This window comes from Sphingorhabdus sp. EL138, from assembly GCF_900258045.1.
GTDB lineage: Bacteria > Pseudomonadota > Alphaproteobacteria > Sphingomonadales > Sphingomonadaceae > Parasphingorhabdus.
Window position 1 is genome coordinate 1 of sequence record NZ_OGVD01000004.1, and the last position, 57,671, is coordinate 57,671.

Below are 57,671 nucleotides of genomic sequence, written 5' to 3' on the forward strand. Positions count from 1 at the left end.
TTCCAGCGCCATCTCCAGTATCTGTTCGTGGATCTCATCTGGTATCCGGTTCCACGCACGTCTGGGACCAGGGCGCTTATCTTCCAACGCATCTTCACCAAAACGCTGATAGAGGTCATACCAGCGGTAGAAGGTAGGCCGGGCGATGCCCAGCCTATCCAGTGTTTGCTTAGCTGGCAGGTGTGATCGTTCCACCAGCCTGATGATCTCCAGCTTCTCGGATGCAGGATACCTCATTCGTCTTCGTCCCCATCCCCGATCATGCTTTTTTTGAGAAGTCGGTTCTCCAAAGTCAGTTCTGCAACAACTTCTTTCAGGTCGCGGCCTTCACGGCGAAGTTCACTCACTTCTTCATTGTTGGCAGCACGCGCTGTGTCACCTGCAAGACGCTTCTTGCCAGCCTCCATGAAGTCCTTCGACCATTTGTAATAGACGCCTTGGGCAATGCCTTCTCGGCGACATAGCTCGGCTATCGTATCGTCACCGCGCAAACCCTCCAGTACGATCCTTATCTTCTCTTCTGCGCTATATTGCTTGCGGGTAGCACGGCGAATATCCTTCACCACCTGGTCAGCGGGCGCCTTGGAATTTTTCTGTTTTGATCTCATCTTCGTTCCTTACGTCACTACGATGATACCAAAACACTCACATGTTAATGAACCGCAATCTGTCTATCGAATGCTGACGGGGAACACGCGATGGCAAATTGTAAGAACTTTTGAGAAATGGATCTGCCGCACCTGCAGCATCCGGCTGTGTTTCGCTGTTGCTTTCCTCTGCGCCAGAAGCGTCGTCAGGATTATCTTTGACTGCTTGCCTGGCTTGATCGGAGATTTCGCGCGCCATTTGCCTGGCGATATTTGTGTCTCTGCCTGTCAATGTCGCCGCCCAGTCAGGAGACCGTGCAACAACATGCACACTGCGGGCTTCATGCAGATTTCCCGACGCATCTACAAATCCGGGAAACACGATTTTGAGTACCCGCTCGCCGGTCCGGGCGGTTTGTGCGGACGATATCAGGTTTCGCCTGCCGCTCGGCTGAGATTGCCCCAGCATTGCCGCGCTTGCTGCCGCATCAATTTGCGATGTCGGCGCGCAGCTACCGCCTGGCGCCTTGCAATCAAAACTGCCGCTAATATTGCTGCCCAGGCTGGCGCAAGCCGATAGGGAAAGGCTTGAAAGCGCAATCAAGCTTACCGGGTAACGCGCGCGGCTCATTTCGCACCTTTTGAAGTTGCGCTAAGGAATGCACGGATTTCCGCTGCACCGCGATAACCCTCGAGGACCGCGCCGTCACTTGCGCGCACCATGACCGGCGTTCCGGAAAAGCCGTGCCTACGTGCAAAAGCCTCATTGGCATCAAGACCAGATATGTCGCAGGATTTTTGTGGCTTCAGGCTTTCTCCGGAATAGGCTTGATGCAGTGCCTTTACAGGATCACTCGAACAGATCACCGCTTCCGCGAGTTTCCGGCTCTTTTCACCAAAGATCGAAATAGGACGCTCTTCAACGCGCACGCGCACTTTTTTAAGTTCAGCCGTCAACTGCTTGCAATAGCTGCAAAGAAAATCGGAAAACACGATGAGCTTGGGCCCGGTTTTCGCTCCCCAATGGATTGCTCCTGACGGCGTCAGGTCGGCGACGGGAACTTTGGATGCGGGTTCTTTGGCCGCATGTTTAGCATTAGACGGTGCGCGGCCATTTGCGCCCGCTGTGCCTGCGACCAATAGTTCCGGATTGAGTTCGAGCAGCTTGGCAGCGGTCAGATCAGCGCGGCTTTCCATGTCGTAGAGCCGCCCGACAAAAAGGTAACGCGCGCGTTCATCAATATAGAATAACGTCTTTTTGGAAACCACTTCGCACAGACCGCCAAATCCTTTGCAATTTAGGCTGGTGATTGGTGTTTTGGGGAGGCGCAGCTGGATTGCGGTTCGCACATCCTGGAGCATCCCTGCCGCATTGGCAGGAGCCGAGATGAAACTGGCAGCAACAAGGCCTGAAACAATCCCGCCGCTCGCAACCGCGAGCGCGATCGCTGCTGCCTTTGATTTTAGGTTCCTATGCATTTTTTGATATTTGAGATTCACTTGTTTTCACTCCTTACATGGACGCCGTCGAGAAAGACGATCTCGACATCGATGCCGGTCGGCATCTCGACGACAGGTTGATATTGTTCGGCTCGTTCGATGAGATATTTGGAGACGGTGTCGGCTGCATCGCCTGCGCCCTGACCAAGGCCGCCGGTCAAAATGTCGGCGCCCGAAAGATTTTTACGGTTTCCATCCTCGCCAATGCCGCCGGTAAAAATACTGTTGGCATTGGCCGAAAAGCCGCGACCAAACCCGCCGACAATCCCCGCGAGCAGCGCCTGGCTGACAAGACTGCCCTCGCGGCTCACCACGCGGCCGCGCACGCCGGATTTCCCCGCAAAGCTGATAAAACCTTTGACTTCGCTGACGGCAACGCGCCCACCGGGCTGATTGCAAGTCATGCGGGCAAGTTTCACATATACTTTTTCCGCTGAGAGATCCCCGCGCGCCGCGCCGTTGACAATGCAGCCGGTAATATTGGTGGTTAAGAGCTTGCCGTTTTTGACAACCGAGCGGGCAGGGCCGGTAATACGTAGCACCACAGGCAGCGGATCGCTCTGGCTTGCAACGCCGACAGATGCATCCACGCCGACAATGACTTTGGCCGGTGCATAGCTGTTTGGTGGCAGATATTCCGGGCTGTCTTCGAGTAGCAGCGGTGAAATATCTGCGCTGCGGGATTTAGCTTTCTTGTTCGAAGATTTTGCGCTTTCAAAACTAAGGGTTTTAACCGCGCTTGATGGTGATCCGCCCGCACTGACCGCCGTGCCGTCCGGATTTCCAAGCGAGCTGGATTGTCGGCCAAAATCTCCGGCCTCCGGACCGTAAGCCGGTGGTTGCGCTGGCGGCGTTGCCGCCTCTGCTTCTGCTATCTGCGATTTGAGCGCGGAATTTTCCGCCGAGATCGCATCAATGGCGGCCTGACCGTTGGCGCGCATTTCGTCATTTTGCTGCCGTAGCGCTTCGATTTGTTCTTCGATTTCGCGGGTTGGCAGCTGGGTTTCCTTGAGCGCCTTTTGATCCTGCGTGAGTTTATTAAGCCTGTTTTCATAAGCCGCGACAAACTCGCGCTGGGAGAGATTACGGTTGACCAGACTGCCGGCGTCAATTGTAACGATGCCGTTTTCGTCCCCAGCTGCATCTTCGCCGTCACCGCCAAATAGAAACCAGATACCGGCGATCAATGCGAGACTGCCGATACCGGCAAGGAGCATGTTTTGCCGCCGCGCGATCTGCTTGTTGAGACCCGCGCGCGCCTTTCCCTGATTTTCATCGGCATTTTGGGCAGGGGCCGTTTTGCTCTCGCTCATCGGGCGGTCCCCCGCGCCGCGGTGACCACATAGGCTGATGTGCTGGTTCCTGCCTCAAGGATGTCCTGCGCAATGGAAATCGCGCGCGCTGATTTGGGTGCGAGCTCGGCTTCACCCAGCTTGATTGCCGTATTTCCGCGATTGGTTAGAACAAACTGCTGCGCATTGAAGCCCGCGCCGCGATATTCCGCGACAAGCTGCACTTCGATATCGCCCGTTCGAACAGGGCGCATCATGCGTTGATGCACGCTGTAACCGGGAGGAGTCACGCCCTCCGCCATGGCTTTTACCAAAGCGATGATGGTCTGGTCTTCGCTTCTTTCGTTTTCCCATGTTTCCGCTGCGGGTTTGGCAAGGGCAGGATTGGTTATAAAAAGTTGATGCGCTTCGATCGGTTCCGTGCGGCAGGCAAATTTATAAACAAAACCCTGTTTGCTGGTGGCGAAGAAACTGAGTGAATTTGCAGCAAAACTGGGCGGTACGGAAATATAGATATCGCCGCGGACCGGTTCGTGCGTTACGCCAAAATCATTATAGGGATAGCCCGATGCGATTTTTGAAACGCTTGAAAATTCATCGCCGACCAACGCGATACGGGTGAGTTCATCGCGCGATAATGTGCAGTCAATCCGGGCATTGTCCGCCGTCTCGACGAACTGGTCAGCCAGGGCAGGGCTGGCGGTGAGAGAAGCAGCGGCTACCAAAAGCGCCGCCCCGAGCGTTTTGAAACCTGTGTCCGGGCGTCTGGTAACTCCCCAGCTAAAGCTCGCCATACCGCTGCCAAACAGACAGGCGGATGATAGTGAAAACATGCTGCTCATCATGAGGCATCCTTTTGGTTGGTCTTTTGATTGTTTTTTTGGTCGGCATCGGTTGGGACTTGCGCAAAACCGGTGAGCGCAAGCCGAAGACCGGAATATGACCAGCGAAAAACAAATTTGCGTTCCTCGCTGGCAATCACCTGCGCGCCCACAAATGTCTTGAGCGTGCCGCTGACTTCGGACCGGAGTTCTTTGGGGTCGATGCTAAGCGAACGGATGACAAATGCTTGCGCGATATCCGAGCCGCGTTGTTCGGAGACGATTTTGACCAATTCTGATTTGAGACGGCCATGCGCTCCGGGGTCGGCCAATTTAAGTATCTGCTCCATCCAGTAGTCCAGGCCTTCAGGGCTGCGGTTGAGCAGCATGAGCGCGGTGTCGCGGGTGACAAGCTCCAGATATTCATCAGCAACGCCCGCGCTTGACAGGGTGAGCGATTGTCCGGTCACCGGCACCAGCACGATTTCCCGCGATTGGGTCGTGGCGGCCGTAATGGCGACCAGACTGGTGACAGCAAGCCCGGCAGCCAGGAGTGCGAGCCAGTTGCGTTGACGCAGCAGGCGCTGCGCTGACCGATGTGCGATATGTGCTTCCATCCTGTCCTCCTTCAACCGGCCAAAAGTCGGCAGTGGGAGGGCGGCGTGGCTTTTAATCCCAGAAATGATCCGGGCAGATACCAGTAGACAGCATGCAGGAGCTGCGCGCTCGCACCGCCGGATTTTGCTTTTCGAAGCGCGAACCAGGCGAAAAATGCTAAGGCGATTCCTACAAAAATATGCTGCGCTAATATGCCCCAGGCGAACGGAATGATGAGGCCAAGAAACTCGTCGATTGTCCAAAATCCAATGAGTTCAGGGTCATCCAGCCGCCGGGGTAATAGATATCTGTCAGCCATTCGTGCCGCCCTCCTTGCCAACCGCAGTCGTTAAATGACTGCGGTGACAACAGAGGTGACGATGGGAACGCCTGTCCCGACACCGATACCGACGCCAACAGGGACTGCAATCTGCCCCAACGAAAAGCGTCCCGAGGCAAGGCCGATCAGACCGGCAGCGAGGCTGAGTACGGTGATTATCTTGCCGCCAGAGCCTTCGAGAAAATCGGTAAATTTGGTCAGCGCGGGATCAAAAGTGTTATCCGCACCGGCATATGCAGCGCCAGCACAGGCGAGCGCAATCGCGGCAGGGAGGATATAGTCGGTAACGCGAGTGCGTTTGGTTTGTGTCGTTGTGGTCATTGAAAATCACTTTCGCTTGAGAAACATGAAACAGCATGTGTTCGCTGTATGTTCTTAGTGCGCCAGTGATCCTCTGTAGGAAAACAGGAAATGGGTTTTGGTGGATTTCATCAAGCGAAAAGTGACAATTTCGGGAGTGCTGATCAGAATCTGCGCGGTTGGTGCTGCCATTTGCGTCGATTGTGCCGGAATATGCGCGGTACCTGCCGGATTTTGCGCAACACTGACCGGATTCTGCGCGAATCACATAGAAATAGTGATTCGAAATTTCCTATTTGTTCTATTTATGTTCTTTTCGTTTTCCTACAGCCCTTTGATCAGACTAATAGATGAGTCGCTCCAATATGAAGACGGATGGATGACATGACAGACCAATTTGAGATTTCTGAACAACATATACGCACCGGGCTATCTGCCTTGCTGAAAGCGGCTGCGAACTCTTCAGGGCGGCCGCGCTGCTCGATTGCGCGTGAGGCTAATCTGCATCGTGATGCACTCAGACGCGTTCTTCAAGGTGAGCGCAACCCGACAGTGGGTGAAGTATTACGGATATTAAACGCATCTGGCGCAGCTCCGCACGCGCATATGACATTATATATAGCCGGCGACGGGAACCGTGCGGCAGAATGGTTGCAAACCGACCTTGCCCTATTTTTTGACGCATTTGTTCGCGCTCTACCCGCTGCCCTTGAGCAGCAACTGGGAAATCAGCTCCACGATATCAAACCGCGATGGGCCAGGGGTACTGCACAGCGGGTAGCGCGATTGCTTGCCGAGAATATTGATGAACTTGCCCGGAAGGATGCTCTTCTGGGTGATGGCACCGACCGAATCAATGGAAGCGATCATGAGCGATGAGATTTTAGAACAACCTCCCTCAAGATTAATCCGGCTAAGCGAAGTACAACACCGGGTGGGGCTAGGACGATCAACTATTTATGATTGGATGAATAAAGGCAAATTCCCCAAAGCGCATTCGCTGAGCAGGTATAATGTTCGATGGTTGGAGAGCGATATCGATGAGTGGATTGCCGCGAAGTCATCGCTCAATACTAGCCAATGATAGTTTTCAGAGTTCGTTTGCGAAACCAGCATACTCAAAGCCAGTGGTCGGCCACATTGGTCAGAGACATAAGGCCGTATGGCAATAGGTGGCACCGACGGTGCTCCAGTTTTGTTCAATATCTATGCGGCAGATAGCATTCTTTTCGCGGCTTTCCTTGAAGCCGGATCCTGCGTCAGCTTTGCGCCCCAGTATCAGACTTAGGTATCCTAAATCTTAGGCCCTGAAAGCGGACATCCCAAAAGCCATGTCAAAGTTATAGGAATCGACGTTGAAACCCGCTCATGTTAGAGTTTGCTTTGAACAAGAGGAACAAATGTCGGCTTCACCTAAACAGCAATATTTGGTCAGAATTGGCGCTCTCCAAAATTTTGATCAATTGTGCATCGAACTGGGAATCGATCCAAATCCGGTGCTTCGTAGATTGGGCCTAAACAGAAAATATTTGGAAACCGGTGATTTGCTGGTGGAAGTTGGCCGAATTGCCAGCGCACTTGAGTTTGTAACCCGGCTAAGCAACCGCGATGACATTCCACCGTTACTTGCGTTAGATCAAAATAGAGACTTTCTGGGCGACTATGGTCACCTGCTGACAAGCTCGGCCAATATGGAGGAGTTTCTCCTCGAACAACGTGCATTCCTCTATACTCATGCCCAACCAGTTAGATCAGAATTTGAGGTTGAAGGAGATTTAGTCAGAGTATCTTTTGAAGTAATTGCCCCACATCTTTCCGCGTTACAGCTGGACCTGGGCGTGAAGCTGACATTGTCACAGTTTCGTATGGTTACAAACCGGGCGGCGGGAAAGGTGTTGCCGCTGCGACGTGTTTGTTTTCGAAGCAAGGTTCCAGACTATCTATCTACGTATCAATCGATGTTTGGCGATGAACTGGAGTTCGATGCTGACTTTGACGGTCTCTATTTCAACGCTGAAATTTTCAAATGGGAGATACAAACTGCAAACACGACGCTGCATCATTATGCTAAAGAACGAATTTCGAAGATTGCGCCCGAAAGCGACTTCATTGATCAGTTGGAGGGACTGGTTCGATTTCATCTTCCAACACAAAAAGCGTCCCTGACAACACTAGCCAATCAATTGGGCTGCAGTGAACGGACTATCCAGAGGCGTCTGGATGCGCACGGACAGGAATCTTTTCAATCCCTTTTGGATCGCGTCAGATTTGAAATTGCGGAACAATATCTCGTTGTTAGCAACCTGCCGATGACTGAAATCGCCTATGCAGTGGGTTACTCCGATCAGGCCAATTTCACTCGCGCCTTTTCGAAATATACAGGCAGTTCTCCGAGTCAGTTTCGCAAACAACGTTCTTCCGGGTGAACCGTAGCAGCTCTGATACTGTCGCGAATTAACAAATCTATGTCGCGATATGACAAGCGAATCTGCCCAAGACCCTTCACAACTCGAACATCCTGGGGAATTCTAGCTGATTGCCCTCGATGCAAACGCTGAGCATTGGTTCAGCGATTATTGGGAGAGGGAATATGAAACGGGCAAATAACCTACGCGCTCTGGCCATGACGGCCAATGAAATGTCGGGGCAACGTCAGCTTGGTACGATATTACTGTGTCTCGGCTGTTCAACAGTGATTGTTGGTACATTAGCCCTGTCGGCAATTGGCCAGGTTCCAGTCTGGATAGCTGGCGTCGCAAACTATTTCGCGATATATTCGATGTACACCGCATTGCATGAAGCAGTACACGGCAATATCGGCGGTACCGCCAATGGAGACTCATTTGTTGATCGTCTGATTGGCCGGGTCGCCGGGTTTTTTACACTGGTCCCTTTCAGCGCCCATAAAACCATCCATCTGGATCATCACAAATATACCAATGATCCGGCCCGCGACCCGGATCACTATATCAAGGGTAAGAATTTTCTCGATATTCTGCTGCGCTGCATGACCATCACGGTCAGCTATGTGTTTCATGCTCGGCGTAACTGGGATCAACCACGGATGCGTTCCGCCTTCTGGTGGTCGGTATGGGCCTTTGTTCAGACCGCGATCATATTGACCGCACTGGGCTTGATTTTCGGATGGCAACTACCGGTAATCGGTTATCTGATCCCGGCAATGATTGCGACGCCGACTCTGGGCTTCCTGTTCGACTGGATCGTGCATAAACCGCATGAGGATCCAGCCCGTTTCCGCAATACCACGGTGTTCGAAGGTAACGTCAACTGGCTCGATCGGCTCTACACCTGGGCGACGTTGCAGCAGAGCTATCATGGCATCCATCACGCCTTTCCACGGATTCCGTTCAACAAGTACCGCACATTTTTCAAATCACATCGCATGGAACTAATGGATTCAGGCTTACCCGTGAAGCGGTTCTAGATCCTGCTCGCGAAGATGAACGCCGGCCCGATTTGTTTTCGTAAAACATTCTCCATGAGAGGGATAAGTTATAGTGCAAACGGAATTTGACTATGTGATAGTAGGTGCGGGATCGGCCGGATGTGCAATTGCCGCGCGTCTGACCGAAAACCCCAATATCTCGGTTTGTTTGCTGGAGGCCGGTTCGAAGGACAGCAATCCCCTAATCCATATTCCGGCCGGTGTTGTTGGGCTGATGCCGGGAGGCAAAAATAACTGGGCTTTTGAAACGGTTCCGCAAAAGGGATTGAATGGTCGTACCGGCTATCAACCGCGCGGCAAGACGCTGGGTGGTTCCAGTTCGATCAACGCGATGGTCTATATTCGCGGTCATCGGAATGACTACGACCGCTGGGAGAAAGAAGGAGCGACCGGCTGGAGCTATGACGATGTGCTGCCCTATTTCAAGAAGCTGGAGAATTTTGAACCCGGCGCGGATCAATATCACGGTACAGGCGGCCCGCTAAACGCCACAACGCATCGCACACGCAATCCGTTGAATGAACATTTTCTGGAAGCGGGGCGTCAGCTTCAACTTCCCGCGACCGATGATTTTAACGGGGCGCAGCAGGAAGGACTAGGCTGGTATCATGTTACGCAAAAAGATGGCCAGCGGCACAGCGCCGCTCGCGCCTATCTCTATCCCAATATGGATCGCTCCAATCTGACCATCATCACTGATGCGAAGGCGCAAAAAATAGACTTTGAGGGCAAAAGAGCGACCGGCGTCAGTGTCACCGTCAAAGGACGTACAGGAACGATCAAATCCAAGTGCGAGGTGATTGTGTCCGCCGGTGCGTTCCAATCACCACAATTGTTGATGCTATCCGGCGTTGGCCCTGCTGCGCATCTGCAAAGTCATGGAATTGATGTCGTCCATGACAGTGCTGAGGTAGGACAGAATCTGCAGGATCATATTGACTATGTGCTAAGCTATTCCAGCCCATCGACCGGCACATTCGGATTTTCAGTCAGGGGCTTTCCCAAGATGCTTGGCGAAATGTGGAAATATTGGCGTAAGCGTGAGGGGATGTTTGCGTCTAACATTACCGAGACGGGCGCTTTTTTGAAAAGCAATCCGGATCTGGAGCATCCAGACCTTCAATTGCATTTTGTCACCGCGCTCGTAGACGATCATGGTCGCAAATTGCACTGGGGCCATGGGATTAGCTGCCACGTCTGTGTCTTGCGCCCCAAAAGCAAGGGTTCGGTTACATTGGGCAGCAATGACGTTAGTGCAGCGCCGGTTATTGATCCCAATTTCCTGACCGAGGATGAGGATATGAAAACCCTGCTCAATGGTACAAAACTGACCCGGCGAATCATGGAGGCACCTGCCTTTGATGCCATCCGCGGGAAGGAGCTTTATTTGCAGGGCATCGAAAGTGATGATGATCTGGAGGCGGAAATCCGCGGGCGAGCAGATACGGTGTACCACCCTGTCGGAACCTGCCGCATGGGATCGGATGCGGGTGCCGTTGTCGATACCGAGCTGCGCGTAAACGGCCTAGAAGGATTGCGCGTCGCCGATGCCTCAATCATGCCCAGTTTAATATCCGGTAACACCAATGCACCCAGTATCATGATCGGCGAGCGAGCCGCAGATTTTATGAAACAGGCGGCGGCTGGACAGGCTTAACCGCGAGAGCGAATGAGAGGATATAGATAATGGACTTACTGACAAAAGATGAACACGACTGGGATCACTATACCGGCGAGTCGCTGGAGCGAACAGTTGACTATTGGGGTGCGATATTGGGCATTCACGATGATCAACATGTGGACGTACTGTATCGGTGGGCACCCAAAGCATATTGCCATTTTCACCGACATCTCGCGCCGATCTCATCGATCGTGCTGCAGGGTGAGTTTCATGTCTATGACTATGAGGATGGCAAGGAAGTGGGGCACCGCATTCGTCAGGTTGGTGACTATTCCTTCACCAACAATATAGAAGATCATATCGAACAGGGCGGACCGGACGGCGCGTTGGTAATGTTCAGTCTCTTTGCTCCCGACGGACTATTAACACAGCGGCTGGATGACAGCGGATCTGTCATGCAATCCATAACCGTTGACATGCTGAAAAAGCGTCAAACGGGAATATTGTGAGGCCGAAGCTTGGTTCTGCTCAATAAAACGGAGCACCCGTTGTGTCGTGATATGACAAGTAGATGACGTGATTTGACAAGAATTTCAAATGTTGTTCGGCGATCATCTCTGCGGGTGGGAGATTTGCTGTCCAAATAATTCAAGGCAATTGTTGCCGCGCAACTGGGCTTTTCAATTTCGCTTTACCGAGATTGGAAATGCTGCTGCGCTATGGGAGGAAGAACTATGAAAAATATACTTTACACAACTGTATCCAGTATCGGATTGCTGCTTGCGACACCGGCACTGGCACAGGACAATCAGGATGATGGTGCAAATGACGACAATGTCATCATTGTGACTGCTCAGCGTCAATCACAAAGTCTGCAGGAAGTTCCAGTTGCAGTTTCGGCTTTTGATAGCAAGGCTCTGGAATCACAACAGATTGAAAACGCATCGGATTTGCAGCTCACGCTTCCTAATGTAACGTTTACAAAAAGCCAGTTTACCGCATCAAGCTTCACCATTCGCGGCATTGGCGACCTTTGTGTTGGCGTCAGCTGCGATAGCGCAACCGCTATTCACCTGAACTCGGCACCGCTGTTCAGTACACGCCTTTTTGAAACTGAATATTTTGATCTTGAACGTGTTGAGGTTCTGCGCGGTCCACAAGGAACTTTGTTTGGTCGGAATGCAACGTCCGGCGTGGTCAATGTTGTGACCGCCAAGCCCAATCTTGGCGAATTCGGTGCTTCGATTGACGCCGAATATGGCAATTTCAACAGCACCAAAGTGAAGGGCATGGTGAACGTTCCGCTCGGCGATTCAGTGGGCGTCCGTCTGGCCGGTTTCTACCTCAACCGCGATGGTTTCACGCAGAATATTTTCAACAACACGGATATTGATGGCCGCGATATGTACGCGGTCCGTGGTTCCATCCGGTTTGAACCAGGTCCGGACACCACAATTGATCTGATGGGCTACTATTTCCGCGAAGATGATGATCGTCTACGCAGTCAAAAACAAACCTGTCAATTTGATCCAACCGGTGTTCTGGGTTGTTTGAATGGTCGGCGGGATTTTTCCAATATTAATACCAATTCCGGTTTTACCGGAACATTGAGCTCGGCAGAATTTCTGGCTTTCCAGCTGAGAGGAACGCCGCTTGCAGCACTCGCTCCCTCGTTAGCGCTGGGCAGCCTATACGACGGTCAAGGTTCGCTATTCAACTCGGTCGAGCCACAAAATGTCCGGCAGGTCAACACCGCCTACACGCCGGAATATTTCACTGACGAGTTACAGATACAAGCCCATATCGACCATAATTTTGGAGCGGTTCAGGCCAGCCTGACAGGCACCTACCAAGAAACCGAAGTTAATTCGACACAGGACTACAACCTCGGAATTCAGGATCGTAGCCGTTTTGTCACCGCCTTGAATACAATTTCGGCTGTTCCACTATTTCAACCCGTAGCAAATGCCGTCATTCCCAACGGTCCCAACGGTCCCATCTGTACGTCAACAACCGACCCAACCGGTTTCGGTTCGTATGGCGGCAACCGTGTCTGTAACGATGTTCCATTATCCTTTGACCGTTCAAGTTCCAAAACAAAATCGTGGTCAGTTGAAGGGATACTGTCCAGTGATCTGGATGGTCCATTCAATTTCCTGCTGGGGGGAATCTATGCCGAGCACGAGGTAACCGACAACAACTACTACGTGAACACATTTGCGATCGACTATATCTCAGGACTGTTGGGCGCTGGAAATGGGGGGTTTCTCGCGACACCATTTTTCCGAAGCAACACGCCGAACTTCAAACTCAAGTCATATGGTATCTTTGGAGAGGTCTATTTCGATCTTACCGATACTCTAAAAATCACCGGTGGCCTGCGATACAATAACGACAAGAAGAATCTCACCGCTCGTTCAACGCTGGCCAATTTTCCAGTTCCTTTCGGATTTAACGGTGCGAGTGTTTTTGATGCGCCGGCCGCTGCCACCTACGACGCTGATGCGGCTTTGGCTGGTGTCCAACCGTTCCAGGTTCGCACTGTCGGCTTCGATGAAATTACAGGGCGTGTTGTTGTGGACTGGCAGTTTTCGCCGGACAACCTGCTCTACGCATCCTATTCCCGGGGTTACAAATCGGGTGGTATCAATCCGCCGGTTCAGCCGATTTTTGCCGTACCAGATACATTCGCTTCGGAATCTATCGATGCCTTTGAAATTGGATCGAAAAATACGTTTGCCGACGGTAAGTTGCAGCTCAACGCAACAGCATTTTACTACAAGTATAAAGACCTTCAACTCAGCCGCATTGTGGCCCGTACATCGATTAACGACAATATCGACGCTGATGTTTACGGTATCGAGCTGGAAGCGGTTGTCCGTCCTGACCCGGATTGGTTGATCAACATGGGTTTCAGTTGGTTGAAGACCAAAGTGACCGGAGACAATCTGCTCGCCAATCCACGTGATCCGGGCGCTGGTGATCCAAACGCCGTTATCATCAAGGATATTGGTAACGCGTCCAACTGCGCGGTAACCGGCAATAATGGAGCCGATGCCAATGCATTTGTTGGTGCCATTAACGGTGCTCTCGGATTTAGGGGCCCTACACCGTTCCCGTCAGATGGCGGGATTGCATCAACGGGTGCTTTCTCCTTCTGCGGTATATTGCAGGCTGCTGCTGCCGGTAACATCGGTGCAGCCTCCGCGGCGCTTGCGCCGTTGCAGCCATTACTCGATGCATTAGGGACCTTTACCCTGCATGGCGCAGGTGTGGAAACCAATGTTCGTGGAAACGCATTACCACAGGCTCCCACCACCAAATTCTCTATTGGTGTCCAGCACACGGTGAACTTCGATAATGCGATGACCTTGGTCCCGCGTGTTGATGTTGCCTACACGGGCGAGAGCTTTGGTAATATTTTCAATGGACAACTCAACCGGATCAAAGGCTTCACGCAAGTGAACGCTTCAATCCAGCTGAACAGCGCTGATGAGAACTGGTATGTGAAAGGCTTCATTCAAAACGTGTTCGACAGCAATTCTGTTACTGGCATCTATACAGTTGGAGCGGCTTCCGGGCTGTTCAACAATATCTTCACGCTTGATCCCCGTCGTTACGGGATCAGTGCTGGAATCAAGTTTTAGTTCGGCTTTGCCGGACTATCTCCCTGAGGGGCAGGTGAAAATCTGCCCCTCACCCAGGGTCGACAGAAAATCGAAATTACGGTCGCGCGCCGGTACTTGATCGATCAGTTTAACAATGCGGTTGTTAGTTTATGGAAGGATGAGCTTTCCGATTATCTGAAAGAGACACTTGTCGAACAGGAGGAAGCTTCCGGAAATTGAAGACAATATTGTCTTGTTGCACCGACAGAATTGGGGCGAACAGGGACAGGATTTAGGAGACGATATCATGCGTAAGCATCTTTACACCACCATATGTGCTACTGCGCTGGCTTTGTCCGGTTGTAGTCAGTTGGAAAGCGGATCATCGGGCTCTCGCGATGTTGTGGACAGTGATTATCCTGAACAGGTTTTCTGGGGCGATACTCATCTTCATACCGACAACAGTATGGACGCTTTTGGCTTTGGCAATCGACTGAATGCCGAACAGGCCTTGCGTTTTGCTCGAGGGGAAGAAGTAACCGCGACCAAGGGATCCAAGGCCAAGCTGTCACGGCCACTCGACTTTCTGGTCATTGCCGACCATAGCGACGCGCTGGCCGCGACAAAAACTCTTTACAATACACCGCGCGCCGAACTGCTGGCTGATGGATTCATGTTGCGTTGGTATGACATGATGCACGAAAGTGACGAAGGCTCGCTGCAGGTCACGACGGAACTGATTGTCGGTGCGGCTGACGGTACTCTGCCTGAGGCTTTTTTGGATCCGAAAGCCAATGAGAAACGTAACCGTGATGTTTGGATCGAACATGGAAAAGTTGTCGATCAATACAACGAGCCAGGCAAGTTCACCGCGTTCATGGGCTATGAGTACACACCCTGGCCGGAAGGCAATAACCTACACCGGGTAGTGATGTTCAGAGATGGTGCGGACAAAGCTACACAGGTCCTGCCGCTGGGTTCGACCGGTCCGAATGGAAATCCTGAAAACCTTTGGAATCATATGGCTGCCTATGAAGAGAAAACCGGTGGAAAAGTGTTGGCCATGCCGCACAACAGCAATGTGTCCAACGGCCGCATGTTCGAAATGCAGCGCTATGACGGCAGCCCGATTGACAAAGCCTATGCCGAAACTCGGGCCAAATATGAGCCAGTAGTGGAAGTTACCCAGATCAAGGGTGATAGCGAGAGCCATCCGTTCCTCTCCCCCAACGACGAGTTTGCCAGCTATGGCGATGCCGCATGGGAGGAATGTAATCTGAGTTGCGCTATCAAAACAAAGCCCGAAGATTACGGTGGCAGCTACACCCGTGAGGCTCTGAAACGCGGCTTGCAGCTGATGAAGGAAATCGGCGTCAATCCGTTCAAGTTCGGCATGATCGGTTCGACCGACAGCCATACCTCATTGGCGACTGCGGACGAAAATAACTTCTATGGCAAGCATAGCGGCAATGAACTGAACAACAAGGACCGGGTTATGGCCTCACAGAGTCTGGCCACCGATAATGGCCGATTTGGCTGGCATTACCTGTCCAGTGGTTACGCCGCGGCATGGGCGACCAGCAATACAAGAGAAGCTATTTTCGATGCGTTCCAGAGACGGGAGGTTTACGCCACCACTGGTCCACGCATGGCCGTGCGCTTCTTTGGCGGATTTGAGTTTACAGCCGACGATACCGATGAGCTGGTCAAAACCGGCTATACCAAGGGCGTGCCGATGGGCGGTGATTTGGTCGGAAGAAATGCCAACAAAGCGCCAACCTTCCTCATCAGCGCGACCATGGATCCTGAAAGTGCAAGCCTCGACCGGATTCAGGTGGTCAAAGGCTGGCTTGACGCCAGTGGCGAAACGCAGGAGAAAATCTATAACGTGTCCTGGAGCGATGCCGGAAGCCGGAAGATCGGCGCAGATGGCAGTTTGACGCCGACTCCCAATTCGGTTGACCTGACCAAGGGTACCTGGGACAACGCAACCGGTGCTCCGGAACTTGTGACATTCTGGCAGGATCCTGATTTTAATGCCGCGCAGCACGCGTTCTACTATGTTCGCGTGCTGGAAATCCCAACGCCAACATGGCCCGTCTACGATGCCTTGAAGTTTGGTCTGACGCTGCCGGATGATGTCATCAAAGTCCAGCAGGAGCGCGCCTATACATCTCCGATCTGGTATTCTCCAAGGGGGTAGGACGTTTCAGCCAAATCGAATTCCGCAACTTGTTTCTTTTGAGCAAACCACAGGGATTACAGAAAGTGGGACCGAAAGCAGATGGCGATTCCCACAGTGCCGCTATTTGGGAAACGGTAGGCGCATGCATTGTTCTCAATGCGTGCATTTCACGTCTGTCATCCGCCGCAAAGGCGGATCGGCAGATTTGTGCACAGCAGGGATAACCATGATATTTAGGAAACCGGCATGTACCATGGAGGAATTGGGATATGATAAGCAAAGAATTCAAGGAATGTCTGACAGACGTCTATCATGGCGAAATTGCAGGCGAGGTCGCCACAGATATTTTGCTCGCCAATGCCGAGGATGCAGAGCAGACATATATTCTCGGTACATTACTGCAGTTTGAAACGGAGGGTAAGGCCATCGTCAGACCGCTGCTCACGCGCTGTGGATTGGATCTGTACGAAGATGAAGAAAGTCGAACCAACGGGAAAAATCTTGGTGAGCAAATGAGTGCTTTGCCTTGGACCGATCGTTTTGCTACGCTACACGAACTGGTCAGTGTCAACTATCTGCCGCGCTATGAGGAACTGGCGATGCTTGTTTCTGCTGAGGAAGACGCTGAGGCTGCGCGCATTGCCATATTCATGGGTGATCATGAAAGGGCATTTGTCGAAGTCGCCAGCAATATCGCCAATAACCGACCCGATCCGGCTGCGCCCATAACCAAGTTACTGCATTTCCCTTTGCCATGCGCAGGCACAGAAAGGTTACGCCGGGACGGGTGAGTAAACGGATTGTATCAACTAAAATGACTGCTGTTGTTCCTAAAGCAGCCAAAACCAGACAGTCCGCTCCCGGCCCAGAAACTGCTGGTCAGCTATGCGCCTCAGTTTCGGACAACGTCATGGATTCTGCTTTATCCAGAACACAGACATCAGAAATGATGATCAACGCCGTCGATGGTGGAATACAAGTCAGTCGTTGGTTTCGCCATCTAGATAGTTTTCTTTGATATACCTTGATGTAAAGTTTTGAGGTGGGCTCGACCGATCTGGCCTCCCTTTGGGCGTCAAGTCCATGAGATTCCAATAGGGCCAAATCATATCGAGGTCGTTACTGGTCAGTTCGGTACCCCAAAAGTGAAAAATGCCGTCTTCGGTCTTCTTAAAGACGTGCATAGTTGGAAATTGTCTATCGTCCGAATTGCTCTGGCAATTGTAGTCAGCTTGGTAAGAACATTCATACCCGGAAATAATATCGATCTGTGACCATCCTCGCTTATTGGCCCAATCGTTAATTCTGATCGCCGGTGCCTTTCCGACTGTAAAAAAAGCGGCGTCTCGTGACACGGAGTATGCCATGCGATCAAGTGCATCGACAACAGACGTGCATGATGGACATGGATTGTCCCAACTTGGACCGAACATGAAGCTGTAAAGAAGCAAAGTGTCTTTGCTTCCGAACAATTCCGAAAACTTGACATTCTGTCCTAGTTTTTCATTTGATGCCCACTCAAAAATGTAGTCTTCTTTCAGTCGACCTCCCAGCGGCAGCTGACGACGAAGTTTCGCAACAGCTTTTACATGATCCACTAGCGCCGCTTCCTCTTTCAAAAGTGCATCGCGAGACTCACGGTACTCTTTTGATTCATTTGGATAGCGCCGTTCGGACATCACTCCCTCCCAAAGTTTAACTACATACTCACATTTATTGGTCGGCGCCGCAACTAGATCTTCGAATTGATAGCGTGAGTATCTTCTGCCCGATATGATACCACCAGAAGAAACTCACCAAATTACTCGAATGCCTTGTAAGGGCTAAATCGAAACGCATCAGGCCTGTTTTCTTATGCCTGCTTTTGCGCCAAAAGTAGTCTATTTCTAGTCGCTTTTTTGAAAGAACTTGGAACGGCCAATAGCTAATGCCCGCTTGGCGGGAGCTATTCGAAACCCTGCGCTGGGTTCCGGATCGCAATTATCGTTCCTTGATTATCCCGGCAGATCGCAAGCTTTCCAGATTGCGGTGAATGCTGCTCTAATATTTCTCCTCCGGAACTAACGACAGACGACAAACATTCATCTAGATCCGCTACTGAAAAATAGGCTGTTCGTGCATCCATGGCGGTGCCTTCAGATAGACTCAATCCTGACGAGGTGTTGGTTACTAATCCATGTTCATCAATCTCCCAGCCAAACACGGTCTCGTAGAAAGGTTTTGCCGCACCCAAATCGGGGACGGTCAGTGTAAAAAATCAAGCTCGGCTGCCATAAGTTCCTCCGCAATTGATGGTTCTTTGTTCCATACATAATTTTGAACCCCATGTCCGCTTTTGCGCCTGTTACAGAGTGGCAGCAAACACAGGTTAGCTTGCTTGCTAATTGATATGCCCACGTCCACACTGGCTTCCAATAGAGGTCAATTGATAACGTCGGAGGAAGTAGTGATGCAACCGCGAATTACATCGAGGAAAGAATGGCTCAAAGAGAGGAGAACTTTGCTAAGAGATGAGAAAGCGCTCATCCGATACAAAGATTATATTGCTCAGCGTAGACGTGAACTGCCTTGGGTTAAAGTCGATCAAGATTATGAGTTTATAACTAATTCCGGATCCAAATCGCTCCGCGAATTATTTGGCGAAAGCACTCAACTCATAGTGTACCATTTTATGTTTGGCCCCGATTGGGATCAAGGATGCCCCGGTTGCTCTCAGGTTGCTGATAGCTTAAATTTCTCAATCCCACATATTGAATGCCGCGACGTGTCAGTCGTTGCCGTTTCGCGAGCAGACCTCGAAAAACTGAACGCATATAAGCAACGTATGGAATGGTCATTCAATTGGGTCTCTTCGTGCGACAGTGAATTCAATTATGACTATTACGCCTCCTACAAAGATCCTGGTCTTTCTAAGAAACGATGGAATTTTCAGACGATTGAAGCCGAGTTAGAAGAGATGCACGGAGTAAGTGTGTTCGTCCTTCACGAGGATGAGATTTATCATACCTATTCTTGTTATGCCCGAGCCGTCGAGCTGCTGATGGTGAACCACCAATACTTGGATCTGTGCCCTAAGGGTAGACAAGACGATGTTTACGATACTACGCGACGCGCTTAGAGTTGATTGCGGGTAAAAGAAATTTGATCACCGCTAGCTGAAACTCTACCCGTTCTTACGCAATTGACGGCCATGACCACATATCTCGAAAGCGGATATTAGAAAGTTAGCGGAAGCCTAAATGTGAATGACTTCATAGTCTAATATTGACTCCTCCTGCTCCCTTGCCAGTTGCTTGCGTATTTGTTACGCAAAACTATGCGAAATGAATGATTTAGAAATAGAATAGCCCATCGACTCAACTCTCCGTCGAATTTTTTGACGCTAGAGTTTCGATGATCTGCCAACGCTTCGACGCTCGTCGATCATTTCTGGTGTTCAGCATGCTCCTCAAAAATAAGTCTCGTTCATTCACGCCAGAAGTGCGCGTAAGCTTCTTTTATTTCATTCAAGCGATGAGCGTTGGCGTCGTGAATGCCTTCGCTGGAATATGGCTAAACTCAATAGGAATAACTGCCAGCCAAACCGGTGTCATTTTCGCTGCACCTGTGGCGCTAATTCTCATTGTTGGGTCATATGTTGGCCGCTTGGCTGACCGAGCAACGGACTGGCGAACAGTGATCGTACGCGGGGCAATCCTTTCGGCATTACTACCGGTATTACTTTTTGCCGCTCAAGGCTTTTGGGGCGTTCTCATCGTCTGGACATTGGCGGTCACATCGCAAATGGCAATATTGCCAGTTACCGATGCGGCGGCTCTTCGTATGAGCCGACGCCGAGGCAATGATTTTAGCCGGTACTATGCCTGGAAAACATTCGGCTATCTTTTAATTGTCGTACTGTCGGGTTTTTTGTTATCAGAGTTCGGTGCTCAAATATTTTTACCGCTATTTATTGGCTTTTCGATATTGCGCGGCGTTGCCGCCCTCGGGCTTCCAAAGTTTAGAAGTTACACCTTAACAACAGCATCCACAAAGAATCTACAAAAGAGTTTCAACATTTGGCAGCCATGGTTTGTTTTACCTTTGGTCGCCTGGTCATTGGTGCATTGTACGCATTTTTTATTGAGCGGCTTTGTCGGACTTTTTTGGTATCAGCAAGGCCTGTCTGAGTTTTCAATAGGAGTATTGATAGCGGTAAGTGCATCGTCCGAAACAATAATGTTTCTCGTATTCAAACAATTTTTGCGCTGTGTTTCGGCACGTCTGCTGATCTTAGTATCTTGTTTGGTTGCAACTCTCCGATGGATACTTCTGTCACTGGAACCCGGATTTGAAGTTCTTGTTCTTGTTCAAATCTTGCACGCTTTCACTTATGCACTCGGCTTTCTGGCATGCACAAATTTCATCGCTGATTGGACCGGTGAAGAGATTGCTGCAGAAGCACAGAGCTTCTTTGTTGTGCTACAATCGGCGACAGCAATTTGTGCGTTAACAAGTTTTGGATGGTTGTCACAAGCGATTGGAGCGAAAGCCTTTATGGGAACCGCTGGCTTGGCATTTATAGGTTCTTTGCTGGTGTTAATGTCCATGGTGTTGAGAAATTCTAGAACTTGAATTCACTATCAAAAACCTAATGATGGCCTATTGTGCAAAAGTCGGAATTATGCATTATCCTAAGAAAATTTCATGTTCCGCAAACTCATGCTCATACCGACGATACTCAAATACATAGACCATCCCTAACAACCAAACAGCGACCAATATGTGAAATAGGTGCCAGCTAATATCTGGACTTATTTGCGGAGAGTGACGGATCAGCAACAAGTTAATCAGAAATATTGAAACAATGGCTGCTAAAGAAACTCGTCGAGCGATCGTGCTGGCAGGAATCAATGCCGCCGAAACTATCGCGACAGAAAGCCAAGCAATGAATAGTGGTGTATTGAGCGTTGGAAATTTAAACGCTGTCACCGAGCTGACAACGACTAACAGCAAGACGAACCATCTTAGGACTTTAGTTCGGTTTACTAGTGGCTCTGCTAAAAGAAGTTGGGCCGAAACCAGAGCCATTGCGACGGAACCACCGGTTTGGGAAAAGTTTTTATGAAAACTGGCCAGCTCCTCAATCTGATTGGTACCAAATCGATATACGCCGATGGCAGCTGCAAATCCGAAAATGGCAATCCCTAGTGCTGCAAACCAATGGTTTAATCGTGATAAACGCAGCACACACCAGATAGCGGCTAATACAATGAGCGCCTCTGAGATCGCATAGTGTGGACCAGCCATGATTTAGGCTGTCTTCAACTGGGGAGCATCAGAAGGGTTTGGACTTTCCAAGCCATTTTGCTTTTGCTCGTGTTCACGTTTGATATCTGTCGACGACTGACGCGATCCATCGTGGCTCCAACCTGGAGGTGCCAAGACATATAAGATACGCTGCCACAAGCTCAGCCCTCGTTTGGAAACATCTTTGGCGATCCCCCAATATTCGTGAAAAATAATTGTGATAGGGTTTAGAGTTTCAAGGTTTTTGACCAAGCCGTAGTCAACACGATCCTCATCATCTTCTGCGACGAAAGTCCCGAACATCTTATCCCATATGATCAATGTTCCTGCATAATTGGCATCCAGATATTGCGGGTTCCGGCCGTGATGAACGCGGTGGTGCGACGGAGTGTTGAAGATAGCTTCATACGAACGAGGCATCTTGTTGATCAGCTCGGTGTGCAGGAAAAACTGATAAGTCGGATTGATCACTCCGCAAAATAGGATGAGGATAGGATCAAAACCGATGAGAACCAGTGGTACTTTGAACATCATGGTTCCGGTAAAATGCTTGGTCCAACCCTGACGCAGAGCAACTGAGAAATTGAATTGCGTGCTACTATGATGGGTAACATGCATCGCCCATACCCAGCGGCAGCGATGGGCTACGCGGTGATGCCAATAGAAGCGCATGTCATCGATGATGAAGCAGGCGATAAGTGCAGTGATAGATAGCGGGATCGCATAGATTTGAAATTGCTGTGCCCAGAACAGAGCGCCTACCGATATAAAGGCCATCGCACCATTGGTAACCGCACTGACCAATCCCATAAACATGGACACACCATTGTCTTTCCAGTCGCCGGCGCCCCGCTCGTGAAAAAAATGATTGAAGATTGATTCGAAGAAGATCGCGGCGAAATAGAGCGGTATCACGATCATCGCGATATTTGATGTTACAATGGCTTCCAAAGTCATGACGCCTATCCTTCCCGATTGCTGCAAATTTGTTGGTAGCAGGGCTCACTATTGAAATATATTGAGAGTTTGGACCATATATGTTACTTAATGGAACATATGGATGAACTACGACTCATGCGCCATTTTGAAGCGGTGTACCGGCATTCCAGTTTTTCGAATGCCGCGCAAGAATTGCACCTCACACATTCCGCTCTCACCAAGAGCATAAAGTCGCTGGAGGCAAATTGGGATACTCCTCTATTCCACCGCACAACTAGAACCGTGGTGCCAACTGAGGCTGGAAAAAAGCTATACCCTATGGCGATTGACCTGATCAACTTTGCCAAGACTGTTAGAACCGAAACGCAAAGCGGTGAACATACGCTTCGAATAGTCAGCGGACCTGCCATCTTGGATACAATGATCCATCCGGCCATCACGAGATTTGCCGAGCGCTATCCGAACACGAAAATCAATGCAGAAACCATGCCGCCATCCCTTGCTGTTGAAGAATTGATTCAGAGGCGCATTCATTTGCTTTTGTACAATGAGGCAACGCTCAGCAAGATGCCTCATATTGATCGGCTGAAGATCAAGAAGATTGTTGAAGAACCATATTATGTGATCGCGCGGCCGGGGCATCCCATCCAACACACGGCATGCCAATTGCCAGACATTGTTCAATGTGACTGGGTTATCGCTGGCTTCGACAATTTGTTTGAAATCAGCCTGCCTCAAGAAACTCAAGCCTTGTTGAAGCAAAATGACTTTCCCAAATATCGTCTGTTAAGCCAGGCAGCATGCATTGATTTGGTTAAGCAGTCCGATATCCTGACCTCCATCCCCAAATCGGTTGCAGACCCAATGATCAAAGACGGTAAAATCGATGGCTTCCCGCATCCTGAGAGCTTGCAATTTTCGGTTAGTTCGGCCGTTCTTGCCGATGCAGGATCAGAACCGACCGTAAACCATTTTATTGACTGCATGTAGGCGGTGAGAGCCGATCAAAGTCTGATTTTTATGTCCGATAATGCGCCCGAAGCAGCCGAAGCCAGACAGTCTCCTATCGGCCCAAATGCTGCCTGTTTTTTTAAGTGCCACAATATCTGAAGCTTGGATAGTTTCTGCTTCATCCCGTAAGCGGACATTCGCGTCTCCGCAGTATAGCTTAGCCCACCAAATACTGGATAGGCGAAGACCATGCACGTTCTTGAATGGTCTTCTGAAGATCAGGACGGGGAGCGACACCAACGCGGATGGCATCCCACGTTGACCAGCGGCATGTCGGATTTTCTAGTACGCGAGCATAGTAGAACGCGCGTTGGTCAGGATCGAAATTTGGATCGCGCCAGACAGTCCTGAGTTCGCTGGCCCCTGTTGCGCGATTTATCGAGCAATCGGATATATCGACTTTTGCACCGTTGTCGGGGCAGCGCAGCGTTTTGGGATTGACCTTAGCGCCTCCAGCACAAGCAACGTCGATGACCTCTTCCTGCGTTTCGCCCGAAGCATCGATCCATCCTTTGATGATTTGTAACCGCTGCAACGGAGCAGCATCGGGGTCTGCTGTCGCGATTAGTAAGAAGCTCAGCTGGCCGGAATTTTTGGAAATCGCTCCACCCATTGGCACGCCTGTTCGATAGGCGCGCGCTACCATATCATCTGCATCGACCATGGAATCAGAAAAATCAAAGCCTGCAAAAAAACGGAGCCTCATACGCGGGCCGGAGGTCGCAAAAGTTTCCTTGCGGCGGAAGGCTGCGTAAATGGAATCGCGCGTATTTTCCTCCGCCCAGACACCGGCGAGACCCGACGCGCCAAAGGTCGGCGGGGCACCTGTCATATAGGTTTCGCCATCAATTTTCTTGATCGTTCTGGATGAGAAAAGCGACGTAAGCGTTGCGTCGAACCAAGGAAGCGGGGCCGATCCACGCGACACTTCAGTTGCGGAGAGCAAGCCCAATTTCGAGTTGAAAGCCGATTCGTCATTCTCAGTTGCTGCAGTGTGTGTATCGCTCGATCCGATGAAACCGAAAGCATACGGGTTTTTGGATGTTTGGCTCTCCAGTGTAAGCCCTCTGCTGAGCGCTTGCCGCACATAGCTTCCATTTGGTTCACTAAGTTTATTCGACGCGACCCTGTAGGGCATGATCTCAAAATTCGCCCATTCGTCGCGTGTCGATAGAGCCGGATGGGTTTCGGAAGTACCTTTTATCTGGGTGATTTCGACCAACGGCTCATTGCGTGATCGTTGTTCGATATAATTGGCCTCGATTGGTTTCCCCTCAAAATCGGTCATGGCAAACATGTGGCCATTCGACCCATTTGAATTGTGCGGGATGGCCAGACTTTCGGAGCCATTCTCCCGCAGCGTATCCATCCAGTCCCACAGGTCTTCGGGATTCCGGGAATGGAACCGAGAAAACGGTTCGACCGGGACCCGGCTTCCTTTGAATATGACATTGCGATGCAGGTTTCCGCTATCATCGGACGATGTTGTATATTCATAGCCGACAAATGTGGTGAAACGTCCCGGATCGTTATGCTTCTCGGCTGCGGCAATCACGCCTTGCCAAGCATTGTCGCTAATATCGAGCACCTCTCTGCGCGGAATGTCGCCATTTGCAACCGCGCCCGCCAATCTGGGGAGGAAGGTTGCGAATGCGCTCAGCCGATTTGCAAGATCAGATAGATCAGTGCCCATATTATCCGGCGCATTGATATCGTGGAGCGGCTCAGTCACCTCATATTTGGAGATATCGGTTGTTGTATCGGCTACTTCTGCCGCCACCCCCATAAACATCGCGTGATCGGTTACAGCGTAGAAATCAAGCGCGCGTTTTTGCTTCAACTCAAACCCGGCAGGATGATCTATCGCTTCACCTTTGGCAAAACGGTAAGCATCATCGGGCGTGGCCAAGGTACCAAACTGATAGGCGTCAAAAGAGTTTGTCGTATGAACGTGGAGGTCTCCAAAAAAAGCGGTCTTGTCAGGATTGGAAGCCGTACCCGGCGGCGTCGCTTCAGCCTCGCTCCCGGTAAGTTCAGTATTGGATTCGAACACGCTGCCAGATAGCGCAGCCCGGTCCAAATCGTCCAAATCTGATCCACCGCTGGAACAACCGACCATAGTCAAAACCAAAATGGAGCTCAGCAAAGCGGACCGTGTCAGATTGCTCATGTTTTTCTATCCTAAAATATGACGCCTATCAGCACCTGCTATGCCAATATCTGAATGATGTAAACGAGCATCCACATGATCGCCGCCCCGGTAACTGACCAACGACAAAGAAATGGCGATAACCCGTTTAACTAGTTCATACGTTTCTAGAGTCCGATTTTGCGCCCTAAGAAGCCAAATCCGGACAGTCCGCAATCGGCCCAACTGGAGCCATTCTCGGATGACCTAGTTTGGGTGGGAATCTGTCTGGTTGCTATCTAGCTGTACTTTCCAATCATCCAAAAGCATGGATAGAAGCAGTCAACGCAAGTCTCAATACGCCCCAAGGTTGGGGAGCTTCTGTCTTTAGCTTGGAGGAGACTGGCACGGCATATAAGTTAGATCGGATATTCCAGTGCATTCTGGAACCAATATATGTTACCTACATTGATCATGAGCGATCCAGATTCGTATACTTTGCGCCAAGTTGTTTCAATAATTCGTGGTAGAATGGAACTCCTGAACCGCGATCCCAAACTGGATGGGTTAGAAAGACTCGGCACGTATCGAAAGTTTCGTCAATTGGCCGATGATTTGGAAGTCACCGCTGATCATATCTCCAAAAATAGATAGCTTTTGTCCTGATTTGAATCTTGTGATTTTGGTACTGTAAAGTTCGAGTTTATAAATCCAGGACTGTTTGAATTTTCCCGGTTGCCAAAATAACAGGTTGGGTGGCCCAATGCTGTTCGCGCGTATCAATAATTGAAATGCTACCCAAAACGCTACCCAAGTTGCAAAATGCGCAATTACCGAAATAAAAAGATTAAATAAATCAATGAAAACAATGAATTATGGTGAGCCCTGCTGGGTTCGAACCAGCGACCTACTGATTAAAAGTCAGTTGCTCTACCGACTGAGCTAAGGGCCCACAACTGCACACGGCTATTGCGAAGCGCCTCCCTAGTGGTGCTTGGCCACGGGGTCAAGCGGCTTTGGGATGTTTTAGCTGGAATTTATCACAGGCCTTTGCGGGAAGCAATTTGTGCAATCGTCAGACCGGTTACCGGATCGCGCCACTTGGGTGCGATTTCGGCAGCTGGCTGCAGCACAAAGGCGCGTTCCCGCATCATCATGTGAGGGATTGTAAGTCTTGGATTGTCCCCGGAAAAAGCGCCTTCACTCCATAATATAATGTCGAGATCGAGCACTCTTCGTGACCATGGTTGCCCGCGTCTTGTACCAAAGCGTGATTCGATGCTCTTCAAAAGCGTTAGCAATTCGTCCGGGCGAAGGCCCGTGCTTATGATCGCAGCAGCATTGGCATAAGCACGGTTTGATGGGCCGACTGGTCTGGAAGAAAGAGTTGCCGAATATTTCAAGACAGTCAGGCCCTGTTGTTCAAGCGCGGTCAAAGCCGCTGAAATGACTCTGGCGGGAGGTCCATGCCGGACATGGCGCTGGTTGGAGCCCAAGGCTATCAGGAAGCGGGTCTCGGGCACTTTGCTCCTCGGTTCATAATTGCAGATAGCGCTAAACTAACGGTTTAAACGTCAGAAAACCGCTGCTACCATGGAAAGACAATAAGGCAAATGCAGGAGCAATATTATGGGCGTTCGACATGTTGGCGGGGGTGGCGCCACATTGCTACTGGCCGGGTTGGCCCTTTCACTAACTGCTTGCGGTGGCAACAGTGCCAGTTCTGAACTGGAACCCGCCGAAAGCATCGCACGGGCCGATCTGATCGGCGCAGATGATACGCGATATGGTGAAGTCATAATTGGTGAGGGTGATGGCGGCCTGATTGTGCAAATTACTGCGGAAAGCTTGGCGCCTGGACCGCGCGGAGTTCATATTCACGAAGTGGGAAAATGCGAGGGACCTGACTTTAAATCAGCCGGCGGGCACTGGAATCCCACAGGAAGAGAGCATGGATTTGACAATCCTCAGGGCGCGCACATGGGCGATTTCTTTAACCTTGATATTGGTGAGGATGGCAAGGGTTCAGTAGAAGCGACGATAGATGGCGCTGCCCTGAAAGAAGGGGATAACGCCTTGATGGATGCGGATGGTGCGGCTTTTGTGGTGCATGCCGGGCCAGATGATCTAAAAACCGACCCTTCGGGGGAAAGCGGCGGCCGGATCGCCTGCGGTGTTTTCGAGTTACAGAAATTTGAACCAACCAGATAGTGATTGGGTAATAGCTGTCACGCCGAATTTTTTGAATTCCAGAATATCTTTTTAGCTATCGGGGGGTCGCATGGCTATTTCAGTTCTTTTTGTATGCATGGGTAATATTTGCCGGTCGCCGTTGGCCGAAGCTGCTTTGCGGCAGGAATGCGCGCGCATGGGCATCAACATGGTGATCGATTCTGCTGGAACGCATGATTGGCATACCGGGCGACCGCCGGATGAACGGGCGCAAGCTGTTGCTGCTCGTAATGATGCGCCGATCGACCATTTGCGTGCCCGCCCGGTAAGAACCTCAGACTTTCGAGACTTTGATCATATTATCGCGCTTGATAGGGATAATCTGACCAATCTGAAGACGATGCAGCCGTCTGATGGTTCTGCGCGGATCGCGCTGCTGCTGGATTTTGTCGAGGGCCGCGCTGGCCAGGATGTTGATGATCCCTATTATGGCAATGATGAAGCGTTTGAACAAACCTGGGCTGATGTTGTTGCCGGAGCAAAAGCGCTGACCGCAAAATTCTCCTGAATGATTTCTTTATGGGAATTGGCCAATTTCGTGTTTTCCGTGATTATCGATTGATATTATCTATGACTAAGCTTGTTGATTTTATCGATCCGACATTCGGTTTTTCTTGAAAAATTCACATAATCAACCGATATTAAAGGGGATAGTGCCGCGATCATGTTTTTTGCGGCGCAATAACTGAGGAGTTTGAATATCATGGCTTGGCCTGACCCACGAGCGACAATGTCGCGTACACCTGTTGGCACGACGCCACAATCCGACGTCGCATATGACGCCGGACTGCGCTCTTACATGCTTAAAGTCTATAACTACATGGCGAGCGGCGTGCTGCTCACCGGTATTGTGGCGATGCTTTTTGCAGGTTCCGGCATGGCCGCAGAAATCATGTTTGGCGGCGGACCGCTGAAATGGCTGATTATCCTGTCTCCCTTGGCGATCGTTTTTGCGATGAGCTTTGGTCAGAATAAATTCTCTACATTTACGCTGCAGGCGATGTTCTGGGGGTTTGCGACCTTGATGGGACTGTCGATGTCGACGATTTTCCTCGTCTATACGGGCGCTTCCATTGCCCAGACATTTTTCGCCACATCAGCAGCATTTCTGGGCCTTAGCCTGTTTGGCTACACAACCAAGAAAGATCTGTCCGGCTGGGGAAGCTTCCTGATCATGGGCGTGATAGGCTTGATTGTAGCGATGGTGATCAACATCTTCCTGCAGTCCACGATGTTTCATTTCGTCATCAGCGCGATCGGTGTCCTGATCTTCGCAGGCCTGACGGCTTATGACACGCAGCGGATCAAGAGCATGTATGCTTATGTTGCCGGTACGGACATGGTTGGCAAAGTCATTATCATGAGTGCGCTCAACCTTTATCTGGACTTTATCAACATGTTCCAGTTCCTGCTCAGCTTCATGGGCAGCCAGGACTAAGCGTCTATTCATATGCTTTGACGTAAGACAAAGCCCGGCAGGAAACTGCTGGGCTTTTTCTTTTGGCAGTTGGTCGTTTTTCGGTTGCTATTGCTGGACAAGCGAGAGCCTCCCGCATAAGAATTTTGCGCGATCCATAGGGGAAATATAGTGCTTCAGAGTGTAAAAAAAGTTCGTTTGTTAGTCGTTGCTGCGGCCGTATCTGCGCTGGCCGCCTGCCAGACCGCTCCGTCTCCGCCTCCGCCAGCACCGGTTGCCACTCCGCAATACACACCTCGTGCGCCGACGACGCCATTTGGTGCGAGTATCAACACCATTGTGCCTCAACTGCGTCCTGACGGTTTGCGGCAGACAATCAATCGTGACATCGGGCCTTTAGAAACTTTATGGCATGTAAGGGCCGCATTGAATGTCGCGGCACTCAGCTGCACCGGGGCCCAATATTCTCGACTAGTGAGTGATTATAATGCCTTCATTGGCAACAATAAGAAGTTTTTGCGGAACGCCAATAATGCGATTATCAGAAAATATCGGCGCGATCATGGCGGCGGATATAAGCAAGCACATGATCGTCATCAGACCAGCCTGTATAACTACTGGTCATTTTCTCCGTTGCGCCGCCCCTTTTGTGACCAGGCGGTGCAAGTCAGTCAGCGAGCGATTGTAACGAAATCGGAAGATATGGAGACCTTCGGCGCACAGGCGCTGGCCGAACTGGAAAAACCGTTCACGGATTTCTATCTGGCCTATGAAGAATATGAGCGCGATCTGGATGCCTGGCGCCGGCAATATGCGCCGGAGCAGGCCCGTGATGCAGCGGATGAGACAATCAACACAACGGGTCTGACCAAAGGAGGTTAGGCTCTGGGTTTTCCAGATTAGAACCGGGCAAAAAAAGAAGGCCAGATGGAAAGAACCATCTGGCCTTTGTCTTTCAGCTTCCCAGAGATGGGGAGAGAGCGCTGAAAGAAGGAGGGATTGATTTAAAAGCCGAAGCGGACTCCGACTGAACTTTTGTCTTTCGCCGCTGGCCCTGCATCAGACAGATAATCTGAACGCACGGAGCTGGAAACGAAGCGACCGGGGCTAATGGCATCGACGCCGCTATCCTGGGCGTTGGAGCGATAAGAAAATTCTTGAGGAATGAACAAACTGGTCAGGCCCGCATCGGGTTGTGCTGCGACAGGTGCTATGTCGCTCTGTATGCGGAAACCGGGTGCAAATTCAGCGGCCATAGTAGCCATGAAACCGTGGTCCTTTTTGCTGGTAACACCAGCCAGATCAAAATTGCTTATAGGAAGGTCGATGGCCTGATGCTTTTGGGGGGAAGCGGTTTCTGCCATGCTTTGGGTATCTATGGCAGAGTCGGCAAATGCTGGCGTTGCGGTAATGCTGATAAGGGCAGCGGCGGTAACGATAACTGCATTTTTCATAAGTTCGACCTTCCTATATCTGCAGCCAGCACTTGCTTGCTGCTCTCATAGGTGGTTTCGAGCCGACAATGGATTTGGTTACAGAAGGCTCAAATTATTATTGATTAAATTGATCAATAGTGAGTTTTAGATAGCCTGTAACACTTACAGAAAGGTGCTTTTCTAGCTTTCTGGCATCAGTGCGGCATCAACCGCCTTCGCTTCCTTATATTTTTCGCGCGCCCTCAAACGCTCCGCATAGGCCTGGAAACTATCGCGGGCCGGGAAGCTTTCAAATTGCAAACCCCAATCAACTTGCGAGCCGACATAGACATCAGCCATCGTGAAGCGATCACCGCAAACATAAGTATGGGATTGCAGCATCTGATCCAACACATCCATGGCACGGTCATAACTGCCATAGCCTGCGGTGCGCTCTTGCTCTTCTGTAGGGGATAGGCCGAAACTGCGATCCAGTACGGCCTGTTCAATCGGTCCAGCCGCGAAAAACAACCAGCGATAATAGTCTGCGCGCTCATCTGCTGTCGGCGCTAGGCCGGCATCCGGAAAACTATTGGCCAGATAAGCGCAAATCGCCGCGCATTCTGTCACTGTCCTACCATTATGTACAATGGCAGGAACCTTGCCCATCGGATTGATGGCGAGATATTCATCCGATTTCATTTCGTCTTCATATGCAATGATCTTCTGATCATAGTCGGCTCCCGCTTCATGCAACGCCCATCGCACGATTTGACCACGGGACATGGGGTTGGTGTAAAAGGTGAGCTGTGATGAAGTTGGGGACATTATCTACTCCTGTAGTGACAGAGATTATGGTGGCAGGGATTAAAATCATAGCAAATTGATAGAGGTTTTACAGTTGGTACTTATTTAAACTGACGTCTTTCGCCGACGCTATTGCTTTCCATATTTTCCTTCGATCTGGCGCAGAATTTCAGCCAGCGAGCGTTCCGGTGCGGGCGTGAAGGTCTTTCCGGTCTTGCCCAGTCTTTCCATGCGGTCGAGGCGGAACATGCGAAAATCATCGCGCAATTCGCACCAGGCCACCAATGTCCATGTCTTTCCCCAGAACCATAGGCCCAGTGGTTGAACATTCCGGCTGGTCGCTGCGCCTTCCTCATCACGATAGTCGAAGGATAGGATATCGCGGGCATCAATGGCGGCTTCACACAGATCAATCACATCTCTGGTTTGCTCGCCGATACCCATTTCGGGAGCGAATATCTTGGTGCCACCGACCTGGTCGCGTTCCTTTTCCGGCAATACCGTTTCGATCTTCACCAACGACTCTTCTGCCGCCGTTCTCATCGCGGTGCCGCCCCAGGCGCGCACCATACGGGCGCCAGTGACAAGAGCGACAATTTCCTCGCGCGTGAACATCAACGGCGGCAGATCAAAGCCGCTACGCATAATATAGCCGATACCGGCTTCGCCATCGATAGGGACACCGGTGGACTGTAAATCGGCAATGTCGCGATAGATTGTGCGCTCGGACACTTCCAATCGCTCGGCCAGCATGGCCGCGGTGACAAGCCGACCGCCGCGCAGATATTGCACAATCTGGAAGAGGCGGTCGGCTCTGCGCATATCTAGTTTTTGAAAATACCGAGCGAATTGCCCTCGGTATCCTTGGCATAGAAGAAGGAACCGGCCGGGATCAGAATGACATCCGATACGACCTCGCCGCCGCCTTTCTTAACGCGCTCCATGGCATCATCAAGATAGCCATCGACCGCGAGATGTGCGGTGATTCCATCGCCTTCGGTTGCCGGCTTTCCTTCGTACAGATGACCAGATGAGGCGTTTTCGCCTTCATAGGGCAGCATCATGATCGGTTGCGGGCCCGCTTCATTCTTTGTGAGCGGGGCTTCCAGCAACGTTTCATAAAAGCTGGTAGCTCTTTCCAGATTGGTGACGGGAATCTCGGTCCAGACAAGACGGTTATTTTTCGCTTTGGTCATTAACTTGCTCCTCTTCGTTGTTGGGGACAAGTTCGCTATGCCATAGCCCTCCTGACAGCATATTGTCAGGAGGGTCCAATTATTTTTCTTTTATTGACTGTCAGTGTCGAGAAGGATCTCAAATCCACCATAGATTAAACGTTTCCCATCCATTGGCATTTCTGCGCCCGGAGCAGGCATACGTTTGTCTTCACGCATTTTTTCTGCACCGGTCTCAAACGCCTCTTTGGACGGCCATTCCGCATAACCGAAAGCGATAGCTTCACCGGCTTTTGCCTGAACCGCGCGCTTGAAATCGGTAACCTCGCCGTTTTGTATCCCCGCTGCCCAGCCATCGGCAGCGCGCAAGGCTCCATTGTCAATTGCCAGATCGCGCATCGTCTCGCACATATCGGCAAAGGCTTGGCGTTTCTCTTTAGGGACGGGGGCGACATAACCCTGTACATAGCCTGCCGGGCCGCTGGTCCCCTCTTCACCGACTGTTTCAAAGCCTGAATAGATCATCCGCATGCCGTCAAACGGCATTTCTGAGGGCTGTTCCATCCGTTCGTCGCTCCCCATGTCTTTGTGGGCCTTGTCAAACGCCTCTTTCGTTCCCCAATCGATCCAGGAGAAGACAATATTCTCGCCCTTTTCGGCCTTCACTGCTCCGTACATATCGGTAAGTTCCCCTCGCGGAACGTCGGATCCCCAGCATTCGACAATCCGCCGGGCCCCATAATCGGTAAAAAGTGGCACGGACTCTTGCGCCATTTTTAAATAGGCTCCCTTATTGGCTTCGGGAACCGGAATGATGAATCCTTGAAAATAACTCATTTTCTCTCTCCTCGACCCGAATATAGCAAATTTGAGCTTTCTAATCACGCGCGCACAAAAAAAGCGGCGTGAGACCAGTCACGCCGCTTTTTTGTTTTTGGGCAGCAGACGGTGAGCCTGCTTTTCAGTGTAACTACTTGTTCTTGGTTGGCGTTTTTTTCTTAGGTACCGGTTTCTTCTTTTTCTTTGCCGAGGGCGCAGATGGCGTCACCTCAAAGGTCAGCTCGTTGTCCTTCAGATGCACCTTGACCTCGCCGCCATTGACCAATTTGCCGAACAGCAATTCTTCGGCCAGTGGCTGCTTGATCTTCTCTTGAATGAGGCGTCCCATTGGGCGCGCGCCATAGAGTTTGTCATAGCCGCGTTCGGTGAGCCATTTCTGGGCATCATCATCGAGAGTGATATGAACATTCTGATCTGCCAGCTGCAGTTCCAGTTCAAGGATGAATTTCTCGACAACCCGCGCCACGACTTCTGGCGGCAGATAAGCAAAGGGCACAATCGCATCCAAGCGGTTGCGGAATTCGGGGGTGAACATTTTCTTCACCGCTTCATCGCCCGCATCTTCCTTGGACACATTGCCGAAACCGATGCCTTCTTTTGCCATGTCAGACGCACCGGCATTGGTGGTCATGATGAGAATGACATTCCGGAAATCGACAGTCTTGCCATGATGGTCGGTCAACTTGCCGTTGTCCATGACCTGCAAGAGAATGTTGAAAAGGTCAGGATGGGCTTTTTCAATCTCGTCGAGCAGCAACACACAATGCGGGTTCTGATCGACGGCATCGGTCAACAGACCTCCTTGGTCATAGCCGACATAGCCCGGAGGTGCACCGATCAGCCGAGAGACGCTGTGGCGCTCCATATATTCGGACATGTCAAAGCGCTTGAGCGGAATGCCCATGATCGACGACAATTGCCGGGCAACCTCGGTTTTACCAACGCCGGTAGGTCCGGAGAACAGATAGTTGCCAATTGGCTTGTTCGGTTCACGCAGGCCGGCACGAGACAGTTTGATTGCGCTCGACAGCTTTTCAATCGCTGCATTCTGACCAAAGACAACACGCTTGAGATCCTTGTCGAGATTTTCGAGCGTCTTCTTGTCATCTTTCGATACGGATTTGGGCGGGATGCGCGCCATCGTCGCGATAACCGCTTCAATATCCTTGGTCGTGATCATTTTCTTGCGACGCGAAGGCGGCAACAGCATTTGCATCGCGCCGACCTCGTCGATCACGTCGATCGCTTTGTCGGGCAACTTGCGGTCATTGATATAACGGGTTGAAAGTTCCACCGCTGATTTCAGGGCGTCCGGTGCGTAACGCACCTTGTGATGCTCTTCAAAAGCACCGCGCAGCCCGGCGAGGATTTTTATTGTATCTTCAACGCTAGGTTCATTGACATCAATTTTCTGGAACCGGCGCAGCAGGGCGCGATCTTTTTCAAAGTGATTTCGGAATTCTTTATAGGTGGTTGATCCGATGCAACGGATAATGCCGCCGGACAAAGCCGGCTTCAGCAAGTTGGATGCATCCATTGCGCCGCCACTGGTCGCGCCAGCGCCGATGACCGTGTGGATCTCGTCGATAAACAAGATCGCATCAGGCATTTTTTCGAGTTCTGAAACAACCTGTTTCAGCCGTTCTTCAAAATCACCACGATAGCGAGTACCTGCCAGCAAGGATCCCATATCAAGCGAATAGATAATTGCTGGCTTCAATACGTCTGGAACGCTTTCCTCGACGATCCGCAGGGCCAAGCCCTCTGCGATGGCGGTTTTACCCACGCCGGGTTCGCCGACATAAAGCGGGTTGTTCTTGGACCGGCGGCAAAGAATTTGCACGGTACGATCAACTTCGGCCTGGCGTCCGATAAGCGGATCGATCCGGCCATCCTTGGCTTTCTGGTTCAAATTGACGGTAAACTGGTCAAGCGCGGTTTCTTTCTTGTTTTTCGCCTCTTTTTTCTCGTCATTCTCTTCACTGCCAGACAGTTCGGCCGGATCAATCGATTGCCCGCCCTTGCCAACGCCGTGGCTGATAAAGCTGACGGCATCCAACCGGCTCATATCCTGTTGCTGGAGGAAATATACGGCATAGCTCTCTCGTTCAGAGAACAATGCGACAAGCACATTCGCGCCGGTCACTTCATCTTTGCCGGACGACTGCACATGCAGGATTGCACGCTGGACAACCCGCTGGAAACCGGATGTCGGGGAGGGGTCGATGGACTTTTCTACCTTCAGGGAATCCAGTTCGCTGTCGAGATACAGAACCACCGCGTCTTCAAGCTCGCCCAGATCCACTCCGCATGCGTTCATCACTTGCGAGGCATCACCATCGTCAATCAATGCCAGCAGCAGATGTTCCAGTGTCGCATATTCATGAGACCGATCAGCAGCATTTTTCAGCGCCTGATGTAGGGTCTTTTCCAGTGATTCTGCGAATGAAGGCATATATATACTCCTAGAAGGGACGATGGAATGTCCCGTTAGCTGAAAGCCTATGCGGTCCGGTGTGCCCTGACCTTAACCTTTTGGCTTCCTTCTTAATCTATGCGCAACCCAAAAAACATCAAGGGCATATCCTGAGAATGGCAAGCATGTGGCCAAGGTATAGCGTATTTCCTGATCTCTTCTCCTAAACGGTTCAAGCCGGATCAAATTAAATCTGAATATTAAGATATAGGGTTAACAAATCCTTACCAGGAACCGGTATTTACGTTTTTTTAAACAGGCTGTCGGCACTCGCGCGATGTGACACGGCAAAGCTTTTCTTGGCTTCACAGCGGCTTATTTCCGTTTTTAGCGTAGATATCCGCTTCTCAAGCTCATCCACAGAAAATGGGTCCAGGTCCTGTTTTATAAGCAGGCTAAGTGGATCATTTGCGCTGCGCGGCAGATCATCGTCATCATTCATATGAAAATATCCCATCTTTTTCGGCCATTTGCCTCGGCAATGTTGACCCGCACGGCTTTGCTGTCAATAAGGTCATCAGAGAAAAAGCGCCTGCCATTTACGCGTTTTTGGGGAGATTTGGGGCAGCCATGACAGTATCAGAAGTTTTGCAGACCGAAATGACAGCGGTAGCGATCAGTGAACCGGGCGGGCCGGATGTTCTGAAGCCGGAAACGATGACCGTTCCACAGCCTGCAGCTGGCGAAGTTTTGATCAAAGTTGCGGCGGCCGGTGTCAATCGTCCCGATGTGGTTCAGCGTATGGGGCTCTATCCGGCTCCTCCAGGCGCATCACCGCTGCCGGGTCTGGAAGTATCCGGTGTCGTTGTTGCGCTAGGCCAAGGCGTGGAGCCGGAATGGATGGGACGCAAGATATGCGCTTTGACCAATGGCGGCGGCTATGCAGAATTCTGTGTGGCTCCCGTGGGACAGTGCCTTCCCGTTCCGGACAGCCTGACCATGGAAGAAGCGGCGGCCTTGCCGGAAACACTGTTCACTGTGTGGAGCAATCTGTTCAACCGTGGCTTTGCGCGGGAAGATGAAACAGTATTAGTCCATGGCGGAACCAGCGGGATCGGTACGATGGCGATCATGCTGGGCAAGCTGTTTGGGTTGAATGTGATTGTTACTTGTGGCTCCGATCAGAAATGCACAGCCGCAAAGACCATCGGTGCGGACCACGCCATCAATTATAAAAGCCAGGATTTTGTGGAAGAAATCAAGAAGATCACCGGCGGGCAGGGAGTGGAAGTGGTTCTTGATATGGTCGCCGGTGACTATGTACCGCGCAACCTCAACTGCCTGAAGGAAGACGGCCGGCATGTCACAATTGCGGTACAGGGCGGCATGACAGCCACCCTGAACATGGCGCAGGTCATGATGAAGCGATTGACCCTGACCGGATCAACATTGCGCCCGCAATCGGCTGATCGCAAGGCGCTTCTTGCCGACGAACTTTATCGTTATGTCTGGCCGGATATTGAGGCAGGCAAGTTGAAACCGGTAATGGATGAAACATTCGCGCTTGCCGATGCTGCCAAGGCGCATGCGCACATGGAAGCCGGTGATCATATCGGGAAGATTATTTTGAAAGTGGAATAACGGATGGGCGAGAATATCGACTTTCACGGCGCAAAGGCCGCGCTATTTGTCGATGATAAACTGCTCGTCTATCGCCGTGATAATAACCCCGAAATTCCCTTTCCGGATATGTGGGATTTGCCTGGAGGCGGCCGCGAAAACGGGGAAAGCGGCGCAGAGTGTGTTGTCCGGGAAACCTTTGAAGAGTTCGGCATAATGGTCGATATTGCCGCGCTTGACTATGTCCAGAATTACGAGAACTGGCGGGGTGGAAACAGCCGAAGAGCTCTCTTTTTTGCCGGTCAACTCTCTTCCAGCCAGGTGGATGCCATTGTCTTCGGTGATGAAGGGCAGCACTGGCGGCTCATGGCGGTTACAGACTTTCTGGAAAGCAGTCAGGCCGTACCGCATTTGCAGGATCGATTGCGTCACTATCTCGCAGTTTAGGTCAGAGAAACCGGCCGGATTCTGTAAATAAAGGGTCACAAAACGGGAATCATCCTGTCACATTGGCAGTTTATAGGCCGGGTCTATGGATAGCTTCCATAGGAGCGCGATGATGGCCAAACAATTTCCGCCGATTTCTACATCCGATATCCCGTTGCTGGACGCAGATCGCTATGAGGCGCGGCTGTCCCGAAAGCCGCGAGTCAATCCGGCGGACAGGACACGATACCGAACCATCTGGATTTCCGACATTCACCTGGGTACCCGCGGCTGCAACGCCGATATGCTGATCGATTTTCTGGACCATGTCGACAGTGACGCGCTTTATCTGGTTGGTGATATCATTGACGGCTGGCGGTTGAAGAAGAAATTTTACTGGCCGGACGGGCATAATGATATCATCTGGCGGATATTGAAACGCGCCAAGCGGGACACTCGGATCGTCTATATTCCCGGCAACCATGACGAGATGTTCCGGCAGTTTACAGGCCTGAATTTCGGCGGTGTAGAAATCCGGCGGCATGCCATTCATGAAACTGCGGATGGTCGCCGGCTTTTGGTCATGCATGGTGACGAATTTGATACAGTGATGCTGGCACACCGCTGGCTCGCCTTTGTCGGTGACGCCGCTTACACAACTTTGATGCGGCTTAACTGGCTGGTCAACAAGTTCCGCCAGCGCATGGGCTTGCCTTATTGGTCGCTGTCCAAAGTCGCCAAGCACAAGGTCAAAAATGCGGTTGAATTTATTGGGCGCTTCGAGGAGCTGGTGGCCAAAGCTGCGGGCAATCGCGGCGTTGATGGTGTGGTTTGTGGCCACATTCACACGGCCGAGATGCGTGAGATCAAAGGCATCGAATATTATAACGATGGTGACTGGGTCGAAGGTTGCACGGCTTTGGTCGAATGTGATGACGGCACCATGGAGATTCTCCACTGGGCTGACGAGATCAAGGCGCGTGAGGCAAGGCGCGGCCAACCGATGAATCTGAAAACTGTGAAGGGCAATCTGGAGCAGGCGGCATGAAAATAGCGCTGGTAACCGACGCCTGGCATCCTCAGGTTAACGGAGTCGTCCGCACATTGGATACGATTATCGGGATATTGCGCCAATGGGGGCATGAGGTGCTGGTTATCTCGCCGGATCAATATCATTCAGTCGCCGCGCCCAGCTATCCGGAAATCCGACTGGCAATGACCCGCGCGCGTAGCGTTGGTCGGCGCATTGCCGCTTTTGAGGCTGACGCCGTACACTTGGCAACGGAGGGCCCGTTATGCCTTTCTGCCCGGCGCTGGTGCCGGCGGAACAAGCGGCCGTTCACAACTGCCTATCATACACAGTTTCCCGAATATCTCGCCAAGCGCACGCATTTGTCACCGCGCATTTTCTGGCCATATATTCGCTGGTTTCATGGCACATCACAGGCAATCATGGTTTCGACCGATAGCGTGAGACTGCAACTGGTGAAGGAACGTTTGCCGCAAGTGCATCATTGGAGCCGCGGCGTTGATCTTGGCAATTTCTCACCAGATGCGCCTGCTCCGAAAATATTCGATGATCTGCCGCGCCCGATCCAGCTCTATGTCGGCCGTGTTGCCGTTGAAAAGAATATCGACGCTTTTTTGCAAACAGATCAGCCGGGCAGCCGGGTGGTTGTTGGCGATGGCCCTGCGCTGGATGATTTGCGAGAGCGTTATCCCGACGCAAATTTTCTGGGCCGAAAATCGGGCCGGGAGCTTGCCGGCTGTTATGCCGGAGCCGATGTTTTTGTGTTCCCGAGTAAAACGGACACATTCGGACTGGTTCTCATAGAGGCGCTGGCATGTGGTACGCCGGTCGCGGCCTTTCCTGTCACAGGGCCGGTCGATATACTGACCGAAAAAAGTGGCGTAATGGCCGAAAGCCTTGATAGGGCCATTGCTGATGCACAGTATTTGCGATCGGAAGACTGTTTGAAGCGCGCCGCGCATTTTAACTGGACGGCAAGCGCGCGACAGTTTCTCGAAGGCCTGGCACAAATCGAACCAGAACAGACGGTTCGCCTGTCACGCCGTTTCATTGCCAAGGCCATTTTTGCCAGAGCTTGAGCCTTGGCCAGCTAAAAATGCATGGCTAAACCAAATATCTTGCCGACTCTTTCGATATCCCCTACATAGGGCTCAACAACAGGCCGCTCCCGAAAGGGGCGGCCCTTATTTTTTATAAAGGACGCCGCCGTGGCCCAAGATAACCCAACTCCGCTTATGCCGCATGCAACTGCAAGCTGGCTGGTTGACAATACCGGATTAAGCTTTGAGCAAATTGCTGAATTCTGCGGTATTCACATTCTCGAAGTGAATGCGATGGCCGACGATCTCGCCGGTTCCAAATATACCGGACGCGATCCTGTACAGGCGCATGAACTGACCAATGAGGAAATTGCGAAAGCCGAAGCTGATCCCGAATATCGGATGAAACTTCAAAAAGGGCCTGAGCAGGTACGCCGGACCAAAGGTCCACGTTATACGCCAGTGTCCAAGCGTCAGGATAAACCCGACGGCATTGCATGGCTGCTCCGCAATCATCCGGAAATTTCCGATGCACAGGTTGGTAAACTGATCGGCACGACGCGCACCACCATCAACGCGATCCGCGACCGTGAGCACTGGAACATTGCCAATATTGTACCCAAAGATCCGGTTACACTGGGCCTTTGTTCGCAGCGTGAATTGGACGCAGTGGTCGCCAAAGCCGCCAAGAAAGCCGGCATTGAACCGGAAGTACCCGAAGACAAGAAGCTGGGCGGTGACAAGGAAGCGCTTATCGCCGAACTGCATGAAGAGCGGGCACAGGCAGAGCGTGACGCCGAAGCTGCATTGGCCGCTGAATCCGGTGAAGAAGAAATTGCTTCAGAAGATCTGACGGCAGAAACGCTGTTTAAAGATAGCAAGGATAGCTAGTTTTTCAGTTAGCTTCAGCTTTGTGCTCCGCACTTGATGCGGAGCCTAGAGTAGATCGTAAGAACAGCCATCCTAGGCTCCGCATCAAGTGCGGAGCACCGTCGCGTGATTGCTGAACGGCAGAACAGCTTAACCGGTCAATTAAATCCGGTTGCGCCTGTGCGCTCGGCCGGTCTATGATCTTGTCATGGATGTCCCCACAAAATCTCCCGCTTATGATGCAACGCTGGCCGATCATGGCTTTGAACCTATAGAAGCGGAGGGGCTCACCTATCCGCTAGGCGCGTTCGAACCGAAATATGGCGAATATTTTGAATTGATGCCTGGCATCGGCTGGACCCGCACGCCGGTTCCCGGGCCGCTTGGGCATATAAACAATTGGGTGCTGGATGACGTGCACCCGGATGGAAGTCCGGGCTTTGCAATTGTCGATACCGGTCTGTTCATGCCCGCAGTCATCGAAGCCTGGAAAACGCTTTTTAAAACCGGCCTCAATGGCAAGACGGCCACCAAGATTGTTGTCACCCATTTTCACCCGGACCATGTCGGCTGTGCGGGCTGGCTCGCCAACCGGTTCAAGGCTCCCGTACATATGAACCGTACCGAATGGCTGTTAGCGCGGATGCTGACCGCTGATGTCAGCGAGGATGTACCGCAAGAAGCAATTGATGAATGGCGCTTTGCCGGATGGGACGAAGCGCTCATCAAGGAGAAATGCGAAGGCGGGTGGGGGCGATTTGCCCGGGCCGTTTCGCGTCTGCCGACCGGACATATCCGCATGGATGAAGGGGATAGCCTGACTATCGGTGCCAATGACTGGCGGGTAATGATCGGGCGCGGCCATACACCGGAACATGCCTGCCTGATCGATGATGCCAGTCACGTTATGATTTCCGGTGACCAGATATTGCCGCGAATTACATCCAACATCTCGGTAATGCTCAGCGAACCGACGGCCGATCCCCTCGGCGAGTGGCTGGACAGCATCGCCCGGTTCCGTGCGGAAATTGATCCCGATCTTCTGGTCCTGCCTGCGCATGGCCGTCCGTTCAAAGGCGCGCATCAGCGGCTCGACACGCTGGCGTTGCGGCATAATGAGGCGCTGGATGACCTTGCCAATGCATTGGCCCGGGAACCGATGCGCGTGGTGGATAGTTTTCCGCTGCTATTTTCCCGCCCGATCGGCAATGATGTGATCGGTATGGCGACAGGCGAGGCGATGGCGACGCTTCGCCATCTGGAATATACCGGCAGGGCAACGCACGATATGAAAGACGGAGTCGCCTGGTACAGCGCGGTTTGATCTAGCGCAAAGACAGCTGGTTTTTGCACGCATAAGTCAGACTTATGTGGAAATATTACCCCGAACTGCTCGAACGCCCGGTCCCGCGCTATACGAGCTATCCGACCGCCGCCGACTTTCATGATGAAATTGGCGCGGATGATCTGGAACAGGCCTTGGCGGACGTCCGGCTATGTGGCGATATCTCGCTATATGTGCATATTCCCTATTGCGAACAGATATGCTGGTACTGCGGTTGCAATACGGGAAAAGCGAACCGTACGCAGCGTTTGGCGGCCTATATGGACGCATTATTTGCCGAGATTGACCTGGTGTCGCGTAAACTCGGCAAACGTGGCCGCGTGAAACGTATCGCCTTTGGCGGCGGTAGTCCCAATGCTTTATGTGCTGATGATTTCTCTGATCTGCTGGACCACTTGTCTAAAGCTTTCAGTTGTGACCAGCCCATATTGTCGATCGAACTGGATCCAAGAGGTTTTACGTCAGAATGGCGCGATTTGATCGCTGCGACCGGCGTCCACAATATTAGTCTGGGAGTGCAGAGCTTTGACCCTGTCGTGCAGGCCGCCATTGGCCGTGTGCAGCCGCTGGAAATGGTCACGGATATGGTCGCAGATCTTCGCGCCGCAGGGGTTTCGTCGCTGAATTTCGATTTGATGTACGGTCTGCCCGGGCAAACACAGGATATACTGGAAGAGACTTTACGGGAGGCCGTTCGCCTGTTGCCTGAACGGATAGCCTTGTTTGGATATGCCCACATACCCAAGCTGATCCCGCGTCAACGCCGGATTGATGACACATATTTGCCGGATGGCAGGCAGCGTTTTGACATGGCCGCTTTCGGTTATGATTTTCTGACCAAGGCGGGATATGAGTCGATCGGTTTCGATCATTTTGCGCTTCCGGGCGACCCTTTGGGCCATGCAGGGATTGGCGGGACGGTTCGGCGAAATTTTCAGGGCTTCACCGATGATCAGAGCGACATCTTGATCGGATTTGGTGCCTCGGCGATCAGTCAATTTCCGGATCGCATCATCCAGAACCACAAAAATACGGGGCGCTATCGCAAATTACTGGCTGATGGCCAGTTACCAGCGGCTGCTGGGATCAAGCGAAGCCCTGATAACCAAATCCATGGAGTGATAATCGAGCAAATACTCGCCAACGGCAAAGCGGACCTTGCGCCGCTTGGCGATGCACAGAGCCACGCTGCTTTGCTGGCGCCTTTTATAAATCGCGGGCTTGTCGAAATTGCTGGTGGAGAGTTGATACTCGATCCGTCGGCAAAGCCTTATGCAAGAACCATTGCCGCTGTTTTTGATGAGTTTCGTGGCCAGACTAACGGTACATTCAGTCAAGCAGTATGAGTACCCGACGTCAGGAGACATTAACTGAGCTTCTCCAGGCTGGCGATGTTCCAGAGGGGAAAAACAGTGATTTTTTGAAGAAAAGTCCGGGAAGGCAAGCGTTAATCAGCTGATTAAATTGTTATTTGCAACCTTGTCTCGGGAATGGCATAGTGAGGCAAAGCTGGGAGAGACGGCAAATGGCTACGCAAACGTTGGAAAAAAGCGGCGGCGCTTCAGAAGCACCTGTAGAATCAGTGGACGTCCTGATCGTCGGGGCAGGCATTTCGGGTATCGGCATGGCCGTGCACCTGCGTGACAAATGTCCGGGCAAGAGCTTCGCTTTGGTTGAGCGCCGGGACGAAATCGGCGGAACATGGAACCTGTTCCAGTATCCCGGCATTCGCTCGGATAGCGACATGCACACGTTGGGTTTCAATTTTGAACCTTGGACCGAGCAGAAAGCCATTGCCGATGGCCCCTCGATCATGAACTATCTTCACCGGATCAAGGCCAAGCATGATCTGGAAAAGCATATCCATTTTGGTCACAAGGTCCTGTCTGCCAGTTGGTCGAGTGAAGATGCGCGCTGGACAGTAACCGCTGAAAAATCGGACGGTAGTCACGCGGTTATGCATGCCAATTTCCTTTACATGGGTTCCGGCTATTATGATTATGATCAGGGCTATGATGCACAGATCACCGGCATGGACAATTTCAAGGGCGACGTTGTTCACCCGCAATTCTGGCCCAAGGATTTTGATTATAGCGGCAAAAAGGTGGTTATCATTGGCAGTGGTGCGACGGCAGTGACCATTGTTCCGGTCATGGCTGAAAAAGCGGCTCACGTGACGATGCTCCAACGGACACCAACATGGTATTTTGCCCGGAATGCCAAAGATCATCTCGCCAATTTCCTGCGCAAGATAATGCCCGACCAATGGGCGTATAATATCATCCGCAAGAAAAACGTGTGGATGCAGGACCTGACCTTTAACATGGCCCGGAAAAAGCCTCAGAAAATCATCAAGAAGCTTGAAAAGCCGCTCAAGAAAGAACTGGGCGATAAATATAACAAGGAAGATTACACGCCGCCTTATGGTCCCTGGGAGCAGCGCCTGTGCCTCGTTCCCGATAGCGATATGTTCAAGGCGATCAGTTCCGGCGCAGCAGACGTCAAGACGGGGCATATCCAAACGGTCACCGCTGACGGTATCAAGCTGAAATCTGGTGAAACACTGGATGCGGATGTGATTGTTACGGCCACCGGTTTGAAGCTGGCCGTCGCCGGTAAGGTTGCGTTTGAGGTGGATGGCAAGCCGATCAACTTTCACGATCATTTCTATTATAAAGGCTGCATGTTCTCTGACATTCCCAACATGGCCATTGTCTTTGGCTATCTGAACGCATCGTGGACATTGAAGGCCGATATTGTCTCGGAATATACCTGCCGCCTGCTCAACCATATGGACGCAACAAGTACGCGGATTGCAAATCCGGTACTGTCAGAAACGGTTGAAGAGGAAGAGCTGTTTGACTTTTCTTCCGGCTATATAAAGCGCTCCATCAATGAACTGCCGCGCAACAGCACGAAAATGCCGTGGAAGCTCAATCAGGATTATTTGTTTGATAAGAAGGTTTTGCTCAACGAAGCTGTGGATGATGGTGTCATCCAGTTCTACGGGCCGAACAGCCAGACAGTTGAGGATTCTGAACCTGCGCTCGAAGCGGCGGAGTAAATGCAGTTTCCATATCCAGGCCTTGTAATTAACATTAATGTCAGTAAATAGGTCATATGGAAAATGAATTTCTCGATGTTCTGATTGTTGGTGCGGGCCTGTCCGGTATCGGCGCTGCTGTCCACCTGACCAAAAGATGCCCTGGCAAGAGTTTCGCCATTGTCGAAGGGCGAGAGCGTCTGGGCGGCACATGGGATTTGTTCCGCTATCCTGGTATTCGCTCAGACAGCGACATGTACACTTTGGGCTATAATTTCAAACCGTGGACAGCCCGCAAGGCGATTGCCGATGCGCCGACTATTCTTGATTATCTGCACGAGACGGTGGCTGAACATGGTCTCGAAAAGCATATTCGCTATGAGCGCAAGGTCACCAATGCCAGCTGGTCAAGTGAAACGGCAAGATGGACCGTCAGTCTGACGCATGGCGATGGCTCGACGAGTCAGATAGAGTGCAACTTCCTTTTCATGTGCTCCGGCTATTATAGCTATGAAGGCGGGCATAAGCCGGATTTCAAAGGGTCTGATAATTTTGCAGGACCGATTGTCCATCCTCAGGAATGGCCAGAAGATCTGGACTATACGGGCAAGAAAGTTGTGGTGATCGGCAGCGGCGCGACAGCGGTTACGCTGGTGCCATCGATGGCGGAAACCGCGGGGCATGTTACCATGCTGCAGCGTTCCCCGACCTATATTGTATCCCGCCCCGCAGAGGATAAATTCGCGCTCGCACTTCGCAAATTCCTGCCGAATAAACTGGCTTATGGCATCACCCGCTGGCGCAACGTTCTCTATCAGCTTTTTACTTTCAATCTCGCCCGGCGTCAGCCAGCTGGCTTTAAAAAGAAACTGCTTGAAATGGTCCGTGAGGAAATGGGGCAGGGCGTGGACATGAAGCACTTTACGCCAACCTACAATCCCTGGGATCAGCGGCTCTGTCTGGTGCCGGATAGTGACCTTTTTCAATCGCTCAAGTCAGGGAAGGCGTCTGTTGTCACTGATCATATCGAGCGTTTTGTCGAAGACGGCATATTGCTGAAATCAGGAGAGAAACTGGAAGCGGATATCATCGTCACAGCTACTGGCCTAAAGCTGGTTTCCGGCGGTCATGCCCAGTTTGAGATTGATGGCGAGCCGGTCCATTTTGGTTCTCGTTTCAATTATAAAGGCGTGATGTTCTCCGATGTACCGAATCTCGGGATGACCTTTGGCTACACCAATGCCAGCTGGACATTGAAGGCAGATCTGACCAGCGAATATATTTGCCGGGTGATAAACACCATGGACCGCAAGGGCGCGCAGATAGCCTATCCCCATCCGGCTGACGGAGAAAAACTGATCCCGGAAACAATTGTCGATTTCTCATCCGGCTATATCGAACGCGCTGCCGCTGACTTGCCAAAGCAGGGTCAGAAGAAGCCTTGGCGACTGAACCAGAATTACGCGAAGGATATTGTCAATCTGCGTTACAAGACCGTTGATGACGGCGTGATGGTTTTTGCCAAAGCCGGAAGCATGTCGTTGGGAGCAACCAGCGGAGCTGAATCGGCAGAGCCTTTGAACACGCAACCCGTCGCCGCCTGATTAGGCACTCGCGTTCCGACAATTGTGCGTCTATAGGGACGCGATGACTGACTTTAAGACATTGATAGAGGCCGACAAAGGCCAAGCCGCCAGAACCATCCAGATACTGGATAAGCATGTTTTTGAAGACTGGCTCAAAGACCAACCGGATAGTATTCGCAGCATAGTGAAGGCCTATAAATTCACTGCCAATCCGAAGTCCTACCTAATCCTTCCGATTACCGGGGCAACGGACAAAGACGACAAATCCGAACAAGGTGATTTCACCGTCGTGGCCGGCGTCCGCAATCGCAAAAAGCTGGGCCCATGGGCGCTTGCCAAACTTGGTGGCAGGTTGCCGGAGGGCAAATATCGGCTGGCCGGTGCCAGCGCCAAAGACGCTTTGTTCGGTTGGCTGATCCCGCAGCATGAATTTGACGAGTATAAAGAGCTACCGGATCGTCAGGGGCCCAGTGTCTTGCTGGTCAAGGACGAAATTGCGCAAGTCGACGAAGCAGTCCGTCAAGCGGCGGCCACGGCTCTGGTCCGCGATATGGTCAATACACCAGCAGCTGACATGGGGCCAAACAAGCTTGAGGACATTGTTGAAAAATTGAGCGAAGCGCATGGCGCAGAATTGAAAGTCACCCGCGGAGATACACTGGAAAAGGACTTTCCGATGATCCACGGCGTTGGCAAGGCGGCCATGCGGGATCATGCCCCGCGCCTGATTGAACTGAAATGGGGTAAGGCGGATGCACCCAAGATCGCCATAGTCGGCAAGGGCGTAACCTTTGACAGCGGAGGGCTGTCAATGAAGTCGCCTGCCGGTATGCTCATCATGAAAAAAGACATGGGCGGTGCGGCTCATGCCATTGCTTTGGCAAAGCTGATCATGGAAGCAAAATTGCCGGTACAGCTTCACCTGCTGGTACCGGCGGTGGAAAATTCGGTCGATGGTCATGCGTTACGTCCCGGCGATGTGCTCCATAGTCGCAAGGGAATAACGGTAGAAATTGGTAATACCGATGCCGAAGGGCGCCTGGTATTGGGTGATGCGTTGACGCTGGCAGGGGAAGAAGAGCCCGAGCTTATCATTGATTTTGCGACACTCACTGGCGCAGCGCGCGTCGCTTTGGGTCCCGATTTACCAGCTTTGTTCTGTAATGATGACGAAATGGCCGCTGGCCTGCTCGACAGTGGTGATCAGGAAGATGATCCGCTATGGCGCATGCCTCTTTGGTCCCGTTATGAATATCGTCTCAAAAGCCCTATTGCCGACACGAACAATGTAGCCACGGGGTCTTTTGCGGGCTGCATTACGGCTGCGCTGTTCCTGAAAAAATTCGTTCCGAGCGATATTTCTTGGGCTCATTTTGATACCTATGCATGGCGACCTTCGAGTAAAGCGGGCCGACCCAAAGGCGGAGAGGCATTGGGTCTGCGGGCGAGCTGGAACTACCTGAAAGCACGTTACGCTAAATAACCACGGTGCATCGCCGCTTGATCAACGGGCCGTTTCTCGGTTAAGGGCGGCCTATTGTCACAGCTTTGTCACAAACTGTGGGCGTCGCGTAGTTGCGGCAAAAGCCGTAAATGGGGTATTGAATAAAAATGAATATTGTCGGGGACATGAAAGCCGGAGACATGACGGCGCGCGCGAAATTTTCGCTGCACGGTCCCGAAGAAGATTTCGATCCGCGGATTACCGCGCATCGCGGGGATCTGGCGGATATCGCTCTGGCAGGCAAATTATTTGCGCCGCATTATGCAGAGGCCATACCGATGCGCTGCGCTGCGCCCAAGGCGATGATCCGCAAACAGGGCAACAAAAGTCATGAAGCCGTTTCTGAGCTGCTGCATGGTGAAGGTTTTCAACTGTTGGATGTGGTCGGCGATTGGGCCTGGGGCTTTTGTGATCATGATGGCTATGTCGGTTATTTACCGGTTCATGCTTTGCAGCATCAGCGCAAGACCGCAGAGCCGACTCATTTGATTTCAGCCCGGGCGGCGCTGATATTTATCGATCCCGATGTCAAAGCGGGAGTTATCAAGCGCCTGCCAATGGGGGCCAAACTCGCCTGCGGAGAACCAAGTGAGTGCGGCAAGTTTCTGAAAACTGGCAAAGGCTATGTCCATGTTCGCCATGTTCAGGAGATCGGAGCCAAACAGGTTTTCGACGGTATGAACAGCACGGCACGATTTGCGGAACAGCTAATTGGCGCGCCATATTTATGGGGTGGTCGCAGCGGTGACGGTCTTGATTGTTCAGGTCTGATCCAGATGGTGCTGGGGTTAACGGGACAATCGGCACCGAGAGATGCGGACCAGCAGCTGCTGGCCATCGGATCGGAAATTCCGGGAGATGAAGAGTTAAAGCGCGGGGACATTGTATTTTTTCCTGATCATGTCGGAATAATGGCTGATAGTGACCGGATCATTCATGCGAATATCCACTGGATGCAGGTTGCTGAAGAGCCTTTAAATGATGTGGTTGCGCGTTTTGGTGACGATGTTGAGCAGCCGGTTCTGGCGCGCAAGCGGCTTGGGTGATCAGCGGCCATGACACACAGTGTTTTCATCGATGGTGCGGCCGGAACCACCGGCCTTGAAATTGCCGACCGGCTGGGGTCACGGCAGGAATTTGATCTTGTGCGGCTGCCAGAGGATCGGCGCAAAGACACGGACGCCCGGCGTGAAGCCATTAACAATAGTGATTTTGTAATCCTGTGCCTGCCTGATGAGGCTGCCAAGGAAGCTGTATCACTGATCGACAATGACCGTACGCGGATCATAGACGCTTCGTCAGCCCATCGTACGGCAGCCGATTGGGTCTATGGATTTGCGGAGTTTCAGGATGGACAGCGTGAGCGGATCGCGAACGCGCGGTTCGTCTCAAATCCCGGCTGCTACCCTACCGGTTTCCTTGGTGTTGTCGCGCCGCTTGTTGCTCGCGGCCTGTTACCAGTGGACTGGCCCTATTCCGTTAATGCCGTGTCCGGCTATTCGGGCGGCGGCAAGGCGCTGATCGAGCGGTTCGCGCAAGAGCCGGAAATTGGTTTTCGCAGCTATGGCCTGACCCTGGAGCACAAGCATATGCCAGAGATGAAACGCCATGCCGGTCTCACTCATGACGTGATCTTTGCACCGGCCGTGGTGCGGGCCTATCGCGGTATGATTGTTGAAGTTCCGCTAAACCTGCCCGCTATTGGCGGCGGTGCGAAGTCGGATGATCTGCTGGAAGCGTTGAAAAATCACTATGATGGCTCAGCAATTGTCAGCGTGCATGATGGCAGCGGCACTGGCGAACTATTGCTGAACGAGAATGATCCTGCGACGGATCGGCTCGAACTTAGTGTTTTTGCAGATGATAGCGGCGATCATGTCCGTTTGGTGGCAAAGCTCGACAATCTTGGCAAAGGCGCAGCCGGTAGCACCGTTCAGGACCTGAACATCATGGCCGGTCTGGATGAAACTCTGGGGCTGCGGCTGTAAAACTGACAGCCTTATTCAGCAGTACTTTCATCACGGTCAGGCCGTAAGCTGGTTCCCGCCCGGCCGCTGCGAAAAGACGAAAACCAGCTCAGAGGGTTGAGACTGGTCGTACCATCTAACGAGAACGTGATAAACTCGGCGCGACCGCCGATATTCTCCCAGGGAATTGTGCCGTCAAGGCCAAGCGGGCTCGCTACCCGGCTATCGGCGGATAGATCCCGGTTGTCACCCATCAGGTAAAAATGGCCTTCGGGGATGATGACGGGCGCAATATCGTCAGTGAGCTGCGGCCCCAGATCGATAATATCATAGCTTACGCCGTTAGGCAGCGTTTCGCGAAGGATCGGGAGCGTGCAGACACTGTTACCGGTGGCGTCTGTATTGCGCAGGCCGGGAAATTCGGAACCGCAGGGGGAATTGGCATCAATTGGCAGGTTCAGATCTGGCTGAACTTCTTGTTTGACCGCAACTCCGTTCAGGAAAACCTGGCCGCCGCGCATCTCCAGCATGTCGCCAGGAAGGCCGATAACCCGTTTGATATAGTCGCTGCTCTGATCTTTTGGGGTGAGGATTACGATGTCACCGCGTTCCGGCACCGATCCGAAAAGTCTGCCTTCCATGCGCGGCAATATATGGAATGTCGGTGACACCCATGACCAGCCATAGGCATATTTGCTGACAATCAGGCGATCCCCAACCAATAGGCCGGGCATCATGGACACGGACGGAATGTAAAAGGGCTTTGCTACCAGACTATGAAAGGCCAGAACCGCGAGCAGCAAAAGGCCGATGCTTTTGGCTTCACCGATCCAGTCAGTTTTCTCTTTTTTGGAATTATCCGCCTTGATTGTCGGTTCATCCGCCTTTTCTAAAGCCATATCCTGTTTTCTTCTTCTATTGCCATGCCGACCCATATCCAACCGGCTCACCGTCTAACGCGAAGGCATCGCTTCGATAATGACGAACGCTTGCGCCCATGGATGATCGTCAGTGAGTGTGAGATGAACGACCGCATCATATCCGGCTGGAGTCAAAGCGTCGAGCCGTTTTTTCGCACCCCCGGCAAGCGCCAATGTCGGTGCCCCGCTTCTGGCGTTGATGACGCCGATATCTTTCATATAGACGCCTGCCTTGAAACCGGTTCCCACAGCCTTGGAATAGGCTTCCTTGGCAGCGAAGCGCTTCGCGTAGGTTCCGGCCCTGGTATAAGGCCGGCGTGCGGCTTTGACTCGCTCAACTTCAGTGAATACGCGATTCTCAAAGCGCTCACCAAACCGGTCCAGCGAATTTTGAATGCGCTCTATGTTACAAAGGTCTGATCCAAGGCCAATAATCATAAGGCTATCCTGTAATCTAGTTTAACCAGTCCTTTGCCATAGACTTGCGTTTCGCTCAGTCGCAAATGGCGCATAGCTTTTGTGCTTCGGTATAAGGGGATGCCATCACCCAAAAGAATAGGGACAACAAAAAGTTCGAGGCGATCAAGCAGATCATTCTCTATAAAGGCGGTTTGCAATTTTGGGCCGCCTACGACCCAGCTGTTCAGGCCCTTTTGTTTCAATTCTTTGGCCAGTGCAGGAACGCCGCTGTGCCAGGTGTGGACGTCGGCAAAGGGAATATCCAATGCTGACGATGTCACGATGAACCCCCGTTTCCCTGGATAGGGCCATCCTGATTCGAACGACAAGATCTGCTCATATGTAACGCGGCCAAGCACGACAGCTTCAATTTCGGATAAGAAAAGGTCGTACCCATAGTCGACGTCGTTAAATGGTTCGAGCCAACTGACACCGCCTTCATTGTCTGCGACGAAACCATCGGCGCTGGCGGCGATAAAACCTCTGATCACCGTGCATCACCCATCAACGCGCGCATTTGCTTTATGCTTCCCGCCAATCCACCGAAAATCGCCTCGCCGATCAGGAAATGGCCGATGTTGAGCTCGACCAGCTGCGGGATCGCGGCGATCGGTACGACATTATCAAAGGTCAGGCCGTGGCCGGCATGAGGCTCGATACCATTTTTTGCGGCCAGTGCGGCGGCATCACTAATCCGCCGCAATTCCTTTTCCCGATCCGCGCCGCTGACATGCGCATAATGACCGGTGTGAAATTCGACCACTGGCGCACCGAGATGAATGGCGGCTTCGATCTGGCGTGGGTCGGGTTCGATAAACAGGCTGACCCGGATATTGGCTTCCCGCAGTTGTCCGACAAAATCTGATAGCCGGTTGTGCTGGCTGGCTGCATCCAGGCCGCCCTCAGTCGTGCGTTCTTCCCGTTTTTCGGGAACGATGCAGGCGGCATGTGGCTTGTGCCGCAGCGCGATCTCCAGCATTTCGTCGGTTGCCGCCATCTCAAGGTTTAATGGAATGGAGAGCGTCTCCATCAACGCCAACAAGTCGTCATCACGGATGTGCCGCCGATCCTCCCGCAAGTGCGCAGTAATACCATCAGCGCCAGCCTCCGCTGCTATTGCCGCAGCTCGAATGGGTTCAGGATGGTCACCTCCACGCGCATTGCGAATGGTGGCAACATGGTCAATATTGACGCCCAGTCTCAATTTCGACGTTGCGTTCATGCTTTGCGGCTACCCGGTTTGGTGGTCGGGATGGCAGCGAGTTCTGCCGGTACTTCATCATCCGCGTAGGATGGTACTTCAAGAGCGATCAGCGGAAAGAATGGAACATCAAAACTGGCTGCGCCGTTTGAGCGGTCGACCAATGCTCCTGCTGCAATAACGTCGCCGCCAGCGTCGCCAATAGCCTTGATCGCCTCCCGCGACGAAAGGCCGGTGGTTACAACATCTTCCATCATCAAAACCTTTTGACCAGGCTCCAGGCGGAAGCCCCGGCGCAGTTCAAATGTGCCTTCGGGGCGTTCCAGAAAGATCGCCTCTTTGCTGAGCGCTCTGCCCATTTCATGACCGACTATGACGCCGCCCATTGCCGGTGAGACCACAATATCGATAGCGGATCGAATATCAGCTGGCATCTGGCCAACCAGTGCTTCGGCCAATCTCGCGCCTCGGGCAGGGTCCATCAGTACCCGGGCACATTGCAGATATTGGGCGCTGTGCCGACCGGATGACAATATGAAGTGCCCTTCCAAAAGCGCATCACTGGCGCGGAATTCATCCAATATTTCGGTTTCAGTCACGATTTTATTCTGCCCTGTTTGCTGTTGTATTTCAGAAATGGCTTCATCTTGGTTCTAATGAAAGGCCAAAAACTGAAAAAATATGCGTAGAGTAGCTTGAGGCTTGCGACAACCCTGCTTATAAGCCGCGTCAAACGGGATGTTTCAGGTTCAATGGCCGATTGCCCAGATGGGCATATTTACCAGAATATCTGGTGAGCCCATATGCTGAAAACGCCCGAAAATTGGGGTAAAAATAAGGTTGAGCAAGTAATGACTCATTATGTGAAAGCATGGATTCTGGCATTGGGCCTGATTCTCACGCCCGCGGTTGCAACCGCGCAAGATGCCTTGCCGGCGGCTCCAGGAGCCGAGGCGGCACCTGCTGAGGCAAGTGTTGATGCAGGGGCCCCGGCAGCCGAAGCGGCGCCAGCTTCAGGACTTGATCCTGCTCTTTACACGCCGATGAAACCTACCGAAGGCGTGGGTATGCCGGTCGATGGCGGTCTCGATTTTCAGCCACAGGTCAGTGAAACTGGCAAGCAAGCCAAATGGATAAACAACTCCATATTATTGCCAATCATGACCGTTATCTGTCTGTTCGTGCTCGCATTGCTGTTTTGGGTCATGATCCGTTTTCGTCGCGGAGCCAATCCGGAACCTTCGAAAACAACGCATAATACCTTTATCGAAGTTGTCTGGACGGTTGTTCCAGTCTTGATTCTTCTGGTTATCGCTGTTCCTTCCATCAGCCTGCTGGCTCAGCAATTTGAACCTGCACCGGAAGACGCTTTGACCGTGAAAGTGACGGGTTATCAATGGTATTGGGGTTACAATTACCCTGACAACGGTGACTTCGAAATTATTTCCAACATGCTGACCGAAGAGGAAGCAAACGAGAGTGGCGAGCCATTCCAGCTAGCAGTCGATAACCGGATGGTTATTCCGGTTGGAAAGCCTGTGAAAATGCTGATTACCGGTGCAGACGTTATCCACAGCTTCGCGATACCAGCGGCATGGTTCAAACTGGATGCCGTTCCGGGACGGATTAACGAAAAAGTTCTGCAAATCGATGAAGTTGGCGTTTATTACGGGCAATGTTCTGAGCTTTGCGGCGCGCGGCATGGCTTCATGCCAATCGCTGTCGAGGTTTTGCCGGAAGACAAGTTTAACGACTGGGTGCGCGCAAATGGTGGAACTGTAAAAGGGGACGAAGTCGCCGCCGACGAGAGTGAAGATGGCGCGGCTGAGGAAACCGCATCTGATGACACGACAACAGAAGGCGCGCCTGCGGATGCAGCCGCCGCTGCGAATTAAGGGATACGCAAGCGATGACAACTATTGCAGCAGACGGCCAGATTTTGGATGATCACGCACATGATGCGGACCACAAGCCAGCCTTTTTTCAACGTTGGTTCATGTCGACCAACCACAAAGACATCGGTACGCTTTACCTGATTTTCGCCATTATCGCGGGAATTATCGGTGGCGCGATTTCCGGGATGATGCGGATGGAACTGGCTGAGCCAGGCATTCAATATCTGACAGGCTGGGTTGGTGCAGGTGCATCCATGGATGAAGCGCTTCATCTCTGGAATGTGCTTATCACTGCACATGGTCTGATCATGGTCTTTTTCATGGTTATGCCGGCAATGATTGGCGGCTTCGGCAACTGGTTCGTTCCTTTGATGATCGGCGCGCCGGATATGGCGTTTCCGCGGATGAACAATATTAGCTTCTGGCTACTTGTTCCCGCATTCCTGCTTCTTTTGGGATCGGCTTTTGTTCCTGGCGGAACCGGTAATGGTGCCGGTACTGGCTGGACAGTTTATGCGCCGCTCGCCACTACCGGATCGGTAGGTCCTGCCGTGGATATGGCAATATTGTCGCTTCACCTTGCAGGTGCGAGCTCCATCTTGGGCGCGATCAACTTTATCACGACCATTTTGAATATGCGGGCGCCGGGCATGACACTGCACAAAATGCCGCTATTTGTATGGTCGGTTCTGGTGACGGCTTTCTTGCTGCTTCTGGCGCTGCCTGTGCTCGCTGCCGCTATTACGATGCTGCTGACAGATCGTAACTTTGGCACAACCTTCTTTGATGCCGCGGGCGGTGGTGATCCGGTGCTTTACCAGCATCTGTTCTGGTTCTTCGGGCATCCTGAAGTTTACATCATGATCCTGCCCGGTTTCGGCATGATCAGCCACATTATCTCGACCTTCTCGCGCAAGCCTATCTTTGGCTATCTCGGCATGGCCTATGCCATGGTCGCGATTGGCGTCGTCGGGTTTGTTGTTTGGGCGCACCACATGTTCACCACGGGCATGTCGGTTAACGTAAAAATGTACTTTACCGCAGCAACCATGGTGATCGCGGTGCCGACCGGCATCAAGATTTTCTCCTGGATTGCAACCATGTGGGGCGGGTCAATGACCTTCAAAACCCCTATGGTCTGGGCGCTGGGCTTCATCTTCATGTTCACCGTTGGTGGTGTGACCGGTGTTGTGCTGGCCAATGGCGGTATCGATGACAACTTGCATGATACCTATTATGTGGTTGCTCACTTCCACTATGTGTTGTCGCTGGGTGCCGTCTTCTCGATCTTTGCCGGCTTCTATTACTGGTTCCCGAAAATGTCGGGTCGCCATTATAGCGAGCTGCTCGGTCAATTGCATTTCTGGACCTTCTTCATCGGCGTGAACATCCTGTTCTTCCCCATGCACTTCCTGGGTAACCAGAGCATGCCGCGACGCTATCCGGACTATCCGGAGCAGTTTGCCTATTGGAACGAGATTGCGTCCCTTGGATATGTGGTCATGGCCGTTGGCGTATTGATTTTCTTTGTCAATATCGCCTGGGCTCTGGTTGCCGGTCGTAAGGCTGAGGCGAATTACTGGGGTGAAGGTGCAACGACGCTGGAATGGACATTGTCCAGCCCGCCGCCGTTCCACCAGTTTGAGACGCTTCCCCAGATTAAGTAATCGGGGATTGCTGATTGCATCTATCCTGCCGGTGGCTGAAAGGCTGCCGGCACGATAGCGATAGTGACGACATGAGATACTGATAAAGACATGACAACCGCTTCTACATCACCTTACAAGCTGGCCAGCGCACGGGATTTGTTTGCGCTGACCAAGCCGCGCGTGATGTCGCTGGTGATTTTTACGGCAATCTGCGGGTTGATGGCGGCTCCCGGTTCCATTCATCCGATTATCGGTTTCACGGCAATATTGGCGATTAGCCTGGGTGCAGGAGCATCCGCGGCGCTGAACCAATGGTATGAACATGATATTGATGCAGTGATGAAGCGGACCGCAGGTCGGCCTTTGCCGGCGGGGCGCATGGACCGCGAAACCGCACTGCATTTCGGAGTAGGGTTATCAGTCTTTTCTGTTCTGCTGATGGGAGTCGCGGTCAATTGGCTTAGCGCTGCGATATTGGCCTTCTCTATTTTCTTCTATGCCGTGATTTATACAATTTGGCTAAAGCGCAGTACGCCGCAGAATATTGTCATCGGCGGTGCGGCAGGCGCTTTCCCACCTGTCATAGGTTGGGCGGCCGTTACCGGCGACGTCACGTTGATGCCGGTACTGTTGTTCGCGATCATTTTCTTTTGGACGCCCCCGCATTTCTGGGCACTCGCGCTGTTTGTGAACAGTGACTATTCCAAAGCGGGTATCCCCATGATGCCGGTCGTTGCCGGTCGAAAATCTACGCGCAGACAGATCGCAGGTTACAGCCTGATACTTACCGCCTGCGCTGTTGCACCCTTTGCTATGGGTATGACCGGGGCGGTTTATGGCGTAACCGCGATTGTGCTGAGCCTGGCCTTCACTCTGTTATCCTTCCGCGTGGGTGTCAGCAGAACAGAGAACCCCGGTGCGATGCAGGCAGAGAAGCATTTGTTTAAGTTCTCCATCGTCTATCTTTTCGCCTTGTTCGCCGCGCTGGTTGCAGACAGGATGATATTTGCATGAGCAAGATCGATAGCAAAAATGCAGCAATGACGCCGGAGGAGCAGAAAGCCTATCAGGCCAAGCAAAAGCAGCGCGCAGCGATTATGGCTGGCTTGCTCTTTTTCCTTGTCGTGTTA

General features: G+C 51.9%; 57 protein-coding genes, 1 tRNA gene and 1 pseudogene (1 of these 59 running past the window's edge). 32 read left to right on the plus strand and 27 right to left on the minus strand.

Annotated elements, in window-relative coordinates; genetic code table 11:
• The 8 genes and pseudogenes from DK507_RS09915 to DK507_RS09950 all read right to left on the minus strand — a co-directional run.
• Positions 1–608: pseudogene (locus DK507_RS09915) on the minus strand (transposase); the annotation flags it as partial.
• A gap of 37 nt (positions 609–645) precedes the next feature.
• Entirely contained in the window at positions 646–1,218 is a 573-nt protein-coding gene (locus DK507_RS09920) for a hypothetical protein (protein ID WP_109356266.1), read from the minus strand.
• Entirely contained in the window at positions 1,215–2,066 is an 852-nt protein-coding gene (locus DK507_RS09925; protein ID WP_109357602.1) for a DsbC family protein, read from the minus strand. Before DK507_RS09925 ends, DK507_RS09920 begins: the two co-directional genes overlap by 4 nt.
• A 17-nt stretch (positions 2,067–2,083) precedes the next feature.
• Positions 2,084–3,400, minus strand: coding sequence for a TrbI/VirB10 family protein (locus DK507_RS09930; protein WP_109356267.1), 1,317 nt, complete (start codon positions 3,398–3,400; stop codon positions 2,084–2,086).
• Positions 3,397–4,224, minus strand: coding sequence for a type-F conjugative transfer system secretin TraK (locus DK507_RS09935; RefSeq protein ID WP_367889559.1), 828 nt, complete (start codon positions 4,222–4,224; stop codon positions 3,397–3,399). The genes DK507_RS09930 and DK507_RS09935 overlap by 4 nt, the downstream gene beginning before the upstream one ends.
• On the minus strand, positions 4,221–4,817 hold the full coding sequence (locus DK507_RS09940) for a type IV conjugative transfer system protein TraE (protein WP_109356269.1): 597 nt from the start codon (positions 4,815–4,817) through the stop codon (positions 4,221–4,223). Before DK507_RS09940 ends, DK507_RS09935 begins: the two co-directional genes overlap by 4 nt.
• 11 nt (positions 4,818–4,828) lie before the next feature.
• Positions 4,829–5,116, minus strand: a complete 288-nt coding sequence (traL, locus tag DK507_RS09945; RefSeq protein WP_109356270.1) for a type IV conjugative transfer system protein TraL — start codon at positions 5,114–5,116, stop codon at positions 4,829–4,831.
• A 30-nt stretch (positions 5,117–5,146) separates the two neighbouring features.
• A complete protein-coding gene (locus tag DK507_RS09950; protein ID WP_109356271.1) occupies positions 5,147–5,458 on the minus strand; it encodes a hypothetical protein in 312 nt (103 codons plus the stop codon).
• A gap of 363 nt (positions 5,459–5,821) precedes the next feature.
• On the opposite strand from DK507_RS09950, the gene DK507_RS09960 reads away from it, so the two are divergent.
• The 9 genes from DK507_RS09960 (at position 5,822) to DK507_RS10000 (ending at position 17,108) form a co-directional block, all read left to right on the plus strand.
• Complete coding sequence (locus DK507_RS09960; protein WP_109356273.1) at positions 5,822–6,316, plus strand: hypothetical protein; 495 nt, start codon at positions 5,822–5,824, stop codon at positions 6,314–6,316.
• Positions 6,306–6,521, plus strand: coding sequence for an AlpA family transcriptional regulator (locus DK507_RS09965; protein ID WP_109356274.1), 216 nt, complete (start codon positions 6,306–6,308; stop codon positions 6,519–6,521). The genes DK507_RS09960 and DK507_RS09965 overlap by 11 nt, the downstream gene beginning before the upstream one ends.
• A 271-nt stretch (positions 6,522–6,792) precedes the next feature.
• The gene (locus DK507_RS09970) at positions 6,793–7,863 is read left to right on the plus strand and encodes an AraC family transcriptional regulator (RefSeq protein WP_162558997.1); all 1,071 of its coding nucleotides are present in this window, start codon (positions 6,793–6,795) and stop codon (positions 7,861–7,863) included.
• Positions 7,864–8,027: 164 nt separating this feature from the next.
• Entirely contained in the window at positions 8,028–8,882 is an 855-nt protein-coding gene (locus tag DK507_RS09975; protein WP_162558998.1) for a fatty acid desaturase, read from the plus strand.
• 73 nt (positions 8,883–8,955) lie between these two features.
• The gene (locus DK507_RS09980) at positions 8,956–10,560 is read left to right on the plus strand and encodes a GMC family oxidoreductase (protein WP_109356277.1); all 1,605 of its coding nucleotides are present in this window, start codon (positions 8,956–8,958) and stop codon (positions 10,558–10,560) included.
• Between the two features lie 29 nt (positions 10,561–10,589).
• Positions 10,590–11,033 carry a hypothetical protein gene (locus DK507_RS09985; protein ID WP_109356278.1) on the plus strand — a complete coding sequence of 148 codons (444 nt, stop codon included), beginning with the start codon at positions 10,590–10,592 and terminating at the stop codon, positions 11,031–11,033.
• Positions 11,034–11,258: 225 nt separating this feature from the next.
• Complete coding sequence (locus DK507_RS09990; RefSeq protein WP_109356279.1) at positions 11,259–14,171, plus strand: TonB-dependent receptor; 2,913 nt, start codon at positions 11,259–11,261, stop codon at positions 14,169–14,171.
• Between the two features lie 268 nt (positions 14,172–14,439).
• Entirely contained in the window at positions 14,440–16,335 is a 1,896-nt protein-coding gene (locus DK507_RS09995; protein WP_109356280.1) for a DUF3604 domain-containing protein, read from the plus strand.
• 251 nt (positions 16,336–16,586) lie between these two features.
• Positions 16,587–17,108 (plus strand): hypothetical protein, encoded by a 522-nt coding sequence (locus DK507_RS10000; RefSeq protein WP_109356281.1) that lies wholly within the window; start codon positions 16,587–16,589, stop codon positions 17,106–17,108.
• Between the two features lie 189 nt (positions 17,109–17,297).
• On the opposite strand, the gene DK507_RS10005 is transcribed toward DK507_RS10000, so the two are convergent.
• Together DK507_RS10005 and DK507_RS18230 are read right to left on the minus strand one after the other, a co-directional pair.
• Complete coding sequence (locus DK507_RS10005; protein ID WP_109356282.1) at positions 17,298–17,996, minus strand: DUF899 family protein; 699 nt, start codon at positions 17,994–17,996, stop codon at positions 17,298–17,300.
• Positions 17,997–18,262: 266 nt separating this feature from the next.
• A complete protein-coding gene (locus DK507_RS18230) occupies positions 18,263–18,565 on the minus strand; it encodes a VOC family protein (RefSeq protein ID WP_367889564.1) in 303 nt (100 codons plus the stop codon).
• Positions 18,566–18,766: 201 nt separating this feature from the next.
• Here DK507_RS18230 and DK507_RS10010 point away from each other — a divergent pair, with 201 nt between their 5' ends.
• Together DK507_RS10010 and DK507_RS10015 are read left to right on the plus strand one after the other, a co-directional pair.
• Positions 18,767–19,435 (plus strand): DUF899 domain-containing protein, encoded by a 669-nt coding sequence (locus DK507_RS10010; RefSeq protein WP_162558999.1) that lies wholly within the window; start codon positions 18,767–18,769, stop codon positions 19,433–19,435.
• Positions 19,436–19,710: 275 nt separating this feature from the next.
• Complete coding sequence (locus DK507_RS10015) at positions 19,711–20,931, plus strand: MFS transporter (protein ID WP_109356284.1); 1,221 nt, start codon at positions 19,711–19,713, stop codon at positions 20,929–20,931.
• Between the two features lie 54 nt (positions 20,932–20,985).
• On the opposite strand, the gene DK507_RS10020 is transcribed toward DK507_RS10015, so the two are convergent.
• Together DK507_RS10020 and DK507_RS10025 are read right to left on the minus strand one after the other, a co-directional pair.
• Positions 20,986–21,606 carry a hypothetical protein gene (locus DK507_RS10020; RefSeq protein WP_109356285.1) on the minus strand — a complete coding sequence of 207 codons (621 nt, stop codon included), beginning with the start codon at positions 21,604–21,606 and terminating at the stop codon, positions 20,986–20,988.
• Positions 21,607–21,609: 3 nt separating this feature from the next.
• The gene (locus DK507_RS10025; RefSeq protein ID WP_216822379.1) at positions 21,610–22,521 is read right to left on the minus strand and encodes a sterol desaturase family protein; all 912 of its coding nucleotides are present in this window, start codon (positions 22,519–22,521) and stop codon (positions 21,610–21,612) included.
• A gap of 132 nt (positions 22,522–22,653) precedes the next feature.
• On the opposite strand from DK507_RS10025, the gene DK507_RS10030 reads away from it, so the two are divergent.
• Positions 22,654–23,535: a LysR family transcriptional regulator gene (locus DK507_RS10030; RefSeq protein ID WP_109356286.1), complete on the plus strand. Its 882-nt coding sequence runs from the start codon at positions 22,654–22,656 to the stop codon at positions 23,533–23,535.
• A 178-nt stretch (positions 23,536–23,713) separates the two neighbouring features.
• Here the strand turns inward: DK507_RS10030 and DK507_RS10035 are convergent, their stop codons facing one another.
• From DK507_RS10035 to folK, 3 genes are all read right to left on the minus strand, one after another.
• Positions 23,714–25,726 (minus strand): DUF3604 domain-containing protein, encoded by a 2,013-nt coding sequence (locus DK507_RS10035; protein WP_109356287.1) that lies wholly within the window; start codon positions 25,724–25,726, stop codon positions 23,714–23,716.
• A gap of 834 nt (positions 25,727–26,560) precedes the next feature.
• A tRNA-Lys gene (locus DK507_RS10045) sits at positions 26,561–26,636 on the minus strand.
• A gap of 88 nt (positions 26,637–26,724) precedes the next feature.
• Positions 26,725–27,207, minus strand: a complete 483-nt coding sequence (folK, locus tag DK507_RS10050) for a 2-amino-4-hydroxy-6-hydroxymethyldihydropteridine diphosphokinase (protein ID WP_109356288.1) — start codon at positions 27,205–27,207, stop codon at positions 26,725–26,727.
• 106 nt (positions 27,208–27,313) lie between these two features.
• Here folK and DK507_RS10055 point away from each other — a divergent pair, with 106 nt between their 5' ends.
• From DK507_RS10055 to DK507_RS10070, 4 genes are all read left to right on the plus strand, one after another.
• A complete protein-coding gene (locus DK507_RS10055) occupies positions 27,314–27,895 on the plus strand; it encodes a superoxide dismutase family protein (RefSeq protein WP_109356289.1) in 582 nt (193 codons plus the stop codon).
• A gap of 70 nt (positions 27,896–27,965) precedes the next feature.
• Positions 27,966–28,424 carry a low molecular weight protein-tyrosine-phosphatase gene (locus tag DK507_RS10060; protein ID WP_109356290.1) on the plus strand — a complete coding sequence of 153 codons (459 nt, stop codon included), beginning with the start codon at positions 27,966–27,968 and terminating at the stop codon, positions 28,422–28,424.
• A gap of 222 nt (positions 28,425–28,646) precedes the next feature.
• Complete coding sequence (locus DK507_RS10065; protein ID WP_254054437.1) at positions 28,647–29,354, plus strand: Bax inhibitor-1/YccA family protein; 708 nt, start codon at positions 28,647–28,649, stop codon at positions 29,352–29,354.
• A 150-nt stretch (positions 29,355–29,504) separates the two neighbouring features.
• Positions 29,505–30,215: a hypothetical protein gene (locus DK507_RS10070; protein WP_109356292.1), complete on the plus strand. Its 711-nt coding sequence runs from the start codon at positions 29,505–29,507 to the stop codon at positions 30,213–30,215.
• Between the two features lie 122 nt (positions 30,216–30,337).
• Here the strand turns inward: DK507_RS10070 and DK507_RS10075 are convergent, their stop codons facing one another.
• From DK507_RS10075 to DK507_RS10105, 7 genes are all read right to left on the minus strand, one after another.
• Entirely contained in the window at positions 30,338–30,787 is a 450-nt protein-coding gene (locus DK507_RS10075; RefSeq protein WP_109356293.1) for a hypothetical protein, read from the minus strand.
• Positions 30,788–30,949: 162 nt separating this feature from the next.
• Complete coding sequence (locus DK507_RS10080; protein WP_109356294.1) at positions 30,950–31,576, minus strand: glutathione S-transferase family protein; 627 nt, start codon at positions 31,574–31,576, stop codon at positions 30,950–30,952.
• Between the two features lie 108 nt (positions 31,577–31,684).
• Entirely contained in the window at positions 31,685–32,377 is a 693-nt protein-coding gene (locus tag DK507_RS10085; protein ID WP_109356295.1) for a YafY family protein, read from the minus strand.
• Between the two features lie 2 nt (positions 32,378–32,379).
• Positions 32,380–32,751: a VOC family protein gene (locus DK507_RS10090; protein WP_109356296.1), complete on the minus strand. Its 372-nt coding sequence runs from the start codon at positions 32,749–32,751 to the stop codon at positions 32,380–32,382.
• Positions 32,752–32,841: 90 nt separating this feature from the next.
• Positions 32,842–33,567, minus strand: a complete 726-nt coding sequence (locus DK507_RS10095) for a DUF1428 domain-containing protein (protein WP_109356297.1) — start codon at positions 33,565–33,567, stop codon at positions 32,842–32,844.
• A 133-nt stretch (positions 33,568–33,700) separates the two neighbouring features.
• Entirely contained in the window at positions 33,701–36,025 is a 2,325-nt protein-coding gene (gene clpA / locus DK507_RS10100; RefSeq protein ID WP_109356298.1) for an ATP-dependent Clp protease ATP-binding subunit ClpA, read from the minus strand.
• A gap of 262 nt (positions 36,026–36,287) precedes the next feature.
• The gene (locus tag DK507_RS10105; RefSeq protein WP_109357605.1) at positions 36,288–36,488 is read right to left on the minus strand and encodes a DUF1192 domain-containing protein; all 201 of its coding nucleotides are present in this window, start codon (positions 36,486–36,488) and stop codon (positions 36,288–36,290) included.
• A 128-nt stretch (positions 36,489–36,616) separates the two neighbouring features.
• On the opposite strand from DK507_RS10105, the gene DK507_RS10110 reads away from it, so the two are divergent.
• The 12 genes from DK507_RS10110 (at position 36,617) to argC (ending at position 50,438) form a co-directional block, all read left to right on the plus strand.
• Entirely contained in the window at positions 36,617–37,627 is a 1,011-nt protein-coding gene (locus DK507_RS10110) for an NAD(P)H-quinone oxidoreductase (protein ID WP_109356299.1), read from the plus strand.
• 3 nt (positions 37,628–37,630) lie between these two features.
• Entirely contained in the window at positions 37,631–38,053 is a 423-nt protein-coding gene (locus DK507_RS10115) for an NUDIX hydrolase (protein ID WP_109356300.1), read from the plus strand.
• Positions 38,054–38,162: 109 nt separating this feature from the next.
• Positions 38,163–39,080, plus strand: coding sequence for a UDP-2,3-diacylglucosamine diphosphatase (locus DK507_RS10120; protein WP_254054334.1), 918 nt, complete (start codon positions 38,163–38,165; stop codon positions 39,078–39,080).
• Complete coding sequence (locus DK507_RS10125) at positions 39,077–40,141, plus strand: glycosyltransferase family 1 protein (RefSeq protein WP_109356302.1); 1,065 nt, start codon at positions 39,077–39,079, stop codon at positions 40,139–40,141. Before DK507_RS10120 ends, DK507_RS10125 begins: the two co-directional genes overlap by 4 nt.
• A gap of 156 nt (positions 40,142–40,297) precedes the next feature.
• On the plus strand, positions 40,298–40,993 hold the full coding sequence (locus DK507_RS10130) for a DUF1013 domain-containing protein (RefSeq protein ID WP_109356303.1): 696 nt from the start codon (positions 40,298–40,300) through the stop codon (positions 40,991–40,993).
• A 187-nt stretch (positions 40,994–41,180) separates the two neighbouring features.
• On the plus strand, positions 41,181–42,296 hold the full coding sequence (locus tag DK507_RS10135) for an MBL fold metallo-hydrolase (RefSeq protein ID WP_162559000.1): 1,116 nt from the start codon (positions 41,181–41,183) through the stop codon (positions 42,294–42,296).
• A gap of 44 nt (positions 42,297–42,340) precedes the next feature.
• Positions 42,341–43,663 carry an oxygen-independent coproporphyrinogen III oxidase gene (hemN, locus tag DK507_RS10140; protein WP_109356305.1) on the plus strand — a complete coding sequence of 441 codons (1,323 nt, stop codon included), beginning with the start codon at positions 42,341–42,343 and terminating at the stop codon, positions 43,661–43,663.
• Between the two features lie 179 nt (positions 43,664–43,842).
• The gene (locus tag DK507_RS10145; RefSeq protein ID WP_109356306.1) at positions 43,843–45,381 is read left to right on the plus strand and encodes an NAD(P)/FAD-dependent oxidoreductase; all 1,539 of its coding nucleotides are present in this window, start codon (positions 43,843–43,845) and stop codon (positions 45,379–45,381) included.
• 56 nt (positions 45,382–45,437) lie between these two features.
• Positions 45,438–46,964: an NAD(P)/FAD-dependent oxidoreductase gene (locus DK507_RS10150; protein WP_109356307.1), complete on the plus strand. Its 1,527-nt coding sequence runs from the start codon at positions 45,438–45,440 to the stop codon at positions 46,962–46,964.
• Between the two features lie 43 nt (positions 46,965–47,007).
• Positions 47,008–48,429: a M17 family metallopeptidase gene (locus tag DK507_RS10155; RefSeq protein WP_109356308.1), complete on the plus strand. Its 1,422-nt coding sequence runs from the start codon at positions 47,008–47,010 to the stop codon at positions 48,427–48,429.
• A 128-nt stretch (positions 48,430–48,557) separates the two neighbouring features.
• The gene (locus DK507_RS10160) at positions 48,558–49,496 is read left to right on the plus strand and encodes a C40 family peptidase (RefSeq protein ID WP_254054335.1); all 939 of its coding nucleotides are present in this window, start codon (positions 48,558–48,560) and stop codon (positions 49,494–49,496) included.
• Between the two features lie 9 nt (positions 49,497–49,505).
• Positions 49,506–50,438 (plus strand): N-acetyl-gamma-glutamyl-phosphate reductase, encoded by a 933-nt coding sequence (gene argC / locus DK507_RS10165; protein ID WP_109356309.1) that lies wholly within the window; start codon positions 49,506–49,508, stop codon positions 50,436–50,438.
• A gap of 11 nt (positions 50,439–50,449) precedes the next feature.
• On the opposite strand, the gene lepB is transcribed toward argC, so the two are convergent.
• Genes lepB through pyrE form a run of 5 tightly spaced genes read right to left on the minus strand, consistent with a single transcriptional unit; the run spans position 50,450 to position 53,596 of the window.
• Positions 50,450–51,316, minus strand: coding sequence for a signal peptidase I (gene lepB, locus DK507_RS10170; RefSeq protein ID WP_109356310.1), 867 nt, complete (start codon positions 51,314–51,316; stop codon positions 50,450–50,452).
• A 54-nt stretch (positions 51,317–51,370) separates the two neighbouring features.
• Positions 51,371–51,775, minus strand: a complete 405-nt coding sequence (gene acpS, locus DK507_RS10175; protein WP_109356311.1) for a holo-ACP synthase — start codon at positions 51,773–51,775, stop codon at positions 51,371–51,373.
• Complete coding sequence (locus DK507_RS10180) at positions 51,772–52,287, minus strand: dihydrofolate reductase family protein (protein ID WP_109356312.1); 516 nt, start codon at positions 52,285–52,287, stop codon at positions 51,772–51,774. The genes acpS and DK507_RS10180 overlap by 4 nt, the downstream gene beginning before the upstream one ends.
• A complete protein-coding gene (locus DK507_RS10185) occupies positions 52,284–53,018 on the minus strand; it encodes a pyridoxine 5'-phosphate synthase (protein ID WP_109356313.1) in 735 nt (244 codons plus the stop codon). The genes DK507_RS10180 and DK507_RS10185 overlap by 4 nt, the downstream gene beginning before the upstream one ends.
• Positions 53,015–53,596, minus strand: coding sequence for an orotate phosphoribosyltransferase (pyrE, locus tag DK507_RS10190; RefSeq protein ID WP_109356314.1), 582 nt, complete (start codon positions 53,594–53,596; stop codon positions 53,015–53,017). The genes DK507_RS10185 and pyrE overlap by 4 nt, the downstream gene beginning before the upstream one ends.
• A 204-nt stretch (positions 53,597–53,800) precedes the next feature.
• Here pyrE and coxB point away from each other — a divergent pair, with 204 nt between their 5' ends.
• From coxB to DK507_RS17860, 4 genes are all read left to right on the plus strand, one after another.
• Positions 53,801–54,892, plus strand: coding sequence for a cytochrome c oxidase subunit II (gene coxB / locus DK507_RS10195; protein WP_254054336.1), 1,092 nt, complete (start codon positions 53,801–53,803; stop codon positions 54,890–54,892).
• A gap of 14 nt (positions 54,893–54,906) precedes the next feature.
• The gene (gene ctaD / locus DK507_RS10200) at positions 54,907–56,559 is read left to right on the plus strand and encodes a cytochrome c oxidase subunit I (protein WP_109356315.1); all 1,653 of its coding nucleotides are present in this window, start codon (positions 54,907–54,909) and stop codon (positions 56,557–56,559) included.
• Between the two features lie 90 nt (positions 56,560–56,649).
• Positions 56,650–57,555 carry a heme o synthase gene (locus tag DK507_RS10205; protein WP_109356316.1) on the plus strand — a complete coding sequence of 302 codons (906 nt, stop codon included), beginning with the start codon at positions 56,650–56,652 and terminating at the stop codon, positions 57,553–57,555.
• On the plus strand, positions 57,552–57,671 hold the 5' portion of the coding sequence (locus tag DK507_RS17860; protein WP_162558996.1) for a hypothetical protein. It continues 45 nt past the right edge of the window; the window shows 120 of its 165 coding nt (coding positions 1–120); its start codon is at positions 57,552–57,554; its stop codon lies off the right edge, out of view. The genes DK507_RS10205 and DK507_RS17860 overlap by 4 nt, the downstream gene beginning before the upstream one ends.

Bases quoted from the DNA above. Each gene is read 5' to 3' on its own strand.
- DK507_RS09920 (WP_109356266.1), bottom strand. From the start codon at position 1,218: ATGAGCCGCGCGCGTTACCCGGTAAGCTTGATTGCGCTTTCAAGCCTT.
- DK507_RS09925 (WP_109357602.1), bottom strand. From the start codon at position 2,066: ATGCATAGGAACCTAAAATCAAAGGCAGCAGCGATCGCGCTCGCGGTT.
- DK507_RS09930 (WP_109356267.1), bottom strand. From the start codon at position 3,400: ATGAGCGAGAGCAAAACGGCCCCTGCCCAAAATGCCGATGAAAATCAG.
- DK507_RS09935 (WP_367889559.1), bottom strand. From the start codon at position 4,224: ATGATGAGCAGCATGTTTTCACTATCATCCGCCTGTCTGTTTGGCAGC.
- DK507_RS09940 (WP_109356269.1), bottom strand. From the start codon at position 4,817: ATGGAAGCACATATCGCACATCGGTCAGCGCAGCGCCTGCTGCGTCAA.
- traL (WP_109356270.1), bottom strand. From the start codon at position 5,116: ATGGCTGACAGATATCTATTACCCCGGCGGCTGGATGACCCTGAACTC.
- DK507_RS09950 (WP_109356271.1), bottom strand. From the start codon at position 5,458: ATGACCACAACGACACAAACCAAACGCACTCGCGTTACCGACTATATC.
- DK507_RS09960 (WP_109356273.1), top strand. From the start codon at position 5,822: ATGACAGACCAATTTGAGATTTCTGAACAACATATACGCACCGGGCTA.
- DK507_RS09965 (WP_109356274.1), top strand. From the start codon at position 6,306: ATGAGCGATGAGATTTTAGAACAACCTCCCTCAAGATTAATCCGGCTA.
- DK507_RS09975 (WP_162558998.1), top strand. From the start codon at position 8,028: ATGAAACGGGCAAATAACCTACGCGCTCTGGCCATGACGGCCAATGAA.
- DK507_RS09985 (WP_109356278.1), top strand. From the start codon at position 10,590: ATGGACTTACTGACAAAAGATGAACACGACTGGGATCACTATACCGGC.
- DK507_RS09990 (WP_109356279.1), top strand. From the start codon at position 11,259: ATGAAAAATATACTTTACACAACTGTATCCAGTATCGGATTGCTGCTT.
- DK507_RS09995 (WP_109356280.1), top strand. From the start codon at position 14,440: ATGCGTAAGCATCTTTACACCACCATATGTGCTACTGCGCTGGCTTTG.
- DK507_RS10000 (WP_109356281.1), top strand. From the start codon at position 16,587: ATGATAAGCAAAGAATTCAAGGAATGTCTGACAGACGTCTATCATGGC.
- DK507_RS10005 (WP_109356282.1), bottom strand. From the start codon at position 17,996: ATGTCCGAACGGCGCTATCCAAATGAATCAAAAGAGTACCGTGAGTCT.
- DK507_RS10010 (WP_162558999.1), top strand. From the start codon at position 18,767: ATGCAACCGCGAATTACATCGAGGAAAGAATGGCTCAAAGAGAGGAGA.
- DK507_RS10015 (WP_109356284.1), top strand. From the start codon at position 19,711: ATGATCTGCCAACGCTTCGACGCTCGTCGATCATTTCTGGTGTTCAGC.
- DK507_RS10020 (WP_109356285.1), bottom strand. From the start codon at position 21,606: ATGGCTGGTCCACACTATGCGATCTCAGAGGCGCTCATTGTATTAGCC.
- DK507_RS10030 (WP_109356286.1), top strand. From the start codon at position 22,654: ATGGAACATATGGATGAACTACGACTCATGCGCCATTTTGAAGCGGTG.
- DK507_RS10035 (WP_109356287.1), bottom strand. From the start codon at position 25,726: ATGAGCAATCTGACACGGTCCGCTTTGCTGAGCTCCATTTTGGTTTTG.
- DK507_RS10055 (WP_109356289.1), top strand. From the start codon at position 27,314: ATGGGCGTTCGACATGTTGGCGGGGGTGGCGCCACATTGCTACTGGCC.
- DK507_RS10060 (WP_109356290.1), top strand. From the start codon at position 27,966: ATGGCTATTTCAGTTCTTTTTGTATGCATGGGTAATATTTGCCGGTCG.
- DK507_RS10065 (WP_254054437.1), top strand. From the start codon at position 28,647: ATGTCGCGTACACCTGTTGGCACGACGCCACAATCCGACGTCGCATAT.
- DK507_RS10075 (WP_109356293.1), bottom strand. From the start codon at position 30,787: ATGAAAAATGCAGTTATCGTTACCGCCGCTGCCCTTATCAGCATTACC.
- DK507_RS10080 (WP_109356294.1), bottom strand. From the start codon at position 31,576: ATGTCCCCAACTTCATCACAGCTCACCTTTTACACCAACCCCATGTCC.
- DK507_RS10085 (WP_109356295.1), bottom strand. From the start codon at position 32,377: ATGCGCAGAGCCGACCGCCTCTTCCAGATTGTGCAATATCTGCGCGGC.
- DK507_RS10090 (WP_109356296.1), bottom strand. From the start codon at position 32,751: ATGACCAAAGCGAAAAATAACCGTCTTGTCTGGACCGAGATTCCCGTC.
- DK507_RS10095 (WP_109356297.1), bottom strand. From the start codon at position 33,567: ATGAGTTATTTTCAAGGATTCATCATTCCGGTTCCCGAAGCCAATAAG.
- clpA (WP_109356298.1), bottom strand. From the start codon at position 36,025: ATGCCTTCATTCGCAGAATCACTGGAAAAGACCCTACATCAGGCGCTG.
- DK507_RS10105 (WP_109357605.1), bottom strand. From the start codon at position 36,488: ATGAATGATGACGATGATCTGCCGCGCAGCGCAAATGATCCACTTAGC.
- DK507_RS10110 (WP_109356299.1), top strand. From the start codon at position 36,617: ATGACAGTATCAGAAGTTTTGCAGACCGAAATGACAGCGGTAGCGATC.
- DK507_RS10115 (WP_109356300.1), top strand. From the start codon at position 37,631: ATGGGCGAGAATATCGACTTTCACGGCGCAAAGGCCGCGCTATTTGTC.
- DK507_RS10120 (WP_254054334.1), top strand. From the start codon at position 38,163: ATGATGGCCAAACAATTTCCGCCGATTTCTACATCCGATATCCCGTTG.
- DK507_RS10125 (WP_109356302.1), top strand. From the start codon at position 39,077: ATGAAAATAGCGCTGGTAACCGACGCCTGGCATCCTCAGGTTAACGGA.
- DK507_RS10130 (WP_109356303.1), top strand. From the start codon at position 40,298: ATGCCGCATGCAACTGCAAGCTGGCTGGTTGACAATACCGGATTAAGC.
- DK507_RS10135 (WP_162559000.1), top strand. From the start codon at position 41,181: ATGGATGTCCCCACAAAATCTCCCGCTTATGATGCAACGCTGGCCGAT.
- hemN (WP_109356305.1), top strand. From the start codon at position 42,341: ATGTGGAAATATTACCCCGAACTGCTCGAACGCCCGGTCCCGCGCTAT.
- DK507_RS10145 (WP_109356306.1), top strand. From the start codon at position 43,843: ATGGCTACGCAAACGTTGGAAAAAAGCGGCGGCGCTTCAGAAGCACCT.
- DK507_RS10150 (WP_109356307.1), top strand. From the start codon at position 45,438: ATGGAAAATGAATTTCTCGATGTTCTGATTGTTGGTGCGGGCCTGTCC.
- DK507_RS10155 (WP_109356308.1), top strand. From the start codon at position 47,008: ATGACTGACTTTAAGACATTGATAGAGGCCGACAAAGGCCAAGCCGCC.
- DK507_RS10160 (WP_254054335.1), top strand. From the start codon at position 48,558: ATGAATATTGTCGGGGACATGAAAGCCGGAGACATGACGGCGCGCGCG.
- argC (WP_109356309.1), top strand. From the start codon at position 49,506: ATGACACACAGTGTTTTCATCGATGGTGCGGCCGGAACCACCGGCCTT.
- lepB (WP_109356310.1), bottom strand. From the start codon at position 51,316: ATGGCTTTAGAAAAGGCGGATGAACCGACAATCAAGGCGGATAATTCC.
- acpS (WP_109356311.1), bottom strand. From the start codon at position 51,775: ATGATTATTGGCCTTGGATCAGACCTTTGTAACATAGAGCGCATTCAA.
- DK507_RS10185 (WP_109356313.1), bottom strand. From the start codon at position 53,018: ATGAACGCAACGTCGAAATTGAGACTGGGCGTCAATATTGACCATGTT.
- coxB (WP_254054336.1), top strand. From the start codon at position 53,801: ATGCTGAAAACGCCCGAAAATTGGGGTAAAAATAAGGTTGAGCAAGTA.
- ctaD (WP_109356315.1), top strand. From the start codon at position 54,907: ATGACAACTATTGCAGCAGACGGCCAGATTTTGGATGATCACGCACAT.
- DK507_RS10205 (WP_109356316.1), top strand. From the start codon at position 56,650: ATGACAACCGCTTCTACATCACCTTACAAGCTGGCCAGCGCACGGGAT.